General features: G+C 52.2%; 58 protein-coding genes and 1 other RNA gene (2 of these 59 running past the window's edge). 31 read left to right on the top strand and 28 right to left on the bottom strand.

What is annotated here, in order from left to right; all coding sequences use genetic code 11:
* The 17 genes from DU000_RS05140 to thyA all read left to right on the top strand — a co-directional run.
* Positions 1–2518 carry the 3' portion of a tetratricopeptide repeat protein gene (locus DU000_RS05140; RefSeq protein ID WP_114402296.1) on the top strand. Its footprint begins 17 nt before the window's first position, so only the last 2518 of its 2535 coding nucleotides appear in the window; its start codon lies off the left edge, out of view; its stop codon occupies positions 2516–2518.
* On the top strand, positions 2515–3291 hold the full coding sequence (gene rfbF, locus DU000_RS05145; protein WP_114402297.1) for a glucose-1-phosphate cytidylyltransferase: 777 nt from the start codon (positions 2515–2517) through the stop codon (positions 3289–3291). Before DU000_RS05140 ends, rfbF begins: the two co-directional genes overlap by 4 nt.
* A 3-nt stretch (positions 3292–3294) precedes the next feature.
* The gene (gene rfbG, locus DU000_RS05150) at positions 3295–4485 is read left to right on the top strand and encodes a CDP-glucose 4,6-dehydratase (RefSeq protein ID WP_114402298.1); all 1191 of its coding nucleotides are present in this window, start codon (positions 3295–3297) and stop codon (positions 4483–4485) included.
* A complete protein-coding gene (locus DU000_RS05155; RefSeq protein ID WP_114402299.1) occupies positions 4478–5044 on the top strand; it encodes a dTDP-4-dehydrorhamnose 3,5-epimerase family protein in 567 nt (188 codons plus the stop codon). The genes rfbG and DU000_RS05155 overlap by 8 nt, the downstream gene beginning before the upstream one ends.
* A gap of 2 nt (positions 5045–5046) precedes the next feature.
* On the top strand, positions 5047–6273 hold the full coding sequence (locus DU000_RS05160) for a class I SAM-dependent methyltransferase (RefSeq protein ID WP_114402300.1): 1227 nt from the start codon (positions 5047–5049) through the stop codon (positions 6271–6273).
* On the top strand, positions 6270–7370 hold the full coding sequence (locus DU000_RS05165; protein ID WP_114402301.1) for a DegT/DnrJ/EryC1/StrS family aminotransferase: 1101 nt from the start codon (positions 6270–6272) through the stop codon (positions 7368–7370). Before DU000_RS05160 ends, DU000_RS05165 begins: the two co-directional genes overlap by 4 nt.
* On the top strand, positions 7354–8184 hold the full coding sequence (locus DU000_RS05170) for a formyltransferase family protein (RefSeq protein ID WP_114402302.1): 831 nt from the start codon (positions 7354–7356) through the stop codon (positions 8182–8184). Before DU000_RS05165 ends, DU000_RS05170 begins: the two co-directional genes overlap by 17 nt.
* Positions 8181–8933, top strand: coding sequence for a cephalosporin hydroxylase family protein (locus DU000_RS05175; RefSeq protein ID WP_114402303.1), 753 nt, complete (start codon positions 8181–8183; stop codon positions 8931–8933). The genes DU000_RS05170 and DU000_RS05175 overlap by 4 nt, the downstream gene beginning before the upstream one ends.
* Before the next feature lie 240 nt (positions 8934–9173).
* Entirely contained in the window at positions 9174–10607 is a 1434-nt protein-coding gene (locus DU000_RS05180; RefSeq protein ID WP_114402304.1) for a flagellin N-terminal helical domain-containing protein, read from the top strand.
* Positions 10608–10726: 119 nt separating this feature from the next.
* On the top strand, positions 10727–11098 hold the full coding sequence (locus DU000_RS05185) for a flagellar protein FlaG (protein ID WP_114402305.1): 372 nt from the start codon (positions 10727–10729) through the stop codon (positions 11096–11098).
* A 40-nt stretch (positions 11099–11138) separates the two neighbouring features.
* Positions 11139–13121: a flagellar filament capping protein FliD gene (gene fliD, locus DU000_RS05190; protein ID WP_114402306.1), complete on the top strand. Its 1983-nt coding sequence runs from the start codon at positions 11139–11141 to the stop codon at positions 13119–13121.
* Between the two features lie 70 nt (positions 13122–13191).
* The gene (fliS, locus tag DU000_RS05195; protein ID WP_114402307.1) at positions 13192–13632 is read left to right on the top strand and encodes a flagellar export chaperone FliS; all 441 of its coding nucleotides are present in this window, start codon (positions 13192–13194) and stop codon (positions 13630–13632) included.
* A 42-nt stretch (positions 13633–13674) separates the two neighbouring features.
* Positions 13675–14004, top strand: coding sequence for a flagellar protein FliT (locus DU000_RS05200; RefSeq protein WP_114402308.1), 330 nt, complete (start codon positions 13675–13677; stop codon positions 14002–14004).
* Between the two features lie 29 nt (positions 14005–14033).
* Positions 14034–15377 (top strand): flagellar hook-length control protein FliK, encoded by a 1344-nt coding sequence (gene fliK, locus DU000_RS05205; protein WP_114402309.1) that lies wholly within the window; start codon positions 14034–14036, stop codon positions 15375–15377.
* On the top strand, positions 15374–15700 hold the full coding sequence (locus tag DU000_RS05210; protein WP_114402310.1) for an EscU/YscU/HrcU family type III secretion system export apparatus switch protein: 327 nt from the start codon (positions 15374–15376) through the stop codon (positions 15698–15700). Before fliK ends, DU000_RS05210 begins: the two co-directional genes overlap by 4 nt.
* A gap of 28 nt (positions 15701–15728) precedes the next feature.
* Positions 15729–16487, top strand: coding sequence for a flagellar brake protein (locus DU000_RS05215; protein WP_158529640.1), 759 nt, complete (start codon positions 15729–15731; stop codon positions 16485–16487).
* A gap of 84 nt (positions 16488–16571) precedes the next feature.
* On the top strand, positions 16572–17366 hold the full coding sequence (gene thyA / locus DU000_RS05220) for a thymidylate synthase (RefSeq protein WP_114402312.1): 795 nt from the start codon (positions 16572–16574) through the stop codon (positions 17364–17366).
* Here the strand turns inward: thyA and DU000_RS05225 are convergent, their stop codons facing one another.
* From DU000_RS05225 to DU000_RS05290, 13 genes are all read right to left on the bottom strand, one after another.
* Positions 17367–17627 (bottom strand): glutaredoxin family protein, encoded by a 261-nt coding sequence (locus tag DU000_RS05225; protein ID WP_114402313.1) that lies wholly within the window; start codon positions 17625–17627, stop codon positions 17367–17369.
* Positions 17628–19211 (bottom strand): DegQ family serine endoprotease, encoded by a 1584-nt coding sequence (locus tag DU000_RS05230; RefSeq protein WP_114402314.1) that lies wholly within the window; start codon positions 19209–19211, stop codon positions 17628–17630.
* A gap of 40 nt (positions 19212–19251) precedes the next feature.
* Complete coding sequence (locus DU000_RS05235; RefSeq protein WP_158529641.1) at positions 19252–20262, bottom strand: MucB/RseB C-terminal domain-containing protein; 1011 nt, start codon at positions 20260–20262, stop codon at positions 19252–19254.
* Entirely contained in the window at positions 20243–20878 is a 636-nt protein-coding gene (locus tag DU000_RS05240) for an RseA family anti-sigma factor (protein ID WP_114402316.1), read from the bottom strand. Before DU000_RS05240 ends, DU000_RS05235 begins: the two co-directional genes overlap by 20 nt.
* An 8-nt stretch (positions 20879–20886) precedes the next feature.
* The gene (gene rpoE, locus DU000_RS05245) at positions 20887–21486 is read right to left on the bottom strand and encodes an RNA polymerase sigma factor RpoE (RefSeq protein ID WP_114402317.1); all 600 of its coding nucleotides are present in this window, start codon (positions 21484–21486) and stop codon (positions 20887–20889) included.
* A gap of 558 nt (positions 21487–22044) precedes the next feature.
* Positions 22045–23277, bottom strand: coding sequence for a beta-ketoacyl-ACP synthase II (gene fabF, locus DU000_RS05255; RefSeq protein ID WP_114402319.1), 1233 nt, complete (start codon positions 23275–23277; stop codon positions 22045–22047).
* Between the two features lie 37 nt (positions 23278–23314).
* Positions 23315–23554, bottom strand: coding sequence for an acyl carrier protein (gene acpP / locus DU000_RS05260; protein ID WP_114402320.1), 240 nt, complete (start codon positions 23552–23554; stop codon positions 23315–23317).
* Positions 23555–23742: 188 nt separating this feature from the next.
* Positions 23743–24519, bottom strand: coding sequence for a 3-oxoacyl-ACP reductase FabG (gene fabG, locus DU000_RS05265; RefSeq protein ID WP_114402321.1), 777 nt, complete (start codon positions 24517–24519; stop codon positions 23743–23745).
* Between the two features lie 26 nt (positions 24520–24545).
* Entirely contained in the window at positions 24546–25487 is a 942-nt protein-coding gene (gene fabD, locus DU000_RS05270; protein ID WP_114402322.1) for an ACP S-malonyltransferase, read from the bottom strand.
* 23 nt (positions 25488–25510) lie between these two features.
* On the bottom strand, positions 25511–26512 hold the full coding sequence (locus DU000_RS05275; protein ID WP_114402323.1) for a beta-ketoacyl-ACP synthase III: 1002 nt from the start codon (positions 26510–26512) through the stop codon (positions 25511–25513).
* Between the two features lie 41 nt (positions 26513–26553).
* Positions 26554–27591: a phosphate acyltransferase PlsX gene (gene plsX, locus DU000_RS05280; protein ID WP_338049455.1), complete on the bottom strand. Its 1038-nt coding sequence runs from the start codon at positions 27589–27591 to the stop codon at positions 26554–26556.
* 169 nt (positions 27592–27760) lie between these two features.
* A complete protein-coding gene (gene rpmF, locus DU000_RS05285; RefSeq protein ID WP_114402325.1) occupies positions 27761–27943 on the bottom strand; it encodes a 50S ribosomal protein L32 in 183 nt (60 codons plus the stop codon).
* A gap of 288 nt (positions 27944–28231) precedes the next feature.
* Positions 28232–29155, bottom strand: coding sequence for a YceD family protein (locus tag DU000_RS05290; protein WP_147266964.1), 924 nt, complete (start codon positions 29153–29155; stop codon positions 28232–28234).
* Between the two features lie 258 nt (positions 29156–29413).
* On the opposite strand from DU000_RS05290, the gene DU000_RS05295 reads away from it, so the two are divergent.
* Positions 29414–30043 carry a Maf family nucleotide pyrophosphatase gene (locus DU000_RS05295; protein WP_114402773.1) on the top strand — a complete coding sequence of 210 codons (630 nt, stop codon included), beginning with the start codon at positions 29414–29416 and terminating at the stop codon, positions 30041–30043.
* Positions 30044–30056: 13 nt separating this feature from the next.
* Positions 30057–30821, top strand: a complete 765-nt coding sequence (locus tag DU000_RS05300; RefSeq protein ID WP_114402327.1) for an SAM-dependent methyltransferase — start codon at positions 30057–30059, stop codon at positions 30819–30821.
* A gap of 21 nt (positions 30822–30842) precedes the next feature.
* On the opposite strand, the gene DU000_RS05305 is transcribed toward DU000_RS05300, so the two are convergent.
* The 4 genes from DU000_RS05305 to DU000_RS05320 are packed head-to-tail and all read right to left on the bottom strand — an operon-like array spanning position 30843 to position 33988.
* A complete protein-coding gene (locus DU000_RS05305; protein WP_114402328.1) occupies positions 30843–31841 on the bottom strand; it encodes a S49 family peptidase in 999 nt (332 codons plus the stop codon).
* Between the two features lie 47 nt (positions 31842–31888).
* Complete coding sequence (locus DU000_RS05310; protein WP_420812108.1) at positions 31889–32290, bottom strand: Rieske (2Fe-2S) protein; 402 nt, start codon at positions 32288–32290, stop codon at positions 31889–31891.
* A 1-nt stretch (position 32291) separates the two neighbouring features.
* Positions 32292–32969, bottom strand: coding sequence for an HAD-IA family hydrolase (locus tag DU000_RS05315; protein ID WP_420812109.1), 678 nt, complete (start codon positions 32967–32969; stop codon positions 32292–32294).
* On the bottom strand, positions 32969–33988 hold the full coding sequence (locus tag DU000_RS05320) for an RluA family pseudouridine synthase (RefSeq protein WP_114402329.1): 1020 nt from the start codon (positions 33986–33988) through the stop codon (positions 32969–32971). The genes DU000_RS05315 and DU000_RS05320 overlap by 1 nt, the downstream gene beginning before the upstream one ends.
* An 865-nt stretch (positions 33989–34853) precedes the next feature.
* Here DU000_RS05320 and DU000_RS05330 point away from each other — a divergent pair.
* The 7 genes from DU000_RS05330 to DU000_RS05360 all read left to right on the top strand — a co-directional run bounded on the left by DU000_RS05330 (position 34854) and on the right by DU000_RS05360 (position 43478).
* Positions 34854–37658 (top strand): Rne/Rng family ribonuclease, encoded by a 2805-nt coding sequence (locus DU000_RS05330; protein ID WP_114402331.1) that lies wholly within the window; start codon positions 34854–34856, stop codon positions 37656–37658.
* Between the two features lie 131 nt (positions 37659–37789).
* A complete protein-coding gene (gene moaA, locus DU000_RS05335; protein ID WP_114402332.1) occupies positions 37790–38932 on the top strand; it encodes a GTP 3',8-cyclase MoaA in 1143 nt (380 codons plus the stop codon).
* Positions 38933–39061: 129 nt separating this feature from the next.
* On the top strand, positions 39062–39493 hold the full coding sequence (locus tag DU000_RS05340) for a hypothetical protein (RefSeq protein ID WP_114402333.1): 432 nt from the start codon (positions 39062–39064) through the stop codon (positions 39491–39493).
* Positions 39494–39511: 18 nt separating this feature from the next.
* Positions 39512–40132, top strand: coding sequence for a hypothetical protein (locus DU000_RS05345; RefSeq protein ID WP_240001813.1), 621 nt, complete (start codon positions 39512–39514; stop codon positions 40130–40132).
* Between the two features lie 15 nt (positions 40133–40147).
* Positions 40148–40780: a molybdenum cofactor guanylyltransferase MobA gene (gene mobA, locus DU000_RS05350; RefSeq protein ID WP_114402334.1), complete on the top strand. Its 633-nt coding sequence runs from the start codon at positions 40148–40150 to the stop codon at positions 40778–40780.
* Positions 40749–41687 carry a dienelactone hydrolase family protein gene (locus tag DU000_RS05355; RefSeq protein WP_158529642.1) on the top strand — a complete coding sequence of 313 codons (939 nt, stop codon included), beginning with the start codon at positions 40749–40751 and terminating at the stop codon, positions 41685–41687. The genes mobA and DU000_RS05355 overlap by 32 nt, the downstream gene beginning before the upstream one ends.
* A 123-nt stretch (positions 41688–41810) precedes the next feature.
* Positions 41811–43478: a methyl-accepting chemotaxis protein gene (locus DU000_RS05360; protein ID WP_114402336.1), complete on the top strand. Its 1668-nt coding sequence runs from the start codon at positions 41811–41813 to the stop codon at positions 43476–43478.
* 10 nt (positions 43479–43488) lie between these two features.
* Here the strand turns inward: DU000_RS05360 and DU000_RS05365 are convergent, their stop codons facing one another.
* The 3 genes from DU000_RS05365 to DU000_RS05375 are packed head-to-tail and all read right to left on the bottom strand — an operon-like array spanning position 43489 to position 46205.
* Entirely contained in the window at positions 43489–43980 is a 492-nt protein-coding gene (locus tag DU000_RS05365; protein WP_114402337.1) for a glutathione peroxidase, read from the bottom strand.
* Entirely contained in the window at positions 43980–45116 is a 1137-nt protein-coding gene (locus tag DU000_RS05370) for a PilT/PilU family type 4a pilus ATPase (protein ID WP_114402338.1), read from the bottom strand. Before DU000_RS05370 ends, DU000_RS05365 begins: the two co-directional genes overlap by 1 nt.
* Before the next feature lie 45 nt (positions 45117–45161).
* The gene (locus tag DU000_RS05375) at positions 45162–46205 is read right to left on the bottom strand and encodes a type IV pilus twitching motility protein PilT (protein WP_114402339.1); all 1044 of its coding nucleotides are present in this window, start codon (positions 46203–46205) and stop codon (positions 45162–45164) included.
* 38 nt (positions 46206–46243) lie between these two features.
* On the opposite strand from DU000_RS05375, the gene DU000_RS05380 reads away from it, so the two are divergent.
* The 4 genes from DU000_RS05380 (at position 46244) to DU000_RS05395 (ending at position 50100) form a co-directional block, all read left to right on the top strand.
* Positions 46244–46996 (top strand): YggS family pyridoxal phosphate-dependent enzyme, encoded by a 753-nt coding sequence (locus DU000_RS05380; RefSeq protein ID WP_114402340.1) that lies wholly within the window; start codon positions 46244–46246, stop codon positions 46994–46996.
* On the top strand, positions 46993–47808 hold the full coding sequence (gene proC / locus DU000_RS05385; protein WP_114402341.1) for a pyrroline-5-carboxylate reductase: 816 nt from the start codon (positions 46993–46995) through the stop codon (positions 47806–47808). Before DU000_RS05380 ends, proC begins: the two co-directional genes overlap by 4 nt.
* 119 nt (positions 47809–47927) lie before the next feature.
* Positions 47928–48668 (top strand): metallophosphoesterase family protein, encoded by a 741-nt coding sequence (locus tag DU000_RS05390; protein WP_114402342.1) that lies wholly within the window; start codon positions 47928–47930, stop codon positions 48666–48668.
* A gap of 1 nt (position 48669) precedes the next feature.
* The gene (locus DU000_RS05395) at positions 48670–50100 is read left to right on the top strand and encodes a bifunctional serine/threonine-protein kinase/universal stress protein (RefSeq protein WP_114402343.1); all 1431 of its coding nucleotides are present in this window, start codon (positions 48670–48672) and stop codon (positions 50098–50100) included.
* 41 nt (positions 50101–50141) lie between these two features.
* On the opposite strand, the gene ubiA is transcribed toward DU000_RS05395, so the two are convergent.
* The 8 genes from ubiA to ffs all read right to left on the bottom strand — a co-directional run bounded on the left by ubiA (position 50142) and on the right by ffs (position 57192).
* Entirely contained in the window at positions 50142–50990 is an 849-nt protein-coding gene (ubiA, locus tag DU000_RS05400) for a 4-hydroxybenzoate octaprenyltransferase (RefSeq protein WP_114402344.1), read from the bottom strand.
* A gap of 85 nt (positions 50991–51075) precedes the next feature.
* Positions 51076–51618, bottom strand: a complete 543-nt coding sequence (locus DU000_RS05405; protein WP_114402345.1) for a Dps family protein — start codon at positions 51616–51618, stop codon at positions 51076–51078.
* 19 nt (positions 51619–51637) lie between these two features.
* On the bottom strand, positions 51638–52897 hold the full coding sequence (locus tag DU000_RS05410) for a CaiB/BaiF CoA transferase family protein (RefSeq protein ID WP_114402346.1): 1260 nt from the start codon (positions 52895–52897) through the stop codon (positions 51638–51640).
* Positions 52897–53517 (bottom strand): recombination mediator RecR, encoded by a 621-nt coding sequence (gene recR / locus DU000_RS05415; RefSeq protein WP_114402347.1) that lies wholly within the window; start codon positions 53515–53517, stop codon positions 52897–52899. Before recR ends, DU000_RS05410 begins: the two co-directional genes overlap by 1 nt.
* Positions 53518–53538: 21 nt before the next feature.
* On the bottom strand, positions 53539–53868 hold the full coding sequence (locus tag DU000_RS05420; RefSeq protein WP_114402348.1) for a YbaB/EbfC family nucleoid-associated protein: 330 nt from the start codon (positions 53866–53868) through the stop codon (positions 53539–53541).
* A 42-nt stretch (positions 53869–53910) separates the two neighbouring features.
* Positions 53911–55728 (bottom strand): DNA polymerase III subunit gamma/tau, encoded by a 1818-nt coding sequence (dnaX, locus tag DU000_RS05425; RefSeq protein ID WP_240001814.1) that lies wholly within the window; start codon positions 55726–55728, stop codon positions 53911–53913.
* A gap of 116 nt (positions 55729–55844) precedes the next feature.
* Positions 55845–57074: an alpha/beta hydrolase gene (locus DU000_RS05430; RefSeq protein ID WP_147266965.1), complete on the bottom strand. Its 1230-nt coding sequence runs from the start codon at positions 57072–57074 to the stop codon at positions 55845–55847.
* Positions 57075–57094: 20 nt separating this feature from the next.
* Positions 57095–57192: signal recognition particle sRNA small type (gene ffs / locus DU000_RS05435), an RNA gene on the bottom strand.
* 154 nt (positions 57193–57346) lie between these two features.
* Here ffs and hemJ point away from each other — a divergent pair.
* Positions 57347–57671: the 5' portion of a protoporphyrinogen oxidase HemJ gene (gene hemJ, locus DU000_RS05440; protein WP_114402350.1), read on the top strand. The gene runs 92 nt beyond the window's last position; only the first 325 of its 417 coding nucleotides appear in the window; the start codon lies at positions 57347–57349; its stop codon lies beyond the right edge, outside the window.

Raw genomic sequence — 57671 nt, forward strand, 5'->3', positions numbered from 1 at the left:
AAATGATCCATGTCCTTGCCGGAGTGGAAAAAAATACAAACATTGCTGCTTGTTAAAAATAGCGCAGCCTGGCCCGTTACGCGTAGAAAGCGCAGCCAATCAGCTCATTTCACTCCTACAACAAGCCATTCAGTTACATCAACAGGGTGACTACCCGGCGGCTGAAGCCGCCTACAAAGCCGTTTTAGAGCGAGATAGTCAGCAGCCGGACGCACTCCATCTCTTGGGTTTACTGGCCCACCAACACGGCCATCACGCGGTGGCAATAAGCTTGATCAATCAGGCGTTGGCACAACAAAACCTCCCTCCAACGAGCCAAGCCGCCATGCACTGCAATCGCGGTCTGGCGCAACAAGCCAATGGTGATTGGGGTGCAGCAAAACGGGATTTTATGCGGGCGATTGAATTACGACCTGATTTTCCGGAAGCCCACAATAATCTGGGATTACTGTTTTACCAAGAGACGGATTATGCTGCGGCCTGCCAAGCCTTCGAACAAGGCCTTGCCATTCAGGCGCAGGCATCGCAATTGCATAACAATTTAGGCTTGGCGAGACAAGCGCAGCATGATTGGGCGGGTGCTAGGCAGGCCTACCTAGCAGCACTCAGGTATAGTCCTCACTACCCTCAGGCATGGAGTAACCTGGGTAGCCTGTACTACTTGCAAGGTGAATACGGCGAGGCCGAGAAGGCCTTGGAACAGGCGAGGCAATTGAGCCAAACACAAGCGCTGAGTCACCTTGAATTGGCCCAACTGTGGAATCGAATTGGCTTAAACCAGGCAGCCCAAGGGCAGCCGGCGATGGCCCAGCAAGCTTACCAACAAGCGCTGAGTGTCAACCCCAATTGCGTCGATGCCCATATCAATATCGGTCTGCTTCAATACGATGCCGGGCAAGATTCATTAGCTGAAAGCGCCTACCGCCAGGCGTTACAGCGACAGCCAGACTCAGCGTTAGCATTGAATAATTTAGGCAACACCCTGGCCCGGCAAGGCCGGTTTGATGAAGCGGTTACCTGTTATCAACAAGCACTCCAACAGCAGCCGCACTATGCGGAGGCTTATGCCAATTTAGGGTTAGCATTGCGCGGCTTAGGTAAGGTAGATGCTGCCATTCAGGCTTATCAACAAGCGATTTCCTTAAAACCAGATTACGCCGAGGCCTACAGTAACTTGGGGAATGCCTTACGTGATCAAGGGCAATTTGATGCAGCAATCACGGCTTATCAGCAAGCGGTTAACGCCAAACCCGATTTCCCTCTCGCCCACAGTAACTTACTCTTTTTTCTGAATTACCACCCGACTTGGTCCGCCGAGAAAATTTTTGCGGCGTATCAAGACTGGGAACAAAAGCATGCTCACCGTTTTTATAGCAGTTGGCCTGATTGGCAAAGCCGGCGTGCCGAGTTTCTTAGCCAGCCCTCTCGCCGGCTGCGGGTGGGCTACGTTTCCCCTGATTTTCGCCGCCATGCTGCGCATCATTTTCTTGAGCCGCTCATCGAGCAGCATGATCAAACCGCTTTCGACCTATTTTTATATGCTGACGTGGCCCAAGAAGATGCGGTCAGTGAACGTTTCAAACAGACTGGCAGCCACTGGCGTAACACCTGCCACCTCAGCGATGCGGCTCTAGCGAGCCAGATACAAGCCGATCAGATCGATATTCTGGTTGATCTAGCAGGCCATACTGCTGGTAATCGACTCTTGGTATTTGCCCGTAAACCCGCGCCAGTGCAAGTGTCATCCTGGGTGGGCTATGGCTACACAACGGGTCTAACAGCGATAGATTATTTTATGCTGAGTGAGCAAGCAGCACGGTCTGAAGACCAGGCGGTATTCGCAGAGAAACTCTGGCCCTTGGCCTTTTCTACAGCGTTCCGGCCTTCTGACAACATGGGGGACGTGACGCCACTGCCCGCCCTAGAGCACGGCTACTTGCGCTTTGGCGTGCTCTCGCGCGCAATTCGTATCAATGCCCCCCTGATAACTGTTTGGGCAAAACTCCTGACGGCAATTCCGAATGCCAAGTTGGTGGTCGACAGCGTTGATTTCAAAGACCCAGCTCAACAAGATTGGCTGATACAACAGTTCAAGGCACACCATATTGATGCAACGCGCTTAGAAATCGGCTTCCACAGTCCTCCTTGGCCGATTCTGCAAAGCATTGATATTACGCTGGACTGCTTTCCGCATAACTCTGGCACAACCCTGCAGGAAAGCTTGTATATGGGCGTCCCCTTTATTACTTACGCCAATCGTCCCGGTGTCGGTCGCATTGGAGCAGGCGTCTTAGCTGATAATGGCTTGCAAGAATGGATCGCGTATTCCGCAGAAGAGTACATTGCCATCGCGCAATATTGGGCGGTTCACTTACCAGAACTGGCGAGATTACGACAAGGGTTGCGCGGGCGAATGCGCAGTGTTGGCGTTAGCAATGAACGCCGTTATAGTGCACAAATCGAACAGGCGTATCAAACGATGTGGCAACACTATCTGGACGGAGGGCTCAGCAGATGAAGGCTGTTATTCTTGCCGGAGGCTTAGGCACCCGAATTTCCGAAGAAACCCATTTGCGTCCTAAGCCGATGATTGAGGTCGGCGGTAAACCCATTCTGTGGCATATCCTAAAAATGTACTCCGCCCACGGCATCAATGATTTCGTCATTTGTTGTGGCTACAAGGGTTATGTCATCAAGGAATATTTTGCAAACTATTTCCTTCATATGTCAGATGTTACCTTTGACATGACCCAAAACCAGATCGAAGTTCACCACCACCATGCAGAACCCTGGCGAGTCACGGTAGTCGACACCGGAGAAAACACCTTGACCGGCGGACGCCTCAAGCGAGTCGCTGAATATGTGGAAAACGAGCCCTACTTTTGCTTTACCTATGGCGATGGCGTTGCTGACCTAAACATCGCTGACAGCATCCGCTTCCATCAGCAACACGGCAAACTGGCGACAATCACCGCCGTTCAGCCACCGGGGCGTTATGGTGCCTTGGAAATGGATGCCAACGGCGGCGTTACCGCATTTGCTGAAAAACCAAGAGGAGATGGTGGCCGCATTAATGGCGGCTTTTTTGTTCTCTCCCCCGCCTGTCTTGACCTGATCGCCGATGATCAGACCAGTTGGGAGCTAGAGCCCCTTTCCACGCTCGCGAGCACCGGAGAGCTCATGGCCTACAACCACCTGGGGTTCTGGCAACCGATGGATACCTTGCGGGAGAAAAATCTGCTGGAGGAGCTGTGGGCCAGCGGTCAGGCCCCATGGAAGATGTGGGATTAAGCGATGACAGGTCTCCTCGCCCCCCCCAATCCAAGCTTTTGGCGGCAGAAAAAAGTGCTTGTAACCGGCCACACGGGCTTTAAAGGCGCTTGGCTCAGTCATTGGCTACATCGCCTTGGCGCCGAAGTCATCGGGGTTGCGTTGCCCCCCCCGACAACCTCACCCAGCTTATTTTCTGCACTTAATTTAGACAAATATTGTCATCATCATATTCAAGACATTCGGGATCATGAGGGTCTAAACCACCTCATGCAGCAGTATCAGCCGGAGATTATTTTTCACCTCGCCGCGCAATCCTTGGTGAGAACTAGCTATCGCGATCCACTGACCACCTTCAGTAGCAACGTGATGGGGACAGTCCACGTGTTGGAAGCGTGCCGGCATCTTCCTACGCTACGGATGGCCTTAATGATTACTACCGATAAGGTCTATGCCCAACCCCAGCAAGGCGTGGTCTCAGACCTTGAGCATGATGAGTCATCGCGAGTCTCCCGTGGTTTTGCCGAAACCGATCGATTGGGCGGTCATGACCCCTACAGCGCCAGCAAAGCAGCCGCTGAACTCGCGATTCAAAGCTACATTGATAGTTTTCTGGGCCCCGCAGGCAAGCCGATTGCCGTGGCACGGGCGGGTAATGTGATCGGTGGTGGCGACTGGTCTGCTGAGCGACTGATTCCAGATGCCATTCATGCCTGGTCAACCGGCACCCCGCTGGAAATTCGGCATCCTGGCGCGATTCGCCCTTGGCAACATGTTCTGGAACCTTTGTACAGTTATTTACAACTGGCAGAGAAAATTTGGCATAGGCCGAATCTTGCAGGCGCCTATAACCTGGGGCCAGATCTAAACGCCACCGCTGAAGTTCAATCAGTCGTGCGGCTTGCTGCGCAGTGCTATCACCAACAGACAAGTCAACCCGCTACGGTTGATTGGCCCGCATCGTCCGAACCAACGGCTGCCAGTGCTACACAATGGCACGAAGCAGCATGTCTACGCTTGAATACACAAAAAGCGCTTGAGGTCTTTGGTCTACGGCCCGTGTGGCCGTTATCAGAAGCCATCGAACGGACGATTGCCTGGTATGCCCGCTTTCAGCAAGGCGATGCCGCGATGGCACTGTGCAATCAAGATATCCAGCACTTTGAAGCGTGTCTCAAAGGTCACACTGATACAACAGAAGACTGTGATGCCTAACCGGATAGACTCGCCCCAATTCAACGCCGAACCCCTACCGTTAACAGGTGCGTGGAAAATTCAGCGCAAGCGCCGTCATGATGAACGCGGGAGCTTGACACGCTTGTATTCAGATTCATTTTTTGCCAGTTTGGGTTGGGTTGGCTCGATTGTTCAAATCAACCACAGCGTCAATACTCAGGCGGGTACCCTACGCGGCCTACACTTCCAACTGGCACCATACAGTGAGTTTAAGTACGTGCTGTGCCTGCGAGGAAACGTATTTGATGTCGTGGTTGATTTACGCAGTAAGTCGCCGACCTTTTTACAGCATTGCGCCATAGACCTTGAGGATGATCAAGGGGTGTTGATTCCACCTGGCTGTGCTCATGGGTTTCAGACTCGAGTGGATGGATCTGAACTGATTTATCTGCATAACCAACCTTATCAGCCCGATGCTGAGCGCGGTCTCCATTATGCCGATCCACAGTTGCAAATCGCATGGCCACTGCCAATCAGTCAAATTTCTGAGCGTGACCAACAGCACCCCCCGCTCGCCTCGGATTTCAAAGGATTATGACAATGAAATGTCGCCACTGTCAGAGTGATCAGTGTTTTGAAGTCATTGATTTAGGGCACGCGCCACCTTCCAATGCTTATCTCAGCCCTGCGCAATTAGCCCGCCCCGAGATTTGGTACCCGCTCCGAGTGATGGTCTGCAGCGAGTGCTGGTTGATGCAAACCGTTGACGTCACCGATTACAGTCAACTCTTTGATGCTGACTATGCTTATTTCAGTTCCTATTCCGCTTCTTGGTTAGCGCATGCAAAAAACTTGGTGACGCATTTGATAACCCGCTTTCATCTCACCCCCGAGCAGCTCGTGGTTGAAGTCGCAGCGAATGATGGTTACCTATTGCAATACGTTAAAGACGCAGGCATTCGTTGTCTGGGGATCGAACCCACCCTCAGCACGGCCATTGCCGCCAGAGAAAAAGGGCTGGAAATTGAAACATGCTTTTTTGGCACGCAAACCGCCGATCAATTGAGTCAAAAGGGCTGCCAAGCGGATTGCATGATTGCCAATAATGTGCTGGCCCATGTTCCAGACATTAATGATTTCGTCGGTGGCTTTACGCGCCTGCTCAAACCCACCGGGGTTATTACCTTTGAATTCCCTCACGTACTGGCTTTGCTGCAGCACCATCAGTTTGACACCATTTATCATGAGCATTTCTCTTACCTGTCACTACTGAGCGTGACACGCATCCTGCAACAACAAGGGTTGATGGTGTTCGATGTTGAACAGCTCACGACCCACGGCGGCAGCCTGAGGCTCTATGTGCAACATCAGCAGACTGGACCTCACGCGACTAACCCGCAGGTGAATGCCCTGCTTGATCTAGAACGAGAAGCGGGATTAGCTTACCCAGCCACCTATCAAGCCCTCAACCAGCAGGCGATAGAAGCCAAACATGCCCTGCTCGCATTTTTATTGACCCAAAAGCAAGCTGGCAACACCGTCGTTGCCTACGGTGCCGCTGCGAAGGGAAATACCTTTCTGAACTATGCCGGGATCCGGCCAGACTTGCTCGAAGCGGTTGTCGATCGGAATCCGCACAAGCAAGGCAAATATCTTCCTGGGAGCCGAATTCCAATTGTGGATGAAACTTACCTACGGGAAAGACAACCTCGCTATATTTTGATTTTGCCCTGGAATTTGACAACTGAAATCATTGAGCAACTCAGTTATGCCAGACAATGGGGCGCGCAATTTGTCCGCGCTATCCCTGCCCTGGAGATTTTATGAGCCGGATTTTATATACCAAACCCTCTATTACCGCGCTAGAGATTGAGTTTGTCACGGATGCCATCACTCATGGTTGGGGTGATGATTGTTATGGCTATATCCAGCGTTTCGAAAAAGAATTCGCGCAGTATGTTGGAACAAGTAAAGCGATTGCGACGGCCAGTTGCACCGGGGCACTCCATCTTGGTCTTGCCGCCTTGGGGATCGGACCAGGCGATGAAGTCATTCTGGCAGATACCAACTGGGTCGCCTCCTTAGCGCCTATTTTGTACCTTGGGGCAACCCCTATTTTCGTCGATGTATTGCCTGACACCTGGTGTTTAGACCCGGCACAGGTTGAGCAAGCGATCACCGCCAAAACCAAAGCGATCATAGCGGTACATCTGTATGGCAATTTATGTGACATGGATAGATTGCTGGCACTCAGCCAATCAACCGGGATTCCGCTGATAGAAGATGCGGCAGAGGCCGTTGGCTCTGTCTGGCATGGACACCATGCAGGCAGCATGGGACGCTTTGGCGTGTTCTCATTTCATGGCACGAAAACCCTAAGTACTGGCGAAGGCGGCATATTCGTTACTCATGATGATGCGCTCTACGACCGCGTGCTGACCTTATCGAATCACGGTCGTGCTGCCAACCAGCCCAAGCAATTTTGGCCAGATTTGCTGGGCTATAAATACAAGATGTCGAATTTACAAGCCGCGCTGGGCTGTGCCCAGCTGCAAAGGGTAGATGAGTTGGTCGCCCGTAAGCGCGAAATCTTGCACTACTACCGGCAGGCTTTTGCTCATATCCCTGCAATCAGCATGAACCCCGAACCAGTCGGTACACAGAATGGTGCTTGGATGCCCACTCTGGTTGTCAGTCAAGAAGCGGGCATCACCACAGACCAGATGCGTGCCGCTTTTCAGGCTCAAGCAGTGGATGCGCGGGTGTTCTTTCACCCCCTCAGTACCTTGCCATTTATTCAACAAACACCGCAACCGACCAGCCTGAGTTTAGCGGAACGCGGATTGAACCTGCCCAGTTACCACGATATGACAACGGCGGATCTCAACAAAATTGTGCAAATTGTCTATGGCTTATTCAGCTGATCACACAATCCATCCATCCTCTCATACCGAGATGTCCGGCCCCGGCGACATTGTTGTCTTTTGTGATGGCGAAGTCGGTTACCAGTTAGCAACCTGGCTGTGCGAACACTATCCAAGGGATATCTTTTGTTTTGTTACAACCGGCGAAAATCACTTACATCAATGGTTAACCGAGCATCAACAACGCTGCATTGTCTGGTCCAACGCGACGACACTGGTTGAAATCTTTGAACAAGCCAAGTTGGCTGATCATCAAGTAAAACAACCCATACGGCTTGGCTTGCTGCTATGGTGGCCCTTTATTTTACCTAGCAGCTTGGTTAGCTACCCTCAGCTTGGCTTTATCAATACCCACCCAAGCCTGTTACCACACTGTCGCGGCAAGCACTATAACTTCTGGACATTAGTCGAACAACGGCCTTTTGGAGTAACCTTGCACCAGATTGATACAGGTGTTGATACCGGAGCCATACTAGCGCAACAGCCAATTGCTTACGATTGGACCGATACCGGCGCCACGCTCTATGCACGCGCGCAAACCGCCATGATTCGGCTATTCCAAGAAACCTATCCGCAAGTCCGGCATGCCACCGCCCTCACGCTAACACCGCAAGACAACACCCAAGCAAGTTACCACCAAGCCAGTGAACTGGATGCTGCAAGCGAGATTAAGTTAGACCACCCTTATCCCGCCCGGGAGTTACTCAATCGCATACGAGCAAGAACGTTTCCAGGCCATCCAGGGTGCTGGTTTACCGACGACGGTCAAACTTATGAAATTCAGCTTACGATCCGCAAAAAGGAGCTTCCATGACCCATCCCTACGAGCAATTTAAAACCGAATGTGCAGCTGAAATCCAAGCTATGGGGCAAGACCTTGAGCTAAAAACAGCAACACAGTCTTGGATCGCGCAAGCCAATGCAAAAAAGTACTCCTATCATTTTGAATGGCTAGGTCGGCCCATTATTCAATATCCGCAAGACATTATTGCAATGCAAGAAATCATCTGGCAAACCAAACCAGACCTGATCATTGAGACTGGCATTGCGCATGGCGGCTCACTGATTTTTTCTGCCAGTATGTTGGAACTAAATGCCCTCTGTGGGGGGCCGGCTGAAGCCACTGTCATCGGTATTGACATTGATATTCGCCCCCATAATCGGGAGGCAATTGAAGCGCATCCTATGGCCAAACGCATCCGTTTGCTACAGGGCTCCAGCGTTGCACCAGAGATCGTCCAGCAAGTACAGGCCGCCGCGCAGGGTAAGCAATCGATTTTAGTTTGCCTCGACAGCAATCACACGCATGAGCATGTCCTAGCCGAGCTAAATGCCTACGCCCCCTTCGTCACCGTGGGAAATTATTGTGTGGTATTTGATACCATTATTGAAGACCTCCCGGCCGGCATGTTCCCTGACCGCCCCTGGGATATAGGCAACAATCCTAAAACCGCTGTTGCCACTTATCTCGCCCAAAACCGGCACTTCCAACTCGATGCATCGATAGAACAAAAGCTGCTGATTACCGTTGCCCCAGGCGGCTACCTGAAAAGAGTTGCATAAATAACAAATAGGCAAGAGAGGGCTACTCATGATTGCGATCAGAGAGAGCCCTGCTATGTTTTTCTACGGTCAATGATCGTCCAAATCCTGCAAAAAAATACGATTTTTTTAGATAAATCCCCCTCAAGTTCCCTGATCTCTCTCCGATAAATAGCTCATACACGGTTTGCCTAACTAACATCAAACCGTGACGTGAGTAGTACCTTGGGTGGTTTACCCAGATTATTAAGGAGATTTATCATGTCACTCGGTATCAATACCAATGCTTCCGCATTGAGCGCACAGCGCAACCTGAATAGTTCTTCCAGCACCTTACAAACCTCGATCCAACGGTTATCTTCTGGTTTAAGGATCAACAGCGCCAAAGATGATGCTGCTGGCTTGGCGATTAGTAATCGCTTCAGTTCACAAATCCGTGGTCTAAATCAAGCATCCCGCAATGCCAATGATGCAATCTCTCTCTCGCAAACCGCTGAAGGTGCGCTGGGCTCGATCAGTGAAAACTTACAGCGTATTCGTGAATTGGCTGTGCAAGCTGCGAACGCGACCAACAGCGCTTCAGATCGCGCTGCACTGAACGCTGAAGCCTCACAATTAGTATCTGAAATCGACCGTGTTGCAACAACAACTCAGTTTAATGGTGTGAATCTGCTTGATGGGACATTCTCTGGTCAAAACTTCCAAGTGGGTGCAAACAGTGGCCAAACCATCACTTTGTCTACCATCGCCAGCGCTCGTACGACGTCACTCGGCGTAGGCTCTGCGACAACCTACTCCAGTAGCGTGTCAGTTGCAGCAACACCTGGTTCTGCCGCTGCTTTAACCGCAGGCGGGATTAGTATCAACGGTTTTGATGTTGGCGCCACCAGTTCTGATGGGGTATCTACGGCCGGTAGTAGCTACAGTGCGATTGCAAAGGCTAATGCAATCAATGCAGTCAGTGCCAATACCGGGGTAACTGCTTCAGTTAGTGCGACAACACTGACCAATACCGCAACGAGCACCACTGGTGCTTGGGCTTTCAGCGTTAATGGGGTTGCGATTTCTGGTACTGGTGTAGCAACGGCTGCCCTCAACGCCAGTGATATCGCCGCCAAAGTTAATGCGGTCAGCTCTCAAACTGGCGTGACTGCGACAATCAACGGTGCTGCTTACACGCTAACTGCTGCTGATGGCAGAAACATTGATATTTCTGCTGTTACTGCAGGTGGCTCGGGCGCAAGTGCAGCGACTACGATTGCTGCGCTGACACTAAACTCAACATCTTCTTCAGGGATTGTTTTAGCTGGCGCTCAAGCCACTGCTGCAATATTTGGTGCAGCGGCTGGGGTGACTGCAGCGACCACCTCTTTGACTGGCGGTGTTTCTTCACTCAACCTCTCTACCGCGAGTGGCGCCTCTAGCGCAATTGCAACGATTGATTCAGCGCTGAACCAGATCAACAGTTCTCGTGCTTCGTTGGGTGCCTTGCAAAATCGCTTCAGCTCAACCATTTCTAACCTGGCTACGACTTCACAGAACTTGACTGAGTCTCGCGGTCGGATCCTGGATGCAGATTTCGCCACAGAAACGGCTAATTTGAGCAAAGCCCAGATTCTGCAACAGGCTGGCACCGCAATGCTGGCCCAAGCGAACCAGTTGCCACAAGGTGTATTGGCACTGTTACGCGGCTAGTCATCGCCAGCGAGGCAAACACCATAAGTTTGCCCGTCTGATTGGGATCGCAAGGGGGCTGGCAGTATCAGCCCCCTTGCGCATAGAAATACGCTGTATGTTGATATAAGGAGCAGATCATGAGCCTAAGCCCGGTTAACCCACGGCCGCTTGGTTCATCTGCGATTAGCCGCAGTGAGCCAGTGGCTAAAACTGCCAAACTTGAAACGAACAATGTCATTGCTGACGCCATGGAGCAGTTACAAACCACGGCTTCCCCGCAGGTTGATAGTGAAAAGCTACGCGCTGCTGTCGCAACTGCCAATGAGTTTCTCAAGCCAGTTGCCAGTAATCTCCAGTTTGCCATTGACTCAGACTCTGGACGGACGATTGTCAAAGTCATCGACACAACCACCAATGAAACACTACGGCAGATTCCATCGCCCGAAATGTTGGCAATCAGTAAAGCACTGGGGCGTTTTCAGGGCTTATTCGTCGAACAAAAAGCCTGATTTTTGCCATACTGCATAGCGTGAGTAGCAGGAGTAAACAATGGCGACGATTTCAGGTACATCAGGCAGCAGTATTGATGTCAATAGCTTGGTTTCTCAGCTTATGCAAGCTGAAACCCAGCCGCTCGTTCGTCTGCAACGCAATCAAGCCAGTATTCAGTCTAAAATCAGTGCATACGGCAATTTGCGCGGTGCTTTGTCGAGTTTTCAGGATGCCGCACGCGCCGTCTCTAATTTAAACAATCTACAACCAACAAAAACCAGTGTCAGTGACAGTAGTATTGCAAGCTTGACCGCCAACGCCAATGCCTCAATCGGCAATTACAGTCTTGAAGTTAGTAAACTTGCTCAACAGCAAAAACTGAATAGCAGTAGTTTTGCCAGCACCACGACCACCGTAGGTACTGGCACGCTCACTATTCAATTAGGCACGTATAACAGCGGTAGCAACACCTTCACCAATAACCCGGATAAAACTGCGGTTAGTGTGAATATCACTAACGGTAGCTTGAGCAGCATCCGCGATGCTATCAATAGTGCCAATGCGGGTGTTAACGCAACCCTGGTTAACGATGGTACAGGGACCCGTTTGGTCTTAACCAGTAAAGACACGGGTGCTGCAAACAGCATCAAACTATCGGTAACGGATGATGACGGCACCCCAACTAACACCAGTGGCTTATCGGCGCTCGCTTATGACCCTACGGCAAGCGCGGGGGCGGGGAAAAACCTGACCCAAACCCAAGCCGCCCAGAATGCTGAATTTAAGTTGGATGGGATCGACATCAGCAAGTCCAGCAATACCATCACTGATGCGATTGAAAATGCAACATTACAATTGAGTAAAGTCACCACCAGTGCTATCTCACTTAATATCAACCGCGATAGCAGTGGTATTACCAGCCAATTACAGAGCTTTGTGCAAGCCTTTAACAGCATGCAAACCACGCTCAAACAATTATCTGGCTTTAACCCAACAACCAAAGAGGCTGGCCCCTTGGCTGGAGACAGTGCTTTACGAGGGGCCCTCAATCAAATTAGAGGGTTATTAACACGGCAACTGGGCAGTGAAAGTGGGACATACAGTAGCTTGAGTCAGATCGGGATAGCCTTTCAGAAAGATGGTACGCTGGCGCTCAATAGTTCGAAACTGAATGCGGCGATCACCGCCGATGCCAGCAGTGTCACCAAACTGTTAGCCAACGTCTCTACGAGCAGCGACCCTCGGGTCGCCGTGGTTAGTACAGCCAGCACAGTGAGCGCAGGGAGTTACCCAGTCGCAGTGACGAGTGCCGCCACGCAAGGAAAGGTCGTTGGTAACGCTGCGGCAAACTTAACGATCACGGCTGGGGTTAACGATACCCTGACGGTTAGTGTCAACGGTACCAGTGCCACTATCACGATTGCGCCGGGAACCTATGCCAGTGCGGCCAGTCTTGCTACTGAAATTGGTAGCAAATTAAATGCTGCGAGCGCTTTACAAGCCGTTGGCGCTTCAGTCACTGCGACGGCAGGCAGCGGGATATTAAGTTTAACCTCGACCAGCTATGGCACCACCTCAACGGTTTCTGTAACCGGTGGCAATGGTGCAACAGATGCCTTTGGCGCCACCCCAACCAGCACTGCGGGGCAGAATGTCAATGGCACGATCAGTGGCTCAGCCGCCAACGGAAGTGGCCAGATATTAACGAGCACCGCTGGACTCATTTTAAGAACCACATCAAACGCTACTGGCAGCCTTGGCACAGTGACCGTCTCGCGCGGATTAGGCGCACAAATTGAAAGCACGCTCGCAAATATTCTAGGAACAACAGGCTCAATCAGCAGCCGGGTTGAGGGCTTGAATAAGAGCGTAGAAGCCAACAATAAACAGCAGCAAGCGATGAGTACCCGGCTTGCACAGATCGAGCAACGTTACCGCACCCAATATAGTGCCTTAGATGCCGCCTTAACACGGCTAACTCAAACGAGCACCTATCTGTCGCAACAATTCGCTGCCTTACAAAATAGTAACAATGGATAAAATTAATTCAATACCCGATGATTTAGGTCGTTAATCAAAACAGAGATCAATTATGTTTTTGGAGAGCAGAATGGCTGGATTTGGTTATGGCGCTGCAGCATATGCCCAAGTAGACGTTGACACGGCAATTCTCACTGCTAGCCCGCATAAGTTAATCAGTATGCTTCTGGACGGCGCCCTACAAACCATGAATGAAGCGATTGGAGCAATGGAAAAAAAGGATATTCCGCTCAAAGGTAAACTGCTGACGAAAGCGATCCGAATCCTGGAAGAGGGCCTCAAAAGCGCACTAAATGATGAAGGTGGCGGGGCTTTATCGGCTCATTTACGGGATCTTTACGACTACATGGTCATGCGTTTACTACAGGCGAACTTACAAAATGATCCGAAGAAAATCCGTGAAGTGATTCAACTTTTAGGGCAAATTCGCGAAGCTTGGCAAGCCTTGGATGAAAAATTAGCAAACACGCCCCCTACAAGTACAGAAACTGTGGCCGTGGCAAAGATTTAGTTGGATTATCGGTTAACCCCCGCTTATGTCAGGATACGCCAAATGACACATTCAACCCACCCCAATGTCATTGACTACTATGAGCAAATCGCCAGCAAAAGCGGGGAGATGTTACTCGCTGCCAAAGCCGGGGATTGGGATATGCTCTGCCAAAAAGAAAATGAATCTGCAAACTTAATTGAGCAATTACGTGCGCTCGGGGAACAGCCTGTTCTTAATGACACAGATCGCAAACGCCGCTTACAGTTGCTTAAAAAAATCCTCGCGGATGATGCCCAGATTCGCGAATTAACGGAGCCTTGGGTCAAGCAATTACAAAGCATGCTGCACAGCAGCCAGAACTCACGCCGCCTTGGCGCTGCCTACAGCTAAGCAGGTACGCGAAATGCGGCCTGTTCGATATGGTTAACCCAATTACCGCAACATCAGGCGCGACGACCACCCTTGAAGCCCTTCAAGGGCCTCGAGCAAGTCGATTAGGGGTTGTGCTAGCCGTACTTGCAGCGAAAGGGACCAGTGACTTAACCAAACAGTTTATTAATCAAAGTTTACCTGCCCGCGTGTTAGAAAACCTCACTGATGGAACCACGAAGGTTGCCTTCACGCTGCCGGATCAACGCACCCTCACAACCCAAGTACGCTTGCCCCAATTGCCCCTTGTCGGCAGCGATCTCTTACTCCAGTTAACTGAAGAAAATAGCCCCATCAATCCGTCAGGACAGACTGCTGTATCTAGCCAAATTAACAATGCAGCAGGAAATAAAAGCATTGTGAGTGGCGCAGTAAACGCCCCCACTAATGTAGCAAGCAATCTCAGTCCAGAGTCGACATTAACAACCGGCTCTGCCATTCCAAAGCTCAGTCAAATTGCTCTTTTGGTCGGGCAGATACTCGGTGCTGAGCAATCGCGTAGCGGTCTGGCGCTCGGTGGCGCGCTGCCTGCAGGGCAAATGGCAATCAGGTCAAATTTGATCGCCAATTCGTCACTCTCAACCGTGCCGTTACCTAACTCCCCAAATAATAGCGGTCCACTCGCAAGCCTGGGGATTGATTTAGCGATAGAACAATTGGGTATGGGTGCAGGAAAACACATTGCGCCACAGTTACAACAGATGATTCAGCAAAGTGGGCTTTTCTATGAATCTCATTTACAGGAATGGGCTAACGGACAACGACCGCTGCAAGCATTACTGACTGAACCGCAGACACTATTAACGCAGAGAGTGGCATCAAATGTCACTACTGAAACAACGCCAACAGCAGCCCCGAATACGATCAGTACTTCCAATACGACAGTTGCTACGACTTTGGAGAAAAGCACAGCGGAAACATTTTCAGCTTTACCTGATCAACGCTTACCGATGCCTAACCCAGCGCTCCTACCGCTCGTCCGTGAACAACTCCAGGTTTTAGATACCCGAGGCTTATTGCTACAGCTGCAAGCGTGGCCACAACAAGCGGCGACTTTGATCATTGAGGAACACCCCTCAGGGTCAACGACGACTGAAACTCCTAATAAAGCCTGGCAGATGCGACTGAATATGCATCTCCCGCAATTAGGCCAAGTAGAAGCGAATATGACACTGGTCGGTGATTCATTGCAATTTCGCTGGCAAATCCAAGATCCCGACACACAAGCGCTTTTACAATCGGAGCAACCTAGCCTCAACGATGCCTTGGCGGCCGCTGGCTTACACATTCAGCAATGGCAAGTGGCCCCCACCAACCTAGGGGAATCGACATGACCGCCTCCTCTGCGTCGCCGCCGAGCAACCAAGAGGCAGTTGCGCTCGCCTACCGTACCGGCAGCAGTGCGCCGACTGTTGTCGCTAAAGGCAAAGGCTATGTTGCCGAAGAAATTATTCGACGGGCGAAAGAAGCTGGGGTCTATGTGCATGAGTCAAAGGAGCTCGTCGGGCTACTCATGCAAGTTGAACTTGATCGGCATATTCCCCCCCAATTGTACTTAGCAGTTGCAGAATTACTCGCTTGGATTTATCGTTTGGAAAATCGTGCCGTTAATGCAGATGGTAGTGCTACAAATCGGATCACACCACCCCCTCCTTGACAACAAAACATGCTACGGGAAACGCATCATGAAAGATCAAAGTCGTCCACTTCCTGCGCCAGAAAGCGAATCGGCAGATACTGAAAAATATCAAATTTATTCGCGCATTGAGATTCTTTCTCTGTTGCGCGAAATGATCGCTACGCGAACCCCGGTAACAATTTACTTTAACCAAGGCGATGATTTTATTGTTTCTCAAGTGCTGTCTGTCAATCCTGATTTTGAAGAAGTGATTCTTGATTTTGGCCCTGACCAAGATACCAATCAACGCCTGCTAAAATCCAACAGATTGCTTTTTGTCACGTTTCTCGACCACATCAAAATCCAATTCTCGGTAACGCGCGCTGAATCCACCAGTTTTGAGGGAGGGCCTGCCTTCCGTATTCGCCTTCCAGACTCGGTCATCCGTCTACAACGCCGTAATTTTTATCGGATTGAAACACCCAAAATCGATCCCCTGGTCTGCTACGTGCCCTTGCCAGACCATCCCGATGGCGGGGTCAGTATCAAGATTCATGACTTGAGTGTGGGTGGCGTTTGTATGGTCACCGCCCCCTCAGATGTATGGTTGATTAAAGGCATGACCTTCCATAACTGCAAACTGCAGATTCCGGATCATGGCGAAGTTGTGACGGGTCTCGAAATCCGCCATGTGGAAGACCTCAAAGACTCCCCCACACCGTTGCAGAAAATTGGGTGCCAATTCGTTGGCTTACCTGCCCCAATGGTCACCGTACTGCAGCGCTACATTATTAAAACCGAGCGTGACCGACGTGCTTTAACATAATTGCAAGACTGCCTAGCTGCACTCGGTTAGCCCCTATCAAAACACGCTACAATTTGCTGGTTCAACGATGTTTTTGGGGCAAAAATGCAGCAATATCACGATTTAATGCGGCATGTGCTGGCACTGGGTGTTCGTAAAGAAGATCGAACCGGCACCGGCACAATCTCGGTGTTCGGCTATCAGATGCGCTTTGATTTGGCGGCAGGTTTTCCGCTGGTAACAACAAAAAAACTGCATTTGCGATCAATCATTCATGAATTGCTCTGGTTCTTGCAAGGGGCCACCAACATCGCCTACTTGAAAGAAAATGGCGTCAGCATTTGGGATGAATGGGCGGATGAGCAAGGTGAGCTCGGCCCCATCTATGGGTATCAATGGCGTTCCTGGCCCACACCGGACGGGAAACACATTGACCAGATTTCACAGTTGATTGAGCAAATCAAACACAACCCGGATTCTCGGCGCTTGATTGTGTCGGCCTGGAATGTAGGCGACATTCCACGCATGAAACTCCCCCCTTGCCATGCTTTTTTTCAGTTTTATGTCGCGCAGGGCAAGCTCTCTTGTCAGCTTTATCAGCGCAGCGCGGATATATTTCTGGGTGTGCCGTTTAACATTGCATCCTACGCTCTATTAACCCATATGGTTGCACAGCAGTGCAATCTGGCTGTGGGCGATTTTGTCTGGACAGGGGGCGATTGCCATCTGTATACCAATCACCTGGAGCAAGTAGCGCTGCAACTCAGCCGAGAGCCGTATCCCTTACCCCGCTTGGTCATTCAACGACAACCTGCGTCAATCCTGGAATATGAGTTTAATGATTTTGCGATTGAGGGCTACACCAGCCACCCTCACATCAAAGCGCCTGTGGCGGTGTGATCAGGTGGCTGACGTCGCTTCGGCAAAAAACTGGTGCCACTTTTCTGCCGAAAAATGGTAGTGAAAGAGCTCATTTTCTTGATGGCAAAGTACCGGCACCAACTCGTCATAGCGGTCGAGAAAAGCGGGAGTTTGGTCAATATCGACTTCATGTAAAACGCAGTTGGCAAACTCCGGCTGCGCACGGATCTGATCCCGCATTTTCTGACAGAGGCTGCAGTACGAGCGCGAATAGAGTGTTAGGGTAAGCGGCTGAGACATTTATTTTACCAAGGGGCGGATACGGACAAATTGCACCAAATCTCCCCGCATCACCAATAGCCCAACCGCACGCTTCCCATCCAAACGATTGAGCTGCTGCTCGAAATCGGCCAGATTATTAATGTCGTTGTTGTCGATGCGCAGTAACACATCCCCTTTACGTAAACCGACTTGCGTCGCGGGGTCTTCAACAGCATCAATCAACACGCCACCTTCGCGCAAGCGTAAGTCACGTCGTTGTTCTGCTGTCAGCTCCGTCGCGCGAATACCGAGTGGATTGCTCGCACTCACCGCTTTTTCTGGCTTACTCGCTTGAGCGACCTTCGCTGGTTCACTGTCACCAATTTGAATGGTCAACTCCTTGGCTTTTCCTTTACGCCAAACTTCCAACTTTGCTTTACTACCAGGAGGCAGAGCGCCCACCAAACGTGGTAAATCACTCGATTTTTCAATCGATTTATCTGCAAATTTCAGAATCACGTCACCATTCTGAATCCCGGCTTTTTCTGCTGGACTATTCGGCTCTACCCGTGCCACAAAAGCGCCCTGACTCTTGCTTAGGCCAAGACCTTCAGCCATTTCTTTCGTGACGGGCTCAATTTGGACACCAATACGACCACGCGTGACTTTACCTGTTGTGCGAATTTGATCCGCAATACGCATGGCCTCATCAATCGGGATTGAGAGAGAAATCCCCATGAACCCCCCACTGCGGCTGATGATTTGGGAGTTGATGCCAATCACCTCTCCACGCATATTAATCAATGGCCCACCAGAGTTACCTGGATTAACGGCAACATCGGTTTGAATGAAGGGCAAGTATCCCCCTGTATCCCGAGATTTAGCACTGATAATCCCTGCCGTCACGGTATTTTCTAGACCAAACGGGGAGCCAATCGCAACAACCCATTCACCCACTCGATTTTTAGCGGGATCACCAATCGACAAAGTTGGCAGACTCTTCGTCTCTACTTTGAGTACGGCCACATCTGTTCGCTCATCTGAGCCGATTAACTTAGCCTTAAATTCACGTTTATCTGTCAATGTGACCGTAATTTCATCCGCTCCCTCAACCACATGGTGATTGGTGAGAATGACTCCATCACTCGCGATAATAAATCCGGTTCCATTGCCCCGTGGAATAACTTGCTCACCATCACGAGGAGCTTGCCGAGGATTGCTTCGGGGACGGGGATTGGGCTGTTGCGGTAAATTAAAGCCAGGGCCAAAGAAACGGCGAAAGAGTTCTTCTACCGGATCATTTGCCCCCTCTTCATCATTAGAAACAGTCTTTTGTTTAACGGAGGTTCTAATATTTACAACGGCTGGGCTCGTCTTTTCGACTAAATCTGCAAAATCAGGCAAGCCGCGCGGGGTACTCACTGCGCCGTTCTGCACTGCTGGATTGCCCGTAGGGCCCGCTTGGCCGTGAGCGAGGCGAGTACTGGCCAGTACAGCCGCAAAAAGGAGTCCGCTACACAATAAAACCAGCTGCCAGAGCCGAACAGGGGTTACCTGATTCAATCTGGTGAAGTAAGTCGCTAGACCATCACTCTTTAAACTCGCAAAAACGGCTGGCAGCATGGGTTCCTCACAGGTAGAGATGACTATCGCAAAAGCAAAATTATCTTACGCTTTTGAATTCTATCCCTGCGGCCAATTTACGAATTGTTTCAGCTGGCGCATCACCGACAATAACAACCCAGAAATTGGCCACACGTTTTGCCAAAATATGGGCGGCGCCTGAATTTTTCAAGGTTTCCTGCTGGTGTAGTTGCTCGTTATAAGGCTCGACAAACACCGATAGCGCTGTGAGACCGTCACTAAAAATGACTTGGCCTAAATTCGCTTGCCCCTCTTTGCTATCGCCTTTAGGTCGCTTGAGTTCAGCCTGCTTACGAAAACCGGGTGGCAGTTGTCGAAATTGCCAGCCCTCTGCGATCCAAGCATGAGGCTGAATCTCTTGGCGTTCCACCCGCCAGTTTTGCGTGGCCCAGGATGGGGCGACGCGATGCCGATCAAATGGCAAGTGAATTTTCACCTCTGAAAAAGCGACTTGCTCCAAAATATCACCACGCTCATTCAACGTTTGTGCCTTCAATAAGAGCCCCGTTTTTTTATCAGCCCATAATTTATGGCCATAGCGAAGATGGTCACGCGGTTCTAAGTGAATTAATTCACAGTCATGGCCCGCCACTCGCTCGTCTTGACCACGCTTAAGGATGTAGTGGTTTTGCCATTCATAGTGATCGCCCATTAGCAAGCCGGGGAACTGGTCACCCTGAACCCGGCGCTGCTGCACAATCGTTTGTGTTTGCGGATAGTAGACCTGGACATCATCGTTGTGGCGAACGATTTCCTGCGGTTTTCCATCCAGTACTTCGAGTTTCTCCCAAGTCTGGCCTTTGTCTACCATATGGGTAATTCTGAGTGACTGGACATGCTGACCCTGTTGAAAGACGTAGAGCCCGCTGTAATTGATTTTGCGAGCAGCGCTATCAATTCTTGCCAGTAATTGCGTATCCCCCCCTTGAGCTTGTGCCTGGGGCGTGGCGGCGAGTAGTGGTAGGCTCAGGCAAGCCACCGCCAGAAAGCATAGCGAGGTGTAAAGCGAGTTAATGGATACGCCGCGCATCAATCGGCTCCTCCACATAACGGACCACCACAGGGGCAGCATGAAGACGTGACCAACCCAACGTTTGCTGATGGGCCTGCAAGTATGCCGCTAGACTCGGTTCCACCGCAGCACTCGTTGGAGATACAGCCACCACAGCCGGCGCAGTGCGCTCAGGGGCAGCAGGGAGTATCTCTTTTGCTAGTTGGGTCAGCGGGTTTGCCGACCAATTGGGTAGTAACACCACCAAACCAGCGAATGCCGCTGCCGCAGCAACGCGCCACCAAGTTTGGCGACTGGCAGCCTCGGATGAAGTCTGGGTGACCTCGTGTGCAACTGGGAAGTGGTAAGGCTCGCTGTCAAGCGCCAATGCGAACTTGCGAGAGAAATCATCCCCCAAACTGGGTGAGGACGAGGTATCTGACTGCTGAAAGAGGGCATTAACAGCATGATAGTCCTGCCAGTGTTGTCGCGCTGCCTGCCCTGCCTGATCATCACGCGTTAATGTATTCAAACACCTGATGACCTCAGTCTCGGGTAACTCACCATCGATCAATGCCGAAATCACTTCTCCGTTCGCCGGGGTTAGGGCATTTAATCTGGTCTCAGACTCTGGTTGTATGTACTCTTGCACCATGATTTACCTCACCACCGCGTTTCCGCATTTGTTCCTAACAAGGGTCGTAACTTCGCGGCTATCGCTTCACGCGCCCTAAAAATTCTTGACCGTACTGTCCCAATCGGGCAATCCATCATCACGGCAATCTCTTCATAACTCAGGCCCTCAATCTCGCGCAAGGTAATCGCCTGCCTTAAATCTGGTGGCAGGGCAGCCATTGCTTGCTCCAAGGTCAACCCAACCTGCTTGCTTTGCAACTGCGACTCCGGTGTATTTAAATCCGGCGCCGCTAAATAACTTTCTGAGCCGTCTTCCTCTTCTTGCATCTGTTCTGAAAAAGTCTGGACTTTGCGGCCATGACTGATCAGATAGTTTTTTGCCGTGTTAATACCAATGCGATACAACCAAGTGTAGAAAGCACTTTCACCCCGAAACTGCGGCAAAGCACGATAAGCTTTAATGAAAGCTTCTTGTGCGACATCCTCCAATTCAGCTGGATCGCGAATAAAACGTGCCAGAAGCCGGGCTAATTTGCGTTGATATTTCTGCACCAACAAATTAAAAGCCTGCTTATCCCCTGCTTGTACACGCTCTACCAGCAACTGGTCGATATCGCGTTCACTCATAAACTATGCTCATGTAGGACAGTTTTTCTTATAAAGAGTTCGAAAAATTTAACGGTAACGGCGCCACCATGCTTGCCACACAAGAAGCTTCTGCCAATTCTGCGCACTCATGCTATCGCACCAAAGCCACCAAACTTGGTTAGACTGCCCATAAACCACGACGAGCCAAGGACAAAGTTGCCAGATTCCTTGCACTTCTTGCCCATCCCAGACTGTAGCATGTTGTGCAAACTGTATATAAAATCGGCCCCGATGATCCAAAGAAATCGCTTGAACTTTGGGCGTTTGCCAAAACAATCGCCAAACAACAAGCCCGCAACCATACCCAGCAAAAACCAGGCTCGTTACCACTAGCGTTTGCGCGGTTTCAAGTTTATTGGCGTGCAGAGCCCAGTAGCACAACAGCGCTAGGCTAATGAGACACAAGCCCCCTGCGAGCGCAAGAGCCCAACAAAAATAATGGCTGCGCTTCAAGCTGACTTGGCAAGCAAACATAAGCCCTCATAACAAAACACCACGCTAGTGCGTGGTGTTTCAACTGGCAATCAAGCGATTTGATCAAATACGGCGGAAAACCAAAGAACCGTTGGTACCACCAAAACCAAAGTTATTTTTTACTGCCGCCTCAATACGCAACTCGCGAGCAGTGTTAGCACAATAATCTAAATCGCATTCTGGATCTTGATTGACAATATTTATTGTCGGTGGCGAAACTTGATGATGCACCGCCAATACGGTGAATACTGATTCAAGCCCACCAGCCCCACCTAGCAAGTGCCCTGTCATCGATTTGGTAGAGTTGACAACCAATTTGCTAGCAGCCTCACCAAAGGCCAATTTAATGGCATTGGTTTCATTCACATCGCCTAGAGGAGTTGAAGTGCCATGGGCATTAACAAACTGAACTTGATCTGGGTTAAGACCCGCATTTTTAAGCGCGTTAGCCATGGCTCGGCGGGGGCCGTCGACATTAGGGGCCGTCATGTGATACGCGTCCGCACTCATACCAAAACCGGATAGCTCAGCATAAATCCTGGCACCGCGCGCTTTGGCATGCTCATATTCCTCTAGCACCATGACGCCAGCACCTTCACCAAGCACAAACCCATCACGATCTTTGTCCCAGGGCCGTGACGCCGTGGCGGGATCATCGTTACGCTGTGACAGCGCACGGCAAGCCGCAAAACCGCCAATCCCGAGAGGGGATATGGTTGATTCTGCCCCGCCCGTCAGCATGACATCGGCGTCACCATATTCGATTGTTCTCGCAGCAAGGCCGATTGCATGTAAACCCGTTGTACAAGCTGTTACCACCGCAAGATTGGGGCCTTTGAGACCATGCATGATACTTAGATGGCCCGAAATCATGTTGATAATCGAACCAGGCACAAAAAAGGGAGAAATCCGTCGTGGTCCACGTTGCGCGTACTCGGCGTGGGTGTCTTCAATCATCGGTAAACCGCCGATGCCCGAGCCTACGATCACTCCAGCACGCTCAGCGAGCGCATCCGAAATGACCAAGCCACTGTCTTGCCACGCTTGGACACCTGCCGCAATGCCGTAGTGAATAAAGGTATCCATATGCCGCGCCTCTTTAGCGGGCAAATAGTCCTCGACATTGAAACCCTTGACTTCACCCGCAAATCGGGTAGAAAAGCTGCTGGCATCAAATTTAGTGATAGGGGCAATGCCGGTGCGCCCGGCCAGTAAATTTTCCCAAGCCGAGGAAACCGTATTCCCCACAGGACTCACTAACCCTAAGCCAGTGACAACAACGCGACGACGACTCACGCTCAATCCTTACAGACAGAATCTATAAATTAACAGCTTACTTCTTTAAATTGGTATTGATGTAGTCAATCGCCAATTGGACAGTCGTAATTTTTTCTGCTTCTTCGTCAGGGATTTCGCATTCGAATTCGTCTTCCAATGCCATCACCAGCTCAACCGTATCCAAGGAGTCAGCGCCCAAATCATCCACAAAGGATGATTCATTCTTGATGTCCGCTTCGTTCACGCCGAGTTGTTCAGCCACAATTTTTTTAACGCGTTGTTCGATATTGTCCATAATTTCCTCCAAAACGAATTAAATGAGATTAAATAACTACGGCTCACTTTGTTGTAACAACAAACCCAAAATCTAGGTTTTCTCTATTGATCATGAAGAGAAAAATAAGCTCTTCTGATTACCGCACAATTGGCGCGCATTGTATCAGAGATGCAGCGTCAAACTGATGATTTTTTCCAGCCAATCCGTTACATATACATGCCGCCATTGACATGTAATACTTGCCCTGTGATATAGCTTGCCGCTGCGCCCGCCAGGAACACAACGGCCGCGGCAATCTCGTCAGGCTCCCCCATTCGACCTAGGGGGATTTGCTCTTTTAACTTGCTGGTTTGAGCTTCAGACAAGACATTGGTCATGTCGGTTGCAATGAAGCCAGGCGCAATGCAGTTAACGGTAATTTGCCGGCTTCCCAATTCACGCGCGAGCGCACGGGTCATCCCCTCCAACCCGGCCTTGGCTGCACAATAGTTGGCTTGACCAGGATTGCCGCTGCTCGCAACAACTGATGAAATATTAATGATCCGCCCTGTCCGCGCTTTCATCATCCCGCGCATCGCTGCCCGGCAGACTCGAAATACCGCCTTCAAGTTGGTATCCAACACCCGATCCCAATCCTCATCTTTGAGTCTTAGTGCCAGATTGTCATTGGTAATACCCGCATTATTCACCAACACGGCGAGCGCACCATGGTCTTGCTGAATTTTTTCAATCAAGGCCTCTGTCGCCACAGCATCCGTTACATCCAGAACAACGCCCTGTCCGCGCGAGCCTGCTGGTAGCGAGTCACTGGTCGACAAGTAATCGGTGATCGCTGCCGCCCCATTGGTCGAAGTCGCCGTACCAATCACCCAATATCCTGCTTTTGCCAGCTGTATCGCAATGGCCCGACCAATCCCACGACTGGCTCCCGTTACCAACGCAACGGGCAAGGCGGTTGAAGCTTGTGCTGGTAGATTTTGCATCCTGCTCTCCACGATTTGATATAGCGTCACTCAGCATTCACTGCTAACAGTGCTTGCTCTAAACTAGACTGATCTGTAATCGCCAGCGCAGTCAACGTCGGTTCAATACGTTTGGTCAGGCCGGTCAATACTTTTCCAGGGCCACATTCGATCACATGCGTAACGCCCTGCGCCGCAAAATAACGGATCGTTTCCACCCAACGTACTGGGCCGGCAGCTTGTCGCACTAATGCCTGGCGAATGAGCGCGGGATCAGTTTGAATCGCCACGTCAATGTTATTAACAACAGCGATGGTTGGCGAATGTAAAGAAACCTCTGCTAAATAAGCCTCAAGTCTTTTTGCGGCTGGCTGCATCAGCGATGAATGGAAAGGCGCAGAAACCGGTAAGGGTAAGGCCCGCTTTGCTCCCTGCGCTTTAGCCAGTTCACAAGCACGATCGACTGCGGCTTTGTGGCCCGCAATCACAACTTGTGCTGGCGCATTAAAATTCACTGCCTCTACACTTTCTGCTGCTAAGCTTGCCGCTTGGCAAACCCGTGTCACGGCCTCGTCATCAAGGCCCAAAATTGCAGCCATCCCTCCCATTCCAACCGGAACGGCTTCCTGCATGGCTTGGGCACGAAAACGAACTAGTCGCACGGCATCCTCAAGAGACAGCGCATTCGCGGCCGCCAACGCGGTATATTCACCCAGGCTGTGGCCAGCCATAATCGCAGGTGCTGCCCCATTTCTTGCACACCAAGCACGGTAAAACGCCAAACCTGCCGTCAGCATGACCGGCTGTGTATGTGTTGTCAGGTTAAGAGCTTCGGCTGGTCCTACCTGCATCAACGAAAGCAAATCTTGATCTAAGGCCGCAGAAGCTTGCTGGATGGTCTGAGCCACCACGGAATCAGTCGCCAAGTCAGCCAGCATGCCAACCGACTGCGACCCTTGACCGGGAAAAACAAAGGCAATTTTTTTCATAGCAATCTATAAAAGAATATCAATCAGTAAATGAGGAGTGTTGAAGCCCAGGTAAATCCGCCTCCCACACCCTGCAGCATCAAGGTTTGACCGCGCTGGATACGCCCATCGCGCACCGCTTTGTCCAACGCTAAGGGCACCGATGCGGCAGAGGTATTACCGTGTTCAGCGACAGTGAGTACGAGTTGCGATTCATCCAAACCCAGTTTTTTGGCGGTTGCCTGTAAAATTCGAATATTTGCTTGGTGCGGGATCAACCAGTCGATTTGTTTGGCTTCCATGCCTGCTATCTCCAAGCACTCTCGCGCAACCTTGTCTAATACGGTGACGGCCAATTTGAAAACAGCCTGCCCATCCATCTGTAGAAAAGGATGTCCTTCGATCTGACCTTTTGCCAAACGTCCTGCTGTGGTCAGCACCTTGGCTTGGCGGCCATCCGCACGTAAACGACACGCAAGCAAACCAGGCTCAGGACTAGCGCCTAATACAACCGCCCCAGCACCATCGCCAAATAGCACGCAGGTTGTACGATCTTGCCAATCCAACAAACGCGAAAAAACTTCAGCACCGATAACCAAAACATACCGTGCCTGTCCTGCACGAATAAAACTATTCGCGGCACTCAGGGCATAAACAAAGCCACTACATACAGCTTGCAAATCAAATGCGGCGGCATTCACCGCCCCCAATTCAGCCTGAATCAAGCAAGCCGTGCTCGGGAAGATCTGGTCTGGGGTTGAGGTGGCGACAATGATCAGATCGATCTCGCTAGCAGCAATACCAGCTGCGCTGAGAGCAGCCCGCGCAGCCTGGCTACCAAGGGCAGTGGTTGTTTCATCAGGATTAGCCAAATAACGTTGACGAATCCCGGTGCGTTCAACAATCCACTCATCAGAAGTAATCACCCCTTGGGTTGCGAGCTCATCGGCTAATTGTTGATTGGTAACGGCACGAGTAGGCAGCGCACTCCCCGTTCCTAAGATTTGGGCATACGACAAAGGCTGAGTCGAAGAGGAGGCAGACATAATTCCGTCAATCAAAACATCGGGTGGATCAGTCACACAAACTAGGCCGCATCGGCCTCTGCCGACAGCGGAACCATCGCTTGAGTAATTTTTTCTAGCAGGCCGTTTTGTACCGCATCATGTGCGCGAACCAAAGCACACTCAAACGCAAATGCATCGGCAGAACCATGACTTTTAATCACAACGCCCCGCAGGCCCAGCAAGCTAGCGCCATTATAACGACGATGATCAAGGCGCCGCTTCACTCGCCGCAAAATCGGATAAGCCAACACAGCACATAGCCGCGAAAACCAGGAACGCTGGAACTCGTCACGAATCGTCCCAGACATGAGCTGGGCCACGCCCTCAGAGGCTTTTAAGGCAATGTTGCCGACAAAACCGTCACAAACAACCACATCCACAGTCCCTTTGTAGATATCGTTACCTTCAACATTGCCATAAAAATTGAGATTACTCTGGCGCAGCAATTCCGCAGCCTGTTTGACCGTGTCATTGCCTTTAATGATTTCTTCGCCAATATTCAACAATCCAACCGCAGGATTCATCTTGCCCTGCAGCGCAGACACCAAGGCCGAACCCATACTGGCAAATTGCAAGAGATGTTCGGCAGTGCAATCGACATTCGCACCCAAATCCAGCACAGTTGACATGCCATGATGCATCGTTGGCATCGCAGTGGCGATCGCGGGGCGATCAATACCCGGCAGGGTTTTTAGAACAAAGCGCGCAATCGCCATCAGTGCGCCCGTGTTACCTGCGCTGACACAAGCCTGTGCCACACCCTCTTTGACCAAATTAATTGCGACTCGCATTGACGAATCTTTTTTGCCACGCAAAGCCTGTGCGGGGGGGTCATCCATGGTCACAACATCGTTTGCATGCACGACAGCAAAACGCGTCGGATCAAGATTGCGATAGCGGCTTAAACTTTGCTCTATCGCCACTTGTTGCCCCACCAAATGGACAAAGACATGGGAATGCGTGCGTAGCAAATTAACGGCAGCAGGAATCGTCACGGCCAAGCCGTGATCACCGCCCATGCAATCAATCGCAATGCTAATACGGTCTGCTGATGTCACGGATGAAACCACAGAGTCGTTAGTGAGAGAGCCAGCCACAGAGCGACGGGCTTGCGATGAAGACCAGAGACTGCCGAGCAGCCTTGCTCGGCATGCAGCTGGATTGATGTATTAATCGTCATAGACGACTGAGAACAAGCCAATTGGCCTGAACTCTCATTCAAGCAGATTAAGCCTCTGCTTTGGTTTTGAGGACTTTTTTGCCGCGATAAAAACCATTGGGGCTAATGTGGTGACGCAAATGTGCTTCGCCAGAGCCAGGCTCAACCGCGAGGGGAGGATTGGTCAGAAAATCGTGAGAACGGTGCATACCGCGCTTGGACGGGGATTTTTTGTTCTGTTGAACAGCCATTTTTTTCTCCTTCAACACTGGCGCGGGTTGATTGTCAGCGAAACCGACAGCCCATGCGTGCTGAACGCGTCAGTGAAACAATTAGGTAATAGCGGCACAAGCCACTGGGTTTGGTTGGGTTAATTGCATTGCATTGAAATAGCAAAACCCCACGATTATAGCTGATTCTCTTGTTCTCTGGAACTCCACCCTTATAAATTCGCCAATAAATCAGGCATTTTCAGCATCGGATTCAAGAAAATGTGCCTCAACCACAGCGGTTAATCCACGAGGAGTAACGGTAAATCGCTATTCACCTTGATCTGAGCCAGGATGTTGCTTGGCTTTTTTAGTAGTTAGTTTAGCTAAGCTGGCAAACGGGTTTGTCGGTGACGACTTAGGCGACGCGCCTTGCACTGATGACGGAGGATTCGCCGCCGCAGGCTGCTGACGGGCCAACGGCGAGGAGGCCCTATTAAGCTGCGCTATTTTATGGCTGGCCGCCTGTTTTTTATCCTGCTTGCCCGCTTTGTCCTGAGCTTGCGCCCGCTCACGCTGAGGCTGGTTACGATTGGCCTGAGCCAGTCGCTGTTGTAACGATACCAAGGCCGCAGGATCGCATTCGTCATGTAACTGGAGCATTGGCAAACTCAGCAGGATGGCTTCCTCCACATACTCATCCAAATCAAAATGCCGTGAACAGGGCAATACCTCTACTTCAGCCCCTAGAAACGGGTCCGTCGCCAAGCGTTCCGCGGCTGCCTCAAGGCTCTCATCACGGCTATCCATGGGTTCACAGACCAAATATGTATGGACGGTCGGAATGTTTACCTCAACCAAAACAGCCTCACAACAACGCTGACAAGGCATGTAAAAATGTCCGTCTAGTTGCAACGTTAGGGTTGGTAGCGCTTGTAGGACTGGATTGAGTCGGCCCTTATGTGCGCCAGTAGCACGCTGCTCAGGTAACGCCAGCCGCAAAGACCACCTCAACGTCCCCCAATCTGGTGTTGCCTTACGAGGGCTTGCCACAAGCTCCGCCGCCAACCGGGGCCAATGCAGTCCCACCCAATCCCTTAACGGGATGCCGTGCAAATGCTTATCCTGCAAGATTTCATCATGGCAATCATCCTGCGCAGCAAAATTGGCAGAATGCCCAACAACAGCCCGTCCGCGCTTGGCTCGTTTCGATTTAAGCTGGGCTAAGGAATGAAAGAGATCGATGGTTTGCACAAAATGAATCAATAAGCATGAAGCGCTGCACTGAACAAGCCTCACCGGATAGGAAATAAGAGGGTAATAACCACAAGCAGATACGATTATACTATTTCGCCTGATGTAGCCAGATCGGCTGCGGGCGTTAGCGAGCCCTGAATACTCGCAACAAGCAAGCCCCTGTTACCAGCCTGAATACCCCCACTCGCCTCATTGACCTCATGTTTGCCGCATTTTGTGCCTATGTTTGCTAACCCTTCTCGCACCACTGACCCAATGCCAACTGGCAGTCGCCCGCCCTTGATTTTAGGATCAAGCTCTCCTTATCGTCAGCAGCAACTGCGCACGCTGGGATTACCATTTAGCGTCGCCAAACCGGGGATTGACGAAACACCCCAGCCAAATGAAGCGCCAGCAGAAACGGCACTGCGCTTGGCTCGGGCAAAGGCAGAAAGCCTCGCCACAGCCCACCCAAACAGTTTGATTATTGGTTGCGATCAAGTCCTGGAATTCAAACAACAGCCCATGGGAAAGCCAGGAAACCATGCACAAGCCATGTTACAGCTGCAAACCTTACGTGGCCAGGAGTCTTGTTTTCACAGCGCGCTATGCCTGCTCGACACACGCACGCAACCGGCACAAGCGCGGAGCGTCAACAGCAAGACTTATGTCAAATTTCGTTGCTTAGATGACGCTAGTTTAGCGGCCTACTTGCATCTCGATCAGCCCTATGATTGTGCCGGTAGCGCTAAAATTGAATGCCGTGGGATTACCTTATTGGAATATTGTCGCGCAGACGATCCCAGTGCGCTCATTGGGTTACCGCTGATCAGCCTCTGCCAACTACTTATTGAGGCTGGCTATCCCTTGCACCCTCTGGCACTTCCCCAATCTCATCCCGCTTAAAAGCATTTTGCTTATGACAAACGCCTTATCTTCTTTCGGTAAACTGTTTTTAATCCCCAGTTGGCTGGGTAACACGACAGTGGATCAAACCCTACCAAACGCAACGCAAGCGCTTGTCGCCGCTTGTCAGTATTTTATTGTCGAGAATGCCAAGCCTGCTCGCGCCTTTCTCAAAACCTTACCGCTCAGCCAACCCCTGCAATCTTTACATATCCAAGAGCTACCACGTAGCTTGGCAGCAGATATTCATGGGCAACCGCTGGACTACCGCCAACATCGAGCGCTCTTGCGCGAATTACTCGCACCCGCCCAAGCGGGCCATAACATGGGTTTATTGGCCGATGCAGGCTGCCCGGGAATTGCCGATCCTGGTGCCCTGGTTGTCGCTTGCGCTCATGAACTTGGCATCTCAGTTCAGCCATTGATCGGCCCCAGTTCCATTTTGCTGGCGTTGATGGCTGCAGGACTCAATGGCCAACAATTTGCCTTTAATGGCTATGTGCCACAGCAGGAGCCAGACCGCCAACGACAGATCCAGCGACTTGAACAACGCGCCAAACAAGAAAATCAAACGCAGGTATTTATTGAAACACCCTACCGAAATGTGGCGCTATTCGATGGTTTTATCAAATATTGTCAGGGTGATAGCCGCTTGACGGTAGCAACGGACCTGAGCCTCGCCAGTGAATACATCCAAACGCATACAATCGACACTTGGCGCAAAAAAGGGGCGCCAGATATTCACAGACGCCCCACGGTATTTTGCTTGTTAGCTTAAGCTTTTCGATCAGACGAGCGGCTAACGCAGTCCGCCAGCAGCAGTCGGAAAGAGGGTTTTGGCTGCGCCTTGCCCAATTGCTGCCCCAAAGCGCTTTGCCAAACGCTCGGCGATATTTTCCTCTGTGGAAAAATCAACCACTTTGTCTTCTTTAATGACCTCACGTGCCACGGACTCAACCGAGCCAACGGCGTCGGCCAATCCTAATTCAATGGATTTGGCCCCGGTCCAAAATAAGCCTGAAAAAATATCAGGGTTATCTTTCAGTCGCTTACCTCGCCCCGCTTTCACGGCATTGATGAACTGTTGATGAATATCATTCAACATCGTCTGCACAAACTCTTTTTGCTGAGGGTTCACCGGGGAGAAAGGATCGAGTAACGCTTTATTCTCGCCTGCTGTTAGTAAGCGGCGTTCAATCCCTAGTTTTTCCATTGCGCCGGTAAACCCATAGCCATCCATGAGAACACCAATCGATCCGACAATCGAAGCAGGATTAACAAAAATCTTGTCTGCTGCTGCGGCAATAAAATACCCCCCCGATGCACACACTTCTTCAATAACCACATAAAGCGGTATCGCAGGATATTTAGCACGCAAACGTTTGATTTCAGCATTCACCAAATCGGACTGCACAGGCGAACCACCCGGACTATTACAGCGCAAAATGACGCCTTTGGTACCACTATCCGCAAAGGCGGATTGCAACGCTGCGTTCAAATTCTCGGCGCTGGCTTTACTGTCTGCCGCGATTTCACCTTGCAGGTTTACCAGTGCGGTATGGGTGCCCACTTTTGCGGCCTCATGCCTGAACCCCTCCCAACCCGCCAAGAGCGCAATAATGACCCCTGCGTATAGCAAACCAACCACTTTGAAGAAAATTGTCCAGCGACGTGCGCGCCGCTGCTCTTGAATACTGGCAAGGGCAAGTCGTTCCAAAACGCTTCGCTCCCAACCTGGTTGCTGAATATCCGGGCTTGCTTGTGACGCCGACTTGTTAAATATATTTTTCCACCACATTATGGCACCCTGAGTTGAGTCAATTTACCGCAAATTGTACGAGAGGACTAAACCAATAACTTGAACTTTTCATTCGGTCGCCAGTATATTTTGCCGGCCTGCTCGATAACGTCAATTTTATGCAACTGTTTACCACGGCAAGGGCCAGCTATGCAGTGGCCGGTGTCAGGCTCATAGCAAGCACCGTGAGTAGCGCAGATCAAATAGAGTCCAGCAGCATCGAAAAACTGGCCGGGCTGCCAATCCAGTTCAATTGGCACATGGGCACACTGGTTCAGATAACCATAGACCTTGCCTGCATACCGTACGATAAATGCGGTGCCAGGTCCCCATATGCTCTGCACTGGAAACCGCCAGCCGTGGCCAGCCTCGAGGACATCCTCGGCAGCCGCTATCTCGACCCAGCTGGCATCTAACAAGGGCGTTTCAGATTGAGCCATATCGGGCATCTCACTCCCCGCAGAGCCATTGCCTTAATGCAGCCATTGAATTAAGCAACGCCACAGACGGGCACGTTGCCAACACATCAGCAGGATGAGCACCATAAGTCACCCCAATAGCAGCAGCACCGGCATTTTGTGCCATTTGTAAATCGTGTGTGGTATCTCCGATCATCAGTGTCCGCGCTGGCGACATACCCAGCTCATCACACAACTCTAATAACATGGCGGGATGCGGTTTGGAAAAGGTTTCATCGGCACAGCGCGTCGCATCGAATAAGGGACGGGTGCCACTCGCGTCTAACGCTCGATTGAGGCCAACACGCGATTTCCCGGTCGCCACCGCCAGCGCCAAGCCCATTTCTTTCAAATAAACTAAAAGCTCGCGAGCCCCAGAAAACAAGGTTAGCGCTTGATCTTGGCTCAAGTAATGGTGACGATAGCGCGCCACCATTGCTCCCACTTGATCGGGTTGGATAGTGGGCACAGCCCGTTGCAAGGCATCTTGCAGGCCTAGACCAATCACATGGCTGGCTTGCGCCTCATCAGGCACAGGCAACCCCAGATCAGCGCATGCCGCTTGAATACAACGGGTAATCGTGGCCGTGGAGTCCATCAAGGTGCCATCCCAATCAAACACAATCAGGTCATAGCGCTGCTGGACAGGCAGCGAACCGAGCGAAGACATCAGGCAGACTCCTTAGTCAGATGCTGCAGAAACGTATCACAAGTAGGCGCTAACGGCGCTTGCAAGATGAGCGGCTCGCCTGAAATGGGATGAGGCAGACTCAGCTGGACCGCATGCAAGAACATTCTTTTAAGGGAGGGCATGGCATCTGCCCGTTGCAGTACTTTGTTGAGAGAATAGTCCCCATACTTATCGTCGCCCACAATCGGAAAACCTAAATGTTGCAAATGCACCCGTATTTGGTGCGTACGGCCTGTTAATAGCTGGGCTTCGAGCAAGCTACACGGGCCCACCTGGGAATGCTGGTAACGTGCTTGCAGCGTAAAGATTGTGTGGCTTGGCAAGCCATCCGCTTGCACCCTTACGCGCCGCTCCCCATCCGGCAAGGTGTATTTATGCAGGGGCTGCTTAACGGCTTGACGTGGGTTCGTCCAGCGCCCTTTTACCAGGGCGATATAGCGCTTATCCATTTGCCCCTCACGAATCTGTCGATGCAGCGCCACCAGCGCCGCACGCTTTTTCGCCACCAGTAATACGCCAGAGGTTTCACGGTCTAAACGGTGCACCAACTCCAAAAACTTTGCCTCTGGCCGTGCCGCGCGGAGTTGCTCAATCACCCCAAAACTGACACCGCTACCGCCATGAACAGCCACGCCAGCTGGCTTGTTAATCACAAGCAGCGCCTCATCCTCATACAAAACAGGAAAGTCTGCGGCGGGGGCACTCTCTTTACCCCCCTGATTGACTTGTGCGACGCGCATCGGGGGAATGCGTAAGAGATCGCCATGAGCGAGTTTGTAATCGACACTGATACGGCCCTTATTAACCCGCACCTCACCATTACGAACGATCCGATAGAGATGGCTTTTGGGGACGCCTTTGCATATTTTGCATAAAAAATTATCAATACGTTGGCCCGCGATTGAATCATCAACAAGAACAAAATTAACCTGATCGGCACGCAGCAACGCGCTGTTTGTGATCAGTTCCCGCTGCGTTTTGCCCTCGGGTGTCGCCATACGTTTCGCTGAGGAAGGGACAATAGAACGGCTAGATGGCATGGCAGTGAATGGGGCGATTCGATTAAAAAGATAAAAAAGCCTAAATTAGGGGCAGCAGGCCTCGCTTGATGCAGGATAACTCGCTATAATCGAATGTCATTTGATTGTACGTTCACAAAAAGTGGTGAATGGCAGTCGAAAGACAAACACTATTGCATCATGCTCGTTGTCGGCACAGCGACAGGTGCCCAAAAGGCCAGCAGACGAATTGTACATGAGCCGCCCCCCAAACGGGTTGTAAGGCCCGCGCTTAGGGGCAAATAGTGTGAATGGCCATGAATGATGTTGCAGTGGCAAAGATTCATCATGGCTGACGAAGGTCATCAACAATGCCAGTCCAAAAAGCAGGGTTGGATTGTTGCAATGGTCCTCGTCGAAATAGAGTTACCTCGGAAATGTTCAAGATGAGTGGTTTTCTTCGATTGTCGAGAACCTATTGCAAACAGATTGTCGACAAATGGTCGGCTAGCAATCGGTAACGCTTATCTTGAGGCTGACCAACGCAAGTAAAGAGAATTTATAAGCCTGTTGCACTTTAATATGGCAACAGGCTTGTGACAGTGACAGTTATAACGGGCAAGAGAGCGCCATGGGCCAAACCGCCAAGCGGGTAACCCCCAACGCTCAACTGTTTTTTAGACAATTGAGCGCGAGCTGGGCCGTTGATTCCCACGAGTTCGCCCCGTCAATGATTGTCAGTAAAGGCCTTAGCGGCAATTCACTCTCGCGCAGCGCTATGCTGTCGCAGTGACTTCTACTTGCGTGCGGTACTCCAGGTAACGTTCGCTGGCAATGCCAGCTTGCGTGCTACAAAGGAGTGATAATGAAACGCATGCTATTTAACGCGACCCATGCAGAGGAACTGCGAGTCGCTATTGTTGACGGCCAGAAATTAATTGATATTGATATCGAATCAGCCGGTCGTGAGCAACGTAAAAGCAATATTTACAAAGGGGTCATCACCCGCATCGAGCCGAGCCTAGAGGCCTGTTTCGTTAACTATGGTGAAGAACGCCATGGGTTTTTACCCTTCAAAGAAATCTCACGCAGCTACTTCAAAGCCGGGGTTGAGATTGGGCGAGCCAAAATCAATGAAGTCCTCAGCGAAGGCCAAGAACTCTTGGTCCAAGTTGAGAAAGAAGAACGTGGCAATAAAGGCGCCGCTCTAACCACCTTTATTTCCCTGGCTGGTCGCTACCTTGTGTTAATGCCTAACAACCCGCGTGGGGGTGGCGTATCGCGCCGAATTGAGGGGGAGGAGCGACAAGAGCTCAAAGAAACCCTGGAACAACTCAGCGTACCGCACGGGATGTCGATTATTGCCCGCACTGCGGGGATTGGCCGCACAGCCCAAGAGCTGCAATGGGATATGAACTATCTATTGCAATTGTGGCGTGCGATTGATGATGCCAGTCGGATTCAACCGGGTGCCTATCTCATTTATCAAGAATCGTCCTTGGTAATCCGCGCTATTCGCGATTACTTCACGCCCGATATCGGTGAGATTCTGATTGATACCGATGAAGTGCATGAGCAAGCCCATCAATTTATGGCGCATGTCATGCCCGACAATGTGCAGCGGGTTAAGCGTTATCGTGATGACGTCCCGCTGTTCTCGCGTTTTCAAATCGAACACCAAATCGAAACCGCTTATTCCCGCCAAGTTCCGCTGCCTTCGGGCGGGGCGATTGTGATTGACCATACGGAAGCCTTGGTAGCCGTTGATGTGAACTCTGCCCGCTCAACAAAAGGGGCAGATATCGAAGAAACTGCCTTGCGGACTAACCTGGAAGCAGCAGATGAAGTCGCACGACAGCTACGTTTGCGTGACTTAGGCGGGTTAATTGTGATCGACTTTATTGATATGGAGTCGAGCAAAAACCAGCGCGATGTCGAACAGCGCTTGAAAGATGCGTTGCACTACGATCGAGCCCGTGTTCAGATGGGTAAGATTTCGCGTTTCGGCCTGATGGAACTCTCCCGCCAGCGCTTGCGTCCGGCGCTGAATGAAGGCTCACACACAACCTGTCCTCGCTGTAATGGCACGGGGGTTATCCGGGATACCGAATCGTCTGCATTACATATCTTGCGCATCATTCAAGAAGAGGCGATGAAGGAAAATACGGCTGCCATTCATGCGCAAGTACCGGTTGATGTCGCGAGTTTCTTGCTCAACGAGAAACGCAGCGAAATCTACAAGATTGAATCGCGCTTAAAAGTCAATGTTGTCCTGATTCCAAACAAACACTTTGAAACGCCTCACTATCATTTGGAGCGACTACGCCACGATGATGAACGCTTAGAAGACACCAAAGCGAGTTATGACCGGATCGACAATCCAAGTACAGATTTAGGTTATAACGGCAAAAAAACAGAGGACAAACCAGCGCGCCAAGAAGCCGTTGTGAAAGGAGTGACCCCCGATCAACCTGCACCAATTGTTGCGGTGAAACCTAACCCCAGCGAAGCCGTGAAAACCCAGAGCGGCAGTCTCTGGCAACGCTTGAAAATTTGGCTCTTGGGTGAGCCGACACCAGCACCGGTAGCCGCTAGCGAAAAATCTGAAGGGGGAAGGAACCGCCGCCAAGGGCGCCACAGCCGCCATGACCGTTCTGCGCAAGGCGACCGCCCACAACGCCAAGGGCGCGATCCGCAAAGCAAACGGGGAGAACGCCAAGAGCGGGAAGGTGACGCAGCGGCCAGCAAATTAGAGAAAAATGCAGAAGGTCGGCAGCCAAAACGGGAACAACGTGAAAGCCGCGGCAACGCAGAGGAGCGCCAGCAGGGCCGTCGCGACCGCCAACGTCAACAGGAAGAACGGGATGATCAAAAAGCGGCTAGTCTTGGCCCAGAGGCAACACTCGTCGCCGCCAATGAAGGCCAAGCGGAACAGGAAGGCCGGCGTGGCCGAGGGCGAGATCGGCAACGTCGTCGTGAACGTCAAGAGCGCCATGACCCAGCCGCCGCAGTTGTTGTCAATGACGCCACCCTTGACCCCACCACACCGCCATCGGTCTCAGCAGATGTGGTGAATAGCGCAGCGGATCCGCTCGCTGCAGCGGCAACCCCAAGTGCAGAGTCAGCGACAGAAAGTCAACGCACGGAACGTCAAGAGCGTGGCCGGCGGGGACGTTACGGGCGCGATCGTCATGGCCGGCGCGACCGCTCAGATCGGCAAAACACAGAGGAACTTAGTAACGACACCAGTGCGATTCCAGCGGAACAACCCGCTACCGCCATAGTGACTACCGAGGCAGTCCCTGTGAATGCGGCCGTCGCAAGCGTGAATGATTCCCCAGTAACGATCACAGCGAATGTGGTCACTGCTGAAGTCAGCACAGAAAGCCTCGATAGCAACCTGGCGCTTCCGGTGAGCAATCCCACTGTCACTGTCGCGCAGACGCCCACCGTGATCAACCCTGCGCCACTTCCCTTGCATCAATTACTGCCCATCCTCACTGCAGCGGGCTTAGAGTTGGTTCAAACGGATGCCGACAAGATGCAACGGGCACTCGAACAAGCCTTGGCTAACCCCATGCCCCTACTGCGATTAGGGCGTGAGCGGCCCCCTGTCATTGCGCTGGCAGACGGGCCACTGATTCAGGTAGAAACTCGCCAAGCAGCCTGATCAGCGCGGCAGTGTTGTTGTTATCCGCAAGGCGGCAGTAGTCACACTGCCGCCTTTTTTATTGTTGTTAGACACAGCATCGAAAAGACAACGGTCTACAAGCTGTCGTGCAAGCTGCTATGCTTATGTGCATGAGACAACGCATCATTCCTATCCACGCAGAGCCACAAGTACTACCTCAGACACCGGTCAGCGCTTCGAGTTTACCGCTCAGCGACCGCTACCAACGCCCTCTGCGTGATTTACGAATCTCGGTCACTGATCGCTGTAATTTCCGTTGTCCCTACTGCATGCCCAAAGCGGTGTTTGATCACACCTACCGTTATCTGCCACAGCAAGATATCCTCAGCTTTGAGGAAATTGTGCAAGTCGCCCAGGCGGCGATTGGGTTAGGGGTTGAAAAACTCCGTCTGACAGGCGGTGAGCCTTTGTTACGCCGTAAGATAGAAACCCTGGTCGCACAGCTTGCGCAATTGCGAACACCTGATGGAAAACCGATTGACTTGGCGCTAACCACGAACGGGAGCCTGCTTGCCAAAAAAGCCCAAACACTCAAAGACGCTGGCTTACAACGCCTGACTGTTAGCTTGGATGCCCTTGATGAGGCTGTTTTTCGGCGGATGAATGACCGTGAGATTGGTCTTGCAACCGTATTTGAAGGCCTAGAAGCAGCACGCAAAGCAGGTTTCGAGCGCATTAAGATCAATATGGTGGTGCAACGCGATGTCAATCTCGATCAGTTAAAGCCACTACTGGCCTTCTGCGCCGGGGAAGGCTACCTCTTACGCATTATTGAGTTCATGGATGTTGGTAATGCCAATCAGTGGGCGTTGACCCAAGTGGTCCCGAGCGCTGAAATATGTCGGCACTTGAGCGACGACTACCTCCTGACGCCATTGGCCCCAAACTATGAAGGCGAAGTCGCGCAACGTTGGCACTATCAGCAACGTCAGGCGCCTTATCTAAGTGGTGAGCTGGGACTGATTGCCAGCGTTACCCAAGCATTCTGTCAGCATTGTTCACGGGCGCGCCTCGCCACAGATGGCAAACTGTACACCTGCCTTTTCGCCACGACTGGCCATGATTTACGCCCCATACTACGCGCAACCAACCAGCATGACACGACGCCCGGTGAGCGATTGACTAACGTGCTGGCAGCAATTTGGCACGCGCGGACCGACGCCTATTCGGCACAGAGAATGGCCATTCGCGCACAGCAAGCCACACCACACTCTACGGCCCATAAAATTGAGATGTCATACATCGGGGGCTGAAGATCACCACATGATGTAAACCATCGGCGCGCGGCAATCGTTGATGACACAGATGTTTACAGAGTATTACTGGTCAGCCAGTGAATGCTTGATTATCATGAATACATGATCCAGGTTTGGAGACTAGGAATGTCCTCTTGTACGATCTCTCGTCTTGCCCGCAAACTCAGCGTAGTCATCGCGGCAACGCTGTGCTGCCTTGGCCTCGTGTTACCGAACAGCAGCCACGCGCATGGCCGAGTCGGTTTCTATGTTGGCATTAACGCTGGCCACCCTGCCTACTATGGGGGTTACGGTTATCGGCCCTACTATCAGCCCTATTACTGGGGCCCAAGCTACTACGCACCGATTTACTACACCCCCCCCGTGACCACGACCGTTATCGTCCCACCTGAGCCGACAGTCTATGTGCAGCGCCCGGTAGAACGCACTGCACCACCAGTCGCCACGCAGCAATACTGGTACTTTTGCCGTGAATCGCAAGCTTACTATCCCTACGTCCAACAATGTACTGGTCCCTGGCAACCGGTCGCTGCTATGCCCCCCAATGTCTCACCATAAATGAGGTCATGTATGCTCATGTTCGCACCCAGAGTTCTTCAAGCCGATGGTTCGCCATTGATACCAAGCCAGGTAGGCGGCCGCCTTTTGCTTTCTGCCTCGGCCCTGATGTTGGCAGCCTGCGCCGTGACCCCAACAGGTCCCAATGTGAATGTGATGCCAGGCCAACAGAAGACCTTTGAACAGTTTCGTGCCGACAATCAAGAATGCCGCCTCTTTGCCCAAACCGAAACACAGCAAGGCCCGACTGAAACTGGGTTTCGTGCTGGCGCGGCCACGGCTGCAGTGGGTACCGCAGTAGGCGCACTGGCAGGTGCCGCGATTGGCGGCAATAGTCAGGCAGCGGCAGTAGGCGCAGGAGCCGGCCTGCTATTAGGCTCCGCCGTTGGCGGCGAATCGGGCAGTCAGTCCAGCCAAACCATGCAACGTCGCTACGACAATGCATTTATCCAGTGCATGTACGCGAAAGGACACCAAGTGCCTGTGGCAGGGCGGCTCGTTACTCAGCAGCCGGCTAGCGGCAATAGCAATCCCCCTGTCGCAACACCTGCTGCACCTACTCCAAGTCCGGCAGCCCTTCCCCCGCCGCCAAGTGGCTCACCGCCACCCCCACCCCCGGGCGCAGTGGCCCCCAAATAATTCCAGCACTCCGATTTGGCTCCACCTGATTCAATCACCGCAGTCATTCTCGCTGGCGGCGCAGCGCGCCGCCTTGGTGGGATTGATAAAGGACTGCAAGAATATGCGGGCAAACCACTTATCCAACACGCTATCGAGCATGTACAGCCTCAAGTCGCGCAGATAATCGTTAGCGCCAATCGGCATCTGAATCGCTACAGTGCGCTGGGTTATCCGGTGATACCCGATCTCTCTTGGCTCGCCAGCGGTCGCTCGCCCACTCCTGCGCAGCCGCAGCACTATGCGGGCCCACTGGCTGGTATTCTGTCAGCCTTGGCATATTGTCAAACACCATGGTTATGCAGTCTTCCCGTAGATGCCCCCACTTTACCACCTGATTTGCTTACACAACTCTGGCACGGTGCCCTACAACAAAATACGGCGCTGGCTTATGCCATTATGGATGACCGGTCACAATATGCGGCTGCCCTTGTCCACAAACAGCTTTATCCTGAGCTTGTCAGGATCTATCAAGGTGGTGAACGTAGACTTCATCTGGCATGGTCTGCCTGTAATGGCAAAGGGGTTGTCATTGCGAGTCAGACACCTTTCCTTAATCTGAATGAATGGACAGACTATGAACGCCCTTTCATGGAAAAACGGGATTAGCCGTTTTGGTATGAGCCGACTCTGCAACTGGAAAACGGCCCTACTCTTATTAACCAGCAGCCTCAGCCTAGCAGCCATCGCACAACCCAGTCCGGTGTCTTTGCCCAGTCAACGCCCTGGCCTGCAGGCATACTGGTTTCCGGCACCTACTAGCACAACGCAGCCTACGCTGATTATGTTACATGGCTGCAGTGGCACCCTGTCGAAACAAGGACGCCTGACACCAGATCGACTCAGTGATGCCACCCTGTTTAATCAGGCTGGGATTCATCTCTTGGTATTGGATAGCTTTAGTGGTCGAGGGATCAAGTCGATCTGTGAATTGGCGCGCGACTTCCGCCCGATTAACGAGCGCGATCGACGACAAGATGTCATCGATGCCTTAGTTTGGCTCAAGCAGCAACCCGGTGTTGGGACGCAATTTGCGGTTCTTGGCCGCTCTCACGGAGGGCAAACGGTACTGACCTTACTTAGTGACGCCCTAGCAAAGCAAGACCCCAATGGTGTCGAGGTCCTAGCCAACCTACAGGGCGCCATTGCCTTATACCCCGGCTGTCGGCAAGAGTTAGCTGATCCACATTACCGGATCAGCCATCCTTTGTTGATGCTGACTGGCGCGCTAGACGATTGGACCGCCCCAGCACCCTGCGCCGCACTGCATCAAAAGCTGCGGGAACGACAGCCGGAGATGCGCTTTGACTACACGAGCTATGCCGACAGTTATCATGGTTTTGATGGCACTGCCCCGCTCAGGGTTCGCAGCCAAGTTGCCAATACCCGGAGTGGGCAAGCCACCGTTGGGGGTAATCCACTTGCCCGTCAAGCGGCCTACGACGCTATTTTCAGCTTCCTCGAACAGATCTGGCAGCGACCACTCTCGCCCAAACCTTCATTTTCCGCTCAGTAAAGCGCCGCTATTTCGCAGCCCTTGGTAAGAGACTCAGGGTTTTTTCTTTTGCGCCGATAATTCTTATGTTCACAAGCACTCTGCTTGGTTTAAGGCTTAAACGGAAACAGTAAAGGGAAATTCATGTCGCTCTCCGCACTTAGCATTCGCGCCAGATTATTGTGTATCACCGCCGTTTGTGGACTGGGTATCACCCTGATCAGCATCTTGAGTCTCTGGCAAATCCATGCAACCGACCGGCTGATTGCAGAATCACAACAAAAAACCAGCACCGTGATTCAAATGCGGCGTGAAGTCTCACGGGCGCAGATTGCCTTCAAAACTCAGGTCCAAGAGTGGAAAAATATCCTTCTGCGTGGTCATGAGACAGAAGCCATGCAGACCCATCAAGCGGGGTTTGAAAAATACGGGAAGGAGATGCTGGGCTATCTAGACAGCGTCATAAAAACGGCCACTGATGCGCAATACCCCGCCATCGCCAATGAGATTGAAACCATCAAAAAACATCACGCAGAAATGGTCAAAAACTACATGACAGCCTTGACCTTGGAAAATTTTGGAAATTTAGACACGCACCCTGGCAATAACGTTGATAAAAATGTTCGTGGCATGGACAAAGAAACCGCGCAAAATCTGAATAAACTATTCGAAGTGCTAACTAAATCAGCAGACGAACAAGTGGCGGAGATGGAGAAAACGATTGCCACTCAGTTTAGCCAGGTAAAAACCTTGACCACGATTCTGGCCTTAATCGTCATTGCAGTGGCAATCGTGCTCGCACTCTGGATTGCGCGCAGCCTACTGGTTAGCCTTGGCGGTGAATTACAGGAAGTGATTAGCTACACAGAGCGCATTGCAAACGGGGATCTGACTCTCCAGGTCCATCGCGATATTCCCAGTGGCAGCCTCCTCGCTGCGGTGATCAGCATGCGTGACAAACTCAAAACCTTGATCACCAGCATGCGAACGACAGCGCATGATGTTTCTGACGCTGCCCTGAATTTATCTGCAGCGGCAGAACAAGTCGTTCGCAGTTCTCAGGAACAAGCTGATGCAGCCGCGTCGATGGCTGCCGCTATCGAAGAAATGTCCGTCAGCATTGATCATGTCGCTGCTGAAGCTCACCAAGCCCAGCGCGTTGCAGAAGAAGCGGGCGAACTCTCGCAATCGGGTACCCGTTTGGTCGGTCAGGCGATGCAAGAAATGCAGGGCATTGTGGCGGTTACCGATCGCTCAACCACCGTGGTGACGGATTTAGGCCGCGAATCCGAAAAAATCTCCAGTGTAGTCAAGGTCATCAAAGAAATTGCTGACCAAACTAACCTGCTCGCCTTGAATGCGGCGATTGAAGCAGCCCGTGCCGGCGAGCAAGGGCGCGGCTTTTCGATTGTCGCGGATGAGGTCCGAAAATTAGCTGAACGCACAACTGAATCGACCCATGCGATTACGCAAATGATTGAAACCATTCAGCATGAAACCCACAATGCTATTGATTCGATCAATCAAGGTAGCCTGCGGGCCAACAGTGGTCTCACCATGAACCGTGAGGTCAGCAATGCGATTGTCCAGATCGAATCTACCAGCGACCGTGTGATTGGCGCAGCACGGGAAATTTCAAATGCCTTGCGGGAACAAAGTAGTGCCAATCAGCAGGTTGCACAGCGCGTCGAGCGAATTGCGCAAATGACCGAAGAAAACAGTTCAGCGGTCGCCGCCGTCGCGCAAGCCGCACAGCAACTTAAAAATATTGCTGAACAACAGCGCGTCAATGCTGACATGTTCAAGGTCTAAGTGGCGACACTCAGCGAGCAGTTAACCATTCTTCAATCGTATTGGCTAACTCAGCGGGTGAAGTTTGTGGGGCAAAGCGCATAACGCGCTCGCCCTGACGATTGACCAAGAACTTGGTGAAATTCCACTTAATAGCTTGGCTTCCTAGCAGACCTGGTGCTTGCTGTTTTAGCCATGTAAAGAGCGGTTCAGCCTGCGGGCCGTTGACCGCTACTTTTTGCAAGAGCGGAAAAGTAACGTGATAACGCGTGCTGCAAAAAGTCTGGATGCTTGCCGCATCGCCTGGCTCCTGCCCACCAAATTGGTTACAAGGCACGCCGATAACCCGCAAACCGGCAGCCTCATAACGCTCATGCAATGCTTGTAAGCCCTCGTACTGCGGGGTGAAACCGCAAGCGCTAGCCGTGTTAACAATTAAGAGCACCTGTCCGTGATAATTTGCCAGCGGAAAAGGGTCCCCCTGTAAGGTCTGCAGTGAAAATTCAAAGACCGTTTGGGTCATTACACAATCGCCAAGTGATCTGAATTATTGGCGATATCCCGATCTTGCGCGCCTTTGCTATGGAGTTTGATCGTCAACCGTAAGTCATTGACAGAATCCGCATTGCGCAGGGCATCTTCATAAGAGATCAAGCCGCTCTCATATAAGTCAAATAGCGCCTGATCAAAGGTTTGCATGCCCAACTCTCGAGATTTCTTCATAATCTCTTTGATTTCATGCACCGCCCCCTTAAACACCAAATCCGAGACCAAAGGCGAATTGAGCATGATTTCTACCGCCGCGCAGCGCCCTTTGCCTTCGCGCATTGGGATCAGACGCTGCGAAATCATCGCACGCATGTTCAAGGACATGTCCATCAACAGCTGTTGGCGGCGTTCTTCCGGGAAAAAGTTGATAATCCGATCCAGTGCCTGGTTCGAATTATTGGCATGCAAGGTGGCCATGCAAAGGTGCCCTGTCTCAGCGAACGCAATCGCATGCTCCATGGTTTCACGATCGCGGATTTCTCCGATCAAAATCACGTCTGGGGCTTGCCTTAGCGTATTTTTCAGGGCGGCCTCCCAGCTCTCAGTATCGACCCCCACTTCGCGCTGAGTCACAATACAGTTACGGTGCGGGTGAACATATTCGACCGGGTCTTCGATAGTAATAATATGCCCATAAGAATGTTCATTGCGATAGCCGATCATCGCTGCTAGGGTGGTGGATTTACCCGAACCCGTTGCCCCCACCATAATCACCAGCCCGCGCTTGGTCATCACCACGTCTTTGAGCACTTCCGGCAATTTCAAGTCTTCCATTTTTGGAATCGTCGTGGTGATCACCCTCAGGACCATCCCCACACGCCCCTGCTGAATGAACGTATTCACCCGAAACCGACCTAGGCCGGCTGGGCTGATGGCGAAATTACACTCTTTATGCTCTTCAAACTCCGCCGCCTGCTTGTCATTCATAATCGCACGAGCAAGTTCAGCAGTGTGTTGGGCGCTAAGCGGTTGGTTTGACACCGGTGTCAGCTTGCCGTCAATCTTGAAAGAAGGCGGAAAATCAGCGGTGATAAATAAATCTGAGCCGCGCTTGTTAACCATCAAGCGCAGCAGATCATGCATAAACTTCGAGGCCTGTTCTCTTTCCATTGCCGTCTACCCTTGCTGATTAACACTCATCAATTTTGGCATACCTTACACGCTGAAGGTGTCTTTATTCTGCGCCCGCAACTTCGCTTCCTGCAGGGAGACGACATTACGGCGCACCAAATCCTGCAGACATTGATCCAAGGTTTGCATGCCAAATTGCTGTCCGGTTTGAATCGCGGAATACATTTGTGCGATCTTGTTTTCTCGAATCAAATTTCGGATTGCTGGCGTACCAATCATAATTTCATGCGCCGCAACGCGCCCATCGCCGGTTTTATTTTTGAGCAGGCTTTGTGAAATGACCGCACGCAAGGATTCAGAAAGCATCGAACGAACCATCTCTTTTTCCGCAGCAGGGAAGACATCAACGACCCGGTCAATGGTCTTGGCTGCCGAGCTGGTATGCAGGGTACCAAACACCAAGTGACCCGTTTCCGCCGCAGTCAGGGCCAGTCGAATGGTTTCCAAATCACGCATTTCACCGACCAGAATGACATCTGGGTCTTCACGCAAAGCGGATTTCAATGCATTAGCAAACGATTTGGTATGGGGACCGACTTCCCGTTGGTTAATCAGACATTTTTTTGATTCATGCACAAATTCAATCGGGTCTTCGACCGTCAGAATGTGGCCATACTCCGTTTCATTCACATAATTCACCATCGCGGCAAGGGTGGTCGATTTACCTGACCCGGTTGGCCCCGTCACGAGCACAATACCGCGTGGATTGAGTGCAATATCCGCAAAAATTTTGGGAGCGTTCAATTCTTCCAATGTCAATACTTTGGAAGGAATCATACGGAACACCGCGCCAGAACCGCGATTTTGTACAAACGCATTGACCCGGAAACGCGATAAGCCTTGAATCTCGAAAGAAAAGTCAACCTCAAGGTGCTCTTCATAAAATTTGCGCTGGCCGTCGTTCATGATGTCATAGACCATGGCATGGACATCTTTGTGGGCCAAAGGCGGCAGATTAATCCGTCGCACATCGCCATGAACCCGAATCATCGGCGGCAACCCCGAGGAGAGATGCAAATCCGAAGCTTTGTTTTTGACGGCAAAAGCCAGTAATTCAGCGACATCCATTTATAATCCCTACCTAGCGTGGTCTGTGATACCTCATTATGTCTGCCGAACTCAATAACGATCAAGCCCGAATTGCAGCAGTTGTTGCGCGTATCCGGCACGCACAGGCCGAGCGGACGGCCCAACATCCCCACTGGGTACACCCGGTCCAGCTGCTAGCAGTGAGTAAAACCATGCCTGTGAACGCCATTCTGCGGGTTGCGGCATACGGGCAACTGGCCTTTGGTGAAAATTACGTACAAGAAGGCGTAGAAAAAATCCAGCAGATAAAACAGCAAAATCCTACGCTTGCCGCCCAGTTATCCTGGCACTTCATTGGCCCTATCCAAAGCAACAAAACACGGCAAATTGCCACGCACTTTGACTGGGTTGAAAGTATTGATCGACTCAAAATCGCTGAACGATTGAGCGCACAACGCCCGATTGAGTCCCCCCCTCTGAATATATTGCTGCAAGTCAACATCTCCGCCGAAGCTACCAAAAGTGGCTTCGCCCCAGACGAGGTTGCAGCCGCAGCAGCACAGATTCAGGCCCTGCCGAGGTTGCGTTTACGGGGATTAATGGCGATTCCAGCCCCAGCGCCAAACGGGCAAGCACAAGACGCGCCTCATCAGGCAATGCGACGCTTGTTTGACGACCTCGCCGCCCAATACCCCTCTCTGGATACCCTTTCGCTGGGCATGTCTGAAGACTTAGAAGCCGCGATTTTGGCTGGCTCGACCCAAGTTAGAATCGGCAGCGCCATTTTTGGCCCACGTGCAGCACCTCCCTCTGTCAAGGAAACAACATGAAAATTGGCTTTATCGGTGGTGGCAATATGGCGAACGCCTTGATTGGCGGTTTGGTCAAACAAATCGATCCCACGCAAATCTGGGTGGTTGAAATCAATGCCGAGGCGCGAGCAAAACTGGCTGAGCAATATGGTGTACAGACTCAGGCCACCCTTGACCACAATCTGCAAGCCTTGGATGTCGTGGTCCTCGCAGTCAAGCCACAGAGCTTACCGGCTGTAGCACAGGCATTACAGCCCTATGTCCAGCAAGCACTCATTATCAGCATTGCAGCGGGCATTCGCGCTACCGATCTGAGCCGCTGGCTAGGCGGGCACCCGCGCATCGTGCGAACCATGCCCAATACACCAGCCTTGATTGGTCTAGGCGTCACCGGCATGGCTGCCTTACCGGCCGTAAACACGGCTGACCGCGCCAGCGCCACTCAAATTATGCAAGCGGTCGGCCAAACAGTCTGGCTTGAGCAAGAAAGCCAGCTTGATGCGGTAACGGCCCTGTCGGGTAGTGGCCCCGCCTACGTATTTTATTTTATGGAAAGTATGCTTGCCGCCGGACAACAAATGGGCCTGAGTGCAGATCAGGCACAGACGCTCGTCATGGGCACGTTTGTGGGGGCGGCACAACTGGCCGCCCAAGCCAGCGATCCAGTGAGTACCCTACGCGAAAGAGTAACCTCGAAAGGGGGCACCACGGCGGCGGCCCTTGAAGTCCTCGCAGCACAACAGGTGAACAACCAGATTCAAAGCGCCCTGGAAGCAGCGCGCTTACGGGCGATGGAATTAGGTGATGAACTGGGGGGCGCGACACCCTAATTACAATGCGTCTAACGAACACAACCTCAACGCCCGGAGACGGGGGTTACTAACACGCGCTGTCATGTTCCTGTCAGCCTAGTCTGTTGCTATTCGGTCGTTCACTTAAGAAAGCCCGCATGCTCGCCATATTGACCGACATTCATGCCAACCGCGAAGCGCTGGAAGCCTGTTTAGCCCATGCCAAACGCCACGGGGCCGAACGCTACGCGTTCCTGGGCGATTTCGTTGGCTATGGTGCAGATCCAAGCTGGGTCATTGATACCTTGCAGGCGTTCGCTGCGCAGGGGGCAATTCTGGTGATGGGTAATCATGATCAGGCAGTCTTTCAAGCTACTCGCGACAACATGCATCCGAATGCCGCCAAAGTGGTGGAATGGACCAAAGCCCAACTCACCCCAGAACAGACTGCTTTTCTGCAAGCGTTGCCCTTAACGCACGAAGAAGACGATATATTGTTTGTACATGCCAATGCCTGGCAGCCTAGTGGCTGGGGGTACATCGATGGCTGCATGGAAGCGGGCCGCAGTCTCCGTGCAACACGTTGCGCGCTGACTTTTTGCGGTCATATGCATCAACCCATGCTCTATCATGCAGCGATTAATGGCCAAGTCGCTGCTTTTCAGCCTGTCGCAGGGACCAGCATTCGCCTGAGTAACCGCCGCCGTTGGCTGTGTATTCCTGGTGCAGTTGGACAACCCCGAGATGGTAACCCCGCTGCTTGCTATGCCCTTTACGACCCCCTCGAGATGGTCTTAACTACCCACCGAGTCGCCTATGACCATGCCACTGCAGCGCAAAAAATTCTCGCCGCTGGCTTACCCGCCTTCCTGGCTGACAGACTGAGCCGCGGAGACTGAGATGCAAAAACTCCAACCCGGGATGATGATTGACGGCTTTCGTGTTGAAGAAAAATGCCATCGCGGTGGCATGGCGACGCTCTGGCGGGTTACCGACTGTCGGATAACGCCCGTGGCTGGCGACTTGATCATGAAAGTGCCGTATCTGGCTGACCCGAGCGACCCGACTGCGATTGTGAGCTTTGAAGTCGAACAAATGATTTTGCCCACACTGCATGGGCCCCATGTGCCGCGCTATATCGCCGCAGGCGATTTTGATACACAACCCTACATCGTGATGGAACGGATCCAGGGCGAGTCACTGCGGCAGCGTTTTGAGCAGGCGCCGCTTGATCCAGCCGAGGTTGTACAAATCGGTATCCGGGTCGCCCACGCCCTGCATGCCCTGCATTTACAGCATGTTGTCCACCTCGATATCAAACCAAGCAATATCTTGTTTCGTGCCGACGGGACTGCCGTTTTGGTTGATTATGGGTTAGCGCGGCATGATCACCTACCTGATTTACTCGCCGAAGAGTTTCGCTTGCCGATGGGCACGGGCCCCTACATTGCCCCCGAACAGGTACTCGGCATTCGCCATGACCCACGCAGTGACCAATTTGCACTGGGGGTACTGCTCTACCATTTGCTCACCGGGCAACGGCCCTTTGGTTTTCCCACCCGGATTCATGGCCTCAAGCAACGACTCTGGCGTGACCCGATTCCCCCGCGCCAGCACAACCCTCACTGCCCACCGTGGTTGCAAGAAATTCTTTTACGCTGCTTGGCCGTTAACCCCGCGCAGCGCTATGGCAGTGCAGCCCAGCTTGCCCTGGCCTTGCAAAATCCTGAGCAAGTCACACTCACGGCGCTAGCTCATAAACAGCACCGAGATAACTGGTGGCAAGTGAACCAACGCCGCTGGCAAGGGCGCTGGCAGCGGTTATTTGATCAACTAGAACCACCCCAGGCGCCAGACGGCCAAGCGCCCGGCGCCAGCACTCACCTCAGCGCAGCACCGATTATTCTGGTTGCGGTTGATCTATCCCAAGAGTGGCGAGAGCTCGCCATCGCCTTACGCCTTGCCGTCAATCGCGTTTTCAGTGCCGCGCCGCACGCCCGCCTGGCCTGTGTGAGTGTCTTAAAAACCCAGCGTCTTGGGCTGGAATTAGGCACCGATGCCGAGGGCAATAATCGGCATGTCAAACGGTTGGTAGAACTCAAACATTGGGCAAGAGAATGCGCCATTCCTGCTGAACAAATGACGTTTCATGTGCTTGAAGGCAGTGACCCTGCCAGGGTGATTCTTGACTATGCGAACAACAATCAAGTTGATCACATTGTGCTTGGCGCCCGCGGGAACCATGCTTTACGTCGGCATTTGGGCAGTGTGTCAGCCCAGGTGGTTGCTGAAGCGAGCTGCACGGTCACCGTAGTGAAAAATCCGACCTGAGCAGACCCTCACACAGCGATACATCACACAGCAATCTTGTACTACGCGTAATCTAATGCCAACCCGATCCAAATCGCGGCACCCCACCAATTATTGTGGCGAAACGCCCGGAAACACTGGCTCGGCTCGCGCTGACGAATCAGCGTATAGTGATAGAGCGATAAGGCGGCGCTGACGGCCAAACCGGCATAGAAAAATGAACCACGCCCATGACGCAGCCCCACCCATGCCAGCAACCCTAAAGCCGCCGCATAGCAGCCCATAATCGCTAACACGTCATACCGACCAAAGGTAATCGCGGCCGTTTTAATACCTAACTTCAAATCATCAGCCCGGTCTACCATTGCATACTCGGTGTCATACGCTAGCGCCCAAAACACATTAGCCAACATGAGCCACCAAGCATCCACGGGCAGTTGCTGCTGTACAGCGGCATACGCCATGGGAATACCAAAGCCGAAGGCAATCCCCAAATATCCTTGCGGTAAGGCAAAAAAACGTTTGGTAAAAGGGTAACTGGCCGCCAAAAATAAGGCGATCACCGCCAAGCCCCAAACCATCGGGGCAAGGGGCAAAATTAATAAAAATGCACAGAGACTGAGGCTCAGCGCCAGCATCAGCGCCTGCCGCACTGAAATCCGTCCGGTCGTGACAGGCCGCTGCTGGGTACGTTGTACATAGCGATCGAAATGACGATCAGCAACATCATTCACCGCACACCCTGCAGAGCGCATCAAGATTGTGCCCAAGATAAAAATCGCCAAGATCATCACTGGCGGCCAACCCGCTGCGGCAAACCATAAGCCCCATAAGGTTGGCCACAGCAATAGCAAAATGCCAATCGGCTTATCGAGCCGGATCAGCGCACAATAATCTCGGAAATGGGCCATAGGTTGGGTGCGGGTCAATCTGAAAAATCGGCCGAGAACCTACTGCCATCCATGCCGGCAAGCTCTCGGCCTGAGGGTTGAAGCCTTACGCCAACAAACTACGTAACATCCAGGCATTTTTTTCATGAATCTGCATACGCTGGGTGAGCAGATCAGCAGTCGGTTCATCACTCGCTTGATCAACGGCTGGGAAAATAGCCCGGGCGGTGCGCACGACAGCTTCTTGGCCAGCGACCAGTTGTCGAATCATTTCTTCGGCACTGGGTACGCCTTGCGCTTCGGGAATTTGGGTTAATTGCGCAAATGCCGCATAGCTACCGGGCGCTGGAAAACCTAACGCGCGAATCCGCTCGGCAATCGCATCAACCGCCAGCGCCAGCTCAGTATATTGCTGTTCAAACATCAGATGCAGGGTGTTAAACATCGGCCCGGTGACGTTCCAATGAAAGTTATGTGTTTTCAGGTAAAGGGTATAGGTGTCTGCCAAGAGATGGGCCAAACCATCGGCAATCTGTTCACGGTCAGCCGCACTGATACCAATCTGAATCGCGTCGCTAGCACTCACAGCGGTCGTCTTAGGTTTACTTTTGGTCGCCGCTTTACTGCTTTTTGCGCTTACTTTAGCCATGGGCTTTCTCCTTGATTGATTAAATGACGCCTTGCTCGCGCAAGTGTTCGATCTGCGCTGGGGTGTACCCCAAGCGGGTTAAAACGGCGGTCGTGTGTTCCCCCAGATTGGGGCCGAGCCAACGTGTCGCCCCCGGGGTTTGCGAGAGTTTGGGCGTGATGCCAGGCAAAGTGATGGGGGTCCCATCGGCGAGCTGGTGTGATTCAAGCATCTGGCGCGCGGCAAACTGGGGGTCTTGAAACATATCGGCAACACTATATATTTGGCTAGCGGGAACCTCGGCGGCTTGCAAGGCAGTAAGGGCACTAGCGCGATCTTGTTGCGCGCACCACGTGGCAATCGCTGTGTCAATCTGTTCTGTTTGCAAGACACGACCATCATTCGTCTGCAAGGCCGGGTCTCCAGCTAAATCTGGTCGCCCGATCACCAGCATCAGGCGTTTAAAAATGGCATCGCCATTCCCGCCGATAACAATACTTTGGCCATCGGCACAGGCATAGGTATTTGAAGGCACAATCCCGGGCAAGGAAGCCCCGGTCCGTTCGCGAATCGCGCCATGCACGGCATACTCAGGAACCAGACTTTCCATCATATTGAACACCGATTCATAGAGCGCGACATCAACTACCTGCCCCTCGCCTTTGGGGTTGGCGGGGCTGCGCGTTTTATCGCGATGATGCAACGCCATTAAGGCCCCCATTACCGCGTGTAAAGAGCTGATGGAATCCCCAATCGACACCCCAACTCGAACCGGGGGACGATCAGGGTAACCGGTGACATAGCGCAAGCCGCCCATCGATTCACCAATCGCACCAAACCCAGGGCGATCTTGATAAGGGCCGGTCTGCCCAAAACCCGATATTCTGACAAGAATCAGCCCCGGATTGCGGGCGCGTAGCTCGGCTTCCCCCAGCCCCAGTTTCTCTATAGTGCCGGGCCGAAAGTTTTCGATCACGATATCGGCTTCCTCAACCAACGCCAGGGCGATCCGCTGTCCCTCAGGGTGTTTCAGATTAAGCGCGAGAGAGTGTTTATTGCGCGCCTGCACGGCCCACCACAAGGAGGTGCCATTATGCAAATGGCGCCAGGTCCGCAGGGGGTCACCCCCCTGTCCCTCGGCATTAGCTGGGCTTTCGATTTTGATCACCTCAGCGCCAAACTCGGCAAGCAGACGCGCGGCAAAGGGGCCCGCGATCAGGGTTCCCAATTCCAATACTTTTAAGCCCGCCAGGGGGCCAGCAGGCGGCTGAGATTGTGCGGGGGTAATCGTCTCGGCCATTACACCTCCCGTCGATCCAGCAAGGCATGCGCAATGGTGCCCGCGTCGGTATATTCGAGCTCACCGCCCGCCGGTACGCCACGCGCAATACGGCTTACGCGCAAACCCCGCGCCCGCAAAATCTGGCCAATATAGTGCGCGGTAGCATCGCCTTCGTGGGTAAAGTTAGTGGCCAAAATCACTTCTTCGACATCACCATTGGTCGCCCGTTGAATCAACTTATCGAGACCAATTTCTTTCGGTCCAATCCCATCCAAGGGGCTCAAGCGCCCCATCAAGACAAAATATAAACCACTGTATGTCCCACTTTGCTCAATCATGAGCTGGTCGGCAGGCGTCTCCACCACACACAACTGAGCTGGATCGCGCAGCGGGCTGCGACAAGTCGCACAAATGGTTTCTTCGGTAAAGGTATGGCAGTGTTCACAATGCTGAATCGTTGCCGTCGCTTGCAACAGGGCATGACCCAATCGCTCAGCACCACCGCGGTTGTATTGCATGAGATGAAATGCCATGCGCTGGGCCGATTTCGGCCCAACTCCCGGAAGCGCCCGTAACGCATCGACCAGCGAGTCAAGCGTGGGGATATCGTTTTGGGTATTGACGCTACGAGCCGTCATGGCAAACGATGACTGGCCTACTTAGAAAGGAAATTTCATGCCGGGGGGCAGTGGCATACCAGCGGTAATTCCCGCCATTTTTTCTTTTTCGGTTTCCTGGGCGCGCCGCAACGCATCATTGAAGGCAGCGGCAATCAAATCTTCGAGCATGTCTTTATCATCTGCCAATAAACTGGGATCAAGACTGACGCGACGGACTTCTTTGGCACAGGTCATGGTGATTTTGACCATCCCAGCGCCCGCCTGCCCTTCTACCTCAATCAGTGCCAAGCCTTCCTGTGCTTTCTTCAGGTTGTCTTGCATTTGCTGGGCTTGTTTCATTAAACCGGCTAATTGACCTTTATTAAACATGGTTTTCCTTTCTGGGAGAAATTATTACGCGTGTTGACTCGATCAAACGGGACGAATTGAGTTAGGGACAATCGTGGCATCAAACTCTGCCAACAGCCCTTGTACTAGAGGGTCCTGCTGAATCGCCTGCTCTGCCGCCTGCTGGCGCTCGCTGCGCGCTGTTTCATCACGATGCTGTGCGGTTTGGCTTTGCACCTCACCAACCTCCACTTGCAAACGGATCGGCTGTTGATAATACTCACTCAGCGCCTGCCGCAATTTTTCAACAGGCGACCCCTGCGACAGCGGTTTGGCTGCGGTGCGAATCACATACTGGCTCCCCTGCACACTCAGTAATTCGCTTTGCGTTGCCAATTGTTTGGCGAGGCCAGTCACATTGAGTTGTAACACCAACGTCGGCCAATCAATACTATCGGCTTGGCCGGGTAAGAGTGGCGCACTGGCCGGCGCGGGCGGCGCCACAACCGGCAGCGCGACGGTTGCACTCGCAACGGGCATCTCTGTGCTCACAGACTGTGCCGAAAGACTGGCGCTGGCGCGTGTATGCTGCGGGCCAGCGGCAGGCTGGGATACCTGCCCTGCCGAGGCAGAAATAGCGTGCGGTGGCACTGTTGGGCTAGCTACCTTTTTAGGTAAGGGAGTCGTAGCAATATCGGCTGCAGGCAAGTTGCCAACTGCGCTAGGTTTAAAGGCGAGCAAGCGCAACAAGGTCATACTGAAACCAGTCAACTCATCCGGTGCAAGACTGAGATCGTTGCGACCATGCAGCACTATCTGGTAGTAGAGCTGGATGTCTTCGGCGCTAAATTGCGTTGCAAAAGCGGCAATCGTCGGCGCATCGGCCCACTCTTCCGGGATCGCTTGTGGAATGGTTTGTGCCAGTGCGATTCGCTGCAAGAGCGTTGCCAGATCACCCAGCGCTTGGCGATACGAAAGACTGCGCAAGGTCATTTCATCCGCAATCGCCATCAACGCCACGCCGTCAGCCGCTGCCAAAGCAGCCAGCAAACGGTGTAAATAGGTTTGATCAATCGCGCCCAGCATGCCCTGCACAGCGTCTGTGGTTACCACGCCTGCACTGTAGGCAATCGCTTGATCCAGTAAAGACAGGGCATCACGCATACTGCCATTGGCTGCATGGCTGAGTAACTTGAGCGCCTCGCGCTCTGCCTGAATCTGCTCCTGCGCCAAAATTGTTTGTAAATGGCTCACAATCGCCGTCGGCAGCATTGATTTGAGATTGAACTGCAAACAACGTGATAGCACCGTGACTGGAATTTTTTGTGGATCCGTCGTCGCGAGAATGAATTTAATGTGCGGCGGTGGCTCTTCCAAGGTCTTTAACATGGCATTAAAAGCCGCATTTGACAGCATGTGAACTTCGTCGATCACATACACTTTATAGCGCCCTGCAGTAGGGGCATAGACCGCATTTTCCAATAACTGCCGCATTTCATCGACGCGGGTATTGGTCGCTGCATCAACTTCTAATAGGTCAACAAACCGCCCACCATCAATTTCACGGCAAGTTTGACACTGGCCACATGGGTGCGCGGTAATACCGGTTTCACAATTCAAGGCTTTGGCCAAAATGCGGGCCAGCGTCGTTTTGCCAACGCCCCGCGTTCCGGTAAAAAGATAGGCGTGATGTAAGCGCTGTTGCTCCAACGCATGACTTAAAGCGCGAACGACATGCTCCTGGCCCACGAGCGTGGAAAAATCACGCGGCCGCCATTTACGCGCCAGGACTTGATAGGCTTGCGTTGTCACGGGCGAGGCGTCAGCAAACAAGCCGATCGTCGCGGTGTCGACCGCTGGCGCAGGCATTTCTGAAGAAACGAAGTCAGAAGAATCAGACATGCAGAGGGAATGAGGAGATTATTCAGATGGCACATTATCACCCAGTTCATGAGCGATTTCACTCGATGTGCTCGCTCGACGCATAACGCCAAAATCGAGGTCAGTCAGGGCACAATTTATTCACAAGCCTGCCCCCACAAGACGCGGCGGCCACAGGTGCTGAGGAAAATTTGGGCATGATCGTGCGCGGCGTTAGGGATCACATAAAAGGGCTGACGCGCAGCTTGCGTGTCAGCGGGCAACGGCCAAGCGCTAGTTAAATATTGCTGGTAGGCCAAACCACGGGCCAGGCGATGAGGCCCCTGCAGTTGCGCCGCGCAGTGCTGATCTAGCACACGATGGCGAGGATTGTTATCGCGCTCACCGAGCAAAGTGACAATCTGACGGCTGCGATAACGTGCTGCCAGCAAGGGGCCTAGCTGTATAGAATCCATGCCCTGCCATGCCGAGGGTAACAACGCCACCAAGGCGGGGGGCAAATGTGCCAGACCATATTTGTAATCTTGACTATCGGGGCAACGTGGCGCTGCCCCCGCAGGCCCAGCGGCAGCGGGTGAGAAATATAAATAGGAAGAAGGGTTGGCCACCACAAAGCGCAGCTGTATCCCTTGTTTGCTCAGCATCTCTGGCAGAGGGGTAAAGGCTGCATAGCGTTGCACAAACTGAGCGCCCGCAGAGTGCCCTGCAATCGTGATCGTTTGTAAGTTCGGTAACAGCTCGTGTTGGGCTAAGATCCGTAACAGGGTATCCACTGCGGCAAAACTGCTCCAACTGCTGCCCGCTGGAGCAATACTGGCCTCGCCACTTTTCCATCCCTCAGCGCTCCATCGCAAGTAAGCCAGAGTTGTTTCCGCATGGCCGGCTGTCGCAGGCGTCGGGGCATCGCTTGGGGTAAGGAACTGGGGGGCGAGGAGTAAGGTCTCTGCCAGAATAGGCTGGGCTGGTTGCGCCGCCTGTTCTGCCTGAGCAGCGCGCGATAACGTCGCAAAATAGTCTTTTGCATTACGCTGTGTACCATGCACCAGCAGCATGACATGCTTGATCGTCAACGGCGCCCGCGATGATGGTACACCCGCTGTTTGCGATAAGGCAGGGGTCAGTGTCGGTAGCAGACGTAAGGCTTCCCCATTGGCGCTCATATAAAGCGGTAATAGGGCTTGGTTAGCGCCGTCAGCAGCGGAAATCAGCCAACCTTGTGGGGCAACATCCGCTGTCGATAATTCTGCGGCAGTGCCCGGACTACCCCACACTAATGATAACAACACCAATAAAAAGGAAAGCAACCCCGTCATCATGGCCGGCATGGACAAGAGAGCGAGCAGGGGTGAAATTGGGCGCACAGTCAAGGAAAGGTCAATCGAAAGAAGGTGGCGAGCCAGAACCCCGGCACTTGCTAGCTTCGCTGTGGCTGCTGCGTTCCCGCCCTGACCAGGTTCACGACATTGCAATGCGGGGAGGCCCGCCACGTGTATTGTAGCAGTCAGACACAGGCAATACCAAACACCCCCAGTTCAATATTTGCGTGATGGCTGTGCGACAGCAGGCAGGATTCGGCACCCAATCGACCCGTGCGCGATAGCGGGCTGTTAGAATGCCGCTTTGCTTATGGGGGTGCGCTATGTTGTGGGTTAAAGCATTGCATATTATTTTTATGGTGACATGGTTCGCTGGGCTGTTTTATTTACCCCGTTTATTTGTCTACCATGCAGACACTCAGGATGCGCTCAGTGATGCACGTTTCAAAATCATGGAGCGACGCTTGATGGTCATGACCCATCTGGGCGGCAGCTTAACCCTGGTGTTTGGGTTATGGCTCCTTCTCGGCTATGGCATTGGTAAGGGCAGTGACTGGATGCATGGCAAGTTAACCCTGGTGTTCTTGCTCTTGATTTACCATCATTTGTGCATGCGCCACGTAAAACAATTCGCCCGTAATCTGAACC

Origin of the sequence: Parvibium lacunae, from assembly GCF_003335215.1 — a bacterium.
Lineage (GTDB): Bacteria > Pseudomonadota > Gammaproteobacteria > Burkholderiales > Burkholderiaceae_D > Parvibium > Parvibium lacunae.

What these genes read in the sequence shown, in the direction of transcription:
- DU000_RS05155 (WP_114402299.1), top strand. Translation starts at nt 4,478, where the DNA reads ATGCCTAACCGGATAGACTCGCCCCAATTCAACGCCGAACCCCTACCG.
- rfbF (WP_114402297.1), top strand. Translation starts at nt 2,515, where the DNA reads ATGAAGGCTGTTATTCTTGCCGGAGGCTTAGGCACCCGAATTTCCGAA.
- fabG (WP_114402321.1), bottom strand. Translation starts at nt 24,519, where the DNA reads ATGCAAAATCTACCAGCACAAGCTTCAACCGCCTTGCCCGTTGCGTTG.
- DU000_RS05310 (WP_420812108.1), bottom strand. Translation starts at nt 32,290, where the DNA reads ATGCCCGATATGGCTCAATCTGAAACGCCCTTGTTAGATGCCAGCTGG.
- DU000_RS05180 (WP_114402304.1), top strand. Translation starts at nt 9,174, where the DNA reads ATGTCACTCGGTATCAATACCAATGCTTCCGCATTGAGCGCACAGCGC.
- DU000_RS05315 (WP_420812109.1), bottom strand. Translation starts at nt 32,969, where the DNA reads ATGTCTTCGCTCGGTTCGCTGCCTGTCCAGCAGCGCTATGACCTGATT.
- proC (WP_114402341.1), top strand. Translation starts at nt 46,993, where the DNA reads ATGAAAATTGGCTTTATCGGTGGTGGCAATATGGCGAACGCCTTGATT.
- dnaX (WP_240001814.1), bottom strand. Translation starts at nt 55,728, where the DNA reads ATGTCTGATTCTTCTGACTTCGTTTCTTCAGAAATGCCTGCGCCAGCG.
- rfbG (WP_114402298.1), top strand. Translation starts at nt 3,295, where the DNA reads ATGACAGGTCTCCTCGCCCCCCCCAATCCAAGCTTTTGGCGGCAGAAA.
- DU000_RS05185 (WP_114402305.1), top strand. Translation starts at nt 10,727, where the DNA reads ATGAGCCTAAGCCCGGTTAACCCACGGCCGCTTGGTTCATCTGCGATT.
- DU000_RS05330 (WP_114402331.1), top strand. Translation starts at nt 34,854, where the DNA reads ATGAAACGCATGCTATTTAACGCGACCCATGCAGAGGAACTGCGAGTC.
- DU000_RS05355 (WP_158529642.1), top strand. Translation starts at nt 40,749, where the DNA reads ATGAACGCCCTTTCATGGAAAAACGGGATTAGCCGTTTTGGTATGAGC.
- DU000_RS05420 (WP_114402348.1), bottom strand. Translation starts at nt 53,868, where the DNA reads ATGTTTAATAAAGGTCAATTAGCCGGTTTAATGAAACAAGCCCAGCAA.
- DU000_RS05370 (WP_114402338.1), bottom strand. Translation starts at nt 45,116, where the DNA reads ATGGAAAGAGAACAGGCCTCGAAGTTTATGCATGATCTGCTGCGCTTG.
- acpP (WP_114402320.1), bottom strand. Translation starts at nt 23,554, where the DNA reads ATGGACAATATCGAACAACGCGTTAAAAAAATTGTGGCTGAACAACTC.
- DU000_RS05235 (WP_158529641.1), bottom strand. Translation starts at nt 20,262, where the DNA reads ATGCGCGGCGTATCCATTAACTCGCTTTACACCTCGCTATGCTTTCTG.
- fliK (WP_114402309.1), top strand. Translation starts at nt 14,034, where the DNA reads ATGGTTAACCCAATTACCGCAACATCAGGCGCGACGACCACCCTTGAA.
- rpmF (WP_114402325.1), bottom strand. Translation starts at nt 27,943, where the DNA reads ATGGCTGTTCAACAGAACAAAAAATCCCCGTCCAAGCGCGGTATGCAC.
- recR (WP_114402347.1), bottom strand. Translation starts at nt 53,517, where the DNA reads ATGACGGCTCGTAGCGTCAATACCCAAAACGATATCCCCACGCTTGAC.
- DU000_RS05215 (WP_158529640.1), top strand. Translation starts at nt 15,729, where the DNA reads ATGAAAGATCAAAGTCGTCCACTTCCTGCGCCAGAAAGCGAATCGGCA.
- DU000_RS05345 (WP_240001813.1), top strand. Translation starts at nt 39,512, where the DNA reads ATGTTCGCACCCAGAGTTCTTCAAGCCGATGGTTCGCCATTGATACCA.
- thyA (WP_114402312.1), top strand. Translation starts at nt 16,572, where the DNA reads ATGCAGCAATATCACGATTTAATGCGGCATGTGCTGGCACTGGGTGTT.
- DU000_RS05390 (WP_114402342.1), top strand. Translation starts at nt 47,928, where the DNA reads ATGCTCGCCATATTGACCGACATTCATGCCAACCGCGAAGCGCTGGAA.
- DU000_RS05170 (WP_114402302.1), top strand. Translation starts at nt 7,354, where the DNA reads ATGGCTTATTCAGCTGATCACACAATCCATCCATCCTCTCATACCGAG.
- rpoE (WP_114402317.1), bottom strand. Translation starts at nt 21,486, where the DNA reads ATGAGTGAACGCGATATCGACCAGTTGCTGGTAGAGCGTGTACAAGCA.
- DU000_RS05240 (WP_114402316.1), bottom strand. Translation starts at nt 20,878, where the DNA reads ATGGTGCAAGAGTACATACAACCAGAGTCTGAGACCAGATTAAATGCC.
- DU000_RS05365 (WP_114402337.1), bottom strand. Translation starts at nt 43,980, where the DNA reads ATGACCCAAACGGTCTTTGAATTTTCACTGCAGACCTTACAGGGGGAC.
- fliS (WP_114402307.1), top strand. Translation starts at nt 13,192, where the DNA reads ATGGCTGGATTTGGTTATGGCGCTGCAGCATATGCCCAAGTAGACGTT.
- DU000_RS05405 (WP_114402345.1), bottom strand. Translation starts at nt 51,618, where the DNA reads ATGGCTAAAGTAAGCGCAAAAAGCAGTAAAGCGGCGACCAAAAGTAAA.
- DU000_RS05375 (WP_114402339.1), bottom strand. Translation starts at nt 46,205, where the DNA reads ATGGATGTCGCTGAATTACTGGCTTTTGCCGTCAAAAACAAAGCTTCG.
- DU000_RS05395 (WP_114402343.1), top strand. Translation starts at nt 48,670, where the DNA reads ATGCAAAAACTCCAACCCGGGATGATGATTGACGGCTTTCGTGTTGAA.
- DU000_RS05175 (WP_114402303.1), top strand. Translation starts at nt 8,181, where the DNA reads ATGACCCATCCCTACGAGCAATTTAAAACCGAATGTGCAGCTGAAATC.
- DU000_RS05320 (WP_114402329.1), bottom strand. Translation starts at nt 33,988, where the DNA reads ATGGCGACACCCGAGGGCAAAACGCAGCGGGAACTGATCACAAACAGC.
- DU000_RS05305 (WP_114402328.1), bottom strand. Translation starts at nt 31,841, where the DNA reads ATGTGGTGGAAAAATATATTTAACAAGTCGGCGTCACAAGCAAGCCCG.
- DU000_RS05275 (WP_114402323.1), bottom strand. Translation starts at nt 26,512, where the DNA reads ATGTCTGCCTCCTCTTCGACTCAGCCTTTGTCGTATGCCCAAATCTTA.
- DU000_RS05360 (WP_114402336.1), top strand. Translation starts at nt 41,811, where the DNA reads ATGTCGCTCTCCGCACTTAGCATTCGCGCCAGATTATTGTGTATCACC.
- DU000_RS05410 (WP_114402346.1), bottom strand. Translation starts at nt 52,897, where the DNA reads ATGGCCGAGACGATTACCCCCGCACAATCTCAGCCGCCTGCTGGCCCC.
- DU000_RS05300 (WP_114402327.1), top strand. Translation starts at nt 30,057, where the DNA reads ATGACAAACGCCTTATCTTCTTTCGGTAAACTGTTTTTAATCCCCAGT.
- DU000_RS05210 (WP_114402310.1), top strand. Translation starts at nt 15,374, where the DNA reads ATGACCGCCTCCTCTGCGTCGCCGCCGAGCAACCAAGAGGCAGTTGCG.
- DU000_RS05165 (WP_114402301.1), top strand. Translation starts at nt 6,270, where the DNA reads ATGAGCCGGATTTTATATACCAAACCCTCTATTACCGCGCTAGAGATT.
- fliD (WP_114402306.1), top strand. Translation starts at nt 11,139, where the DNA reads ATGGCGACGATTTCAGGTACATCAGGCAGCAGTATTGATGTCAATAGC.
- DU000_RS05225 (WP_114402313.1), bottom strand. Translation starts at nt 17,627, where the DNA reads ATGTCTCAGCCGCTTACCCTAACACTCTATTCGCGCTCGTACTGCAGC.
- moaA (WP_114402332.1), top strand. Translation starts at nt 37,790, where the DNA reads ATGAGACAACGCATCATTCCTATCCACGCAGAGCCACAAGTACTACCT.
- DU000_RS05295 (WP_114402773.1), top strand. Translation starts at nt 29,414, where the DNA reads ATGCCAACTGGCAGTCGCCCGCCCTTGATTTTAGGATCAAGCTCTCCT.
- ubiA (WP_114402344.1), bottom strand. Translation starts at nt 50,990, where the DNA reads ATGGCCCATTTCCGAGATTATTGTGCGCTGATCCGGCTCGATAAGCCG.
- fabD (WP_114402322.1), bottom strand. Translation starts at nt 25,487, where the DNA reads ATGAAAAAAATTGCCTTTGTTTTTCCCGGTCAAGGGTCGCAGTCGGTT.
- DU000_RS05380 (WP_114402340.1), top strand. Translation starts at nt 46,244, where the DNA reads ATGTCTGCCGAACTCAATAACGATCAAGCCCGAATTGCAGCAGTTGTT.
- DU000_RS05230 (WP_114402314.1), bottom strand. Translation starts at nt 19,211, where the DNA reads ATGCTGCCAGCCGTTTTTGCGAGTTTAAAGAGTGATGGTCTAGCGACT.
- DU000_RS05340 (WP_114402333.1), top strand. Translation starts at nt 39,062, where the DNA reads ATGTCCTCTTGTACGATCTCTCGTCTTGCCCGCAAACTCAGCGTAGTC.
- DU000_RS05200 (WP_114402308.1), top strand. Translation starts at nt 13,675, where the DNA reads ATGACACATTCAACCCACCCCAATGTCATTGACTACTATGAGCAAATC.
- DU000_RS05160 (WP_114402300.1), top strand. Translation starts at nt 5,047, where the DNA reads ATGAAATGTCGCCACTGTCAGAGTGATCAGTGTTTTGAAGTCATTGAT.